Source organism: Nocardia sp. MDA0666 (assembly GCF_003023875.1).
Classification (GTDB): domain Bacteria; phylum Actinomycetota; class Actinomycetes; order Mycobacteriales; family Mycobacteriaceae; genus Nocardia; species Nocardia aobensis.
In genome coordinates, this window is record NZ_PYHT01000004.1 from 173015 (window position 1) to 229847 (window position 56833).

At 65.3% G+C, this 56833-nt stretch carries 58 protein-coding genes and 3 pseudogenes (2 of these 61 cut by a window edge); 37 read left to right on the forward strand and 24 right to left on the reverse strand.

Annotated elements, in window-relative coordinates; all coding sequences use genetic code 11:
- Positions 1-119, reverse strand: the 5' portion of a protein-coding gene (locus C8258_RS08925; protein WP_106954742.1) for a hypothetical protein. 118 nt of this gene lie to the left of the window's left edge; the window shows 119 of its 237 coding nt (coding positions 1-119); it begins with the start codon at positions 117-119; its stop codon lies off the left edge, out of view.
- Positions 120-259: 140 nt separating this feature from the next.
- On the opposite strand from C8258_RS08925, the gene C8258_RS08930 reads away from it, so the two are divergent.
- Entirely contained in the window at positions 260-514 is a 255-nt protein-coding gene (locus C8258_RS08930; RefSeq protein WP_158271233.1) for a helix-turn-helix domain-containing protein, read from the forward strand.
- A gap of 688 nt (positions 515-1202) precedes the next feature.
- Here C8258_RS08930 and C8258_RS08935 read toward each other — a convergent pair.
- Positions 1203-1476, reverse strand: a pseudogene (locus tag C8258_RS08935) (transposase); the annotation flags it as partial.
- A gap of 140 nt (positions 1477-1616) precedes the next feature.
- Positions 1617-1967 (reverse strand): hypothetical protein, encoded by a 351-nt coding sequence (locus C8258_RS08940; protein ID WP_106954744.1) that lies wholly within the window; start codon positions 1965-1967, stop codon positions 1617-1619.
- Positions 1968-2617: 650 nt separating this feature from the next.
- On the opposite strand from C8258_RS08940, the gene C8258_RS08945 reads away from it, so the two are divergent.
- Positions 2618-2833, forward strand: a complete 216-nt coding sequence (locus C8258_RS08945) for a hypothetical protein (protein ID WP_106954745.1) — start codon at positions 2618-2620, stop codon at positions 2831-2833.
- 85 nt (positions 2834-2918) lie between these two features.
- Here the strand turns inward: C8258_RS08945 and C8258_RS32540 are convergent, their stop codons facing one another.
- The 5 genes from C8258_RS32540 to C8258_RS08965 all read right to left on the reverse strand — a co-directional run bounded on the left by C8258_RS32540 (position 2919) and on the right by C8258_RS08965 (position 7173).
- On the reverse strand, positions 2919-3074 hold the full coding sequence (locus C8258_RS32540) for a hypothetical protein (protein WP_158271234.1): 156 nt from the start codon (positions 3072-3074) through the stop codon (positions 2919-2921).
- A gap of 270 nt (positions 3075-3344) precedes the next feature.
- A complete protein-coding gene (locus tag C8258_RS08950) occupies positions 3345-3764 on the reverse strand; it encodes a hypothetical protein (RefSeq protein WP_146161192.1) in 420 nt (139 codons plus the stop codon).
- Positions 3765-4195: 431 nt separating this feature from the next.
- Positions 4196-4972 carry an immunity 49 family protein gene (locus C8258_RS08955; RefSeq protein ID WP_106954747.1) on the reverse strand — a complete coding sequence of 259 codons (777 nt, stop codon included), beginning with the start codon at positions 4970-4972 and terminating at the stop codon, positions 4196-4198.
- A gap of 324 nt (positions 4973-5296) precedes the next feature.
- On the reverse strand, positions 5297-6520 hold the full coding sequence (locus tag C8258_RS08960) for a hypothetical protein (RefSeq protein ID WP_106954748.1): 1224 nt from the start codon (positions 6518-6520) through the stop codon (positions 5297-5299).
- Between the two features lie 248 nt (positions 6521-6768).
- Entirely contained in the window at positions 6769-7173 is a 405-nt protein-coding gene (locus C8258_RS08965) for a hypothetical protein (protein ID WP_146161193.1), read from the reverse strand.
- Between the two features lie 455 nt (positions 7174-7628).
- Between C8258_RS08965 and C8258_RS08970 the strand changes: the two genes are divergently transcribed.
- Together C8258_RS08970 and C8258_RS08975 are read left to right on the forward strand one after the other, a co-directional pair.
- Positions 7629-8843, forward strand: a complete 1215-nt coding sequence (locus C8258_RS08970; protein ID WP_146161194.1) for a hypothetical protein — start codon at positions 7629-7631, stop codon at positions 8841-8843.
- 236 nt (positions 8844-9079) lie between these two features.
- Positions 9080-9550: a hypothetical protein gene (locus C8258_RS08975; protein WP_106954751.1), complete on the forward strand. Its 471-nt coding sequence runs from the start codon at positions 9080-9082 to the stop codon at positions 9548-9550.
- Positions 9551-9694: 144 nt separating this feature from the next.
- Here C8258_RS08975 and C8258_RS08980 read toward each other — a convergent pair whose 3' ends face one another.
- Positions 9695-10309: a hypothetical protein gene (locus tag C8258_RS08980; protein WP_146161195.1), complete on the reverse strand. Its 615-nt coding sequence runs from the start codon at positions 10307-10309 to the stop codon at positions 9695-9697.
- A gap of 194 nt (positions 10310-10503) precedes the next feature.
- Positions 10504-10812 carry a hypothetical protein gene (locus C8258_RS08985; protein ID WP_146161196.1) on the reverse strand — a complete coding sequence of 103 codons (309 nt, stop codon included), beginning with the start codon at positions 10810-10812 and terminating at the stop codon, positions 10504-10506.
- Positions 10813-10962: 150 nt separating this feature from the next.
- Here C8258_RS08985 and C8258_RS32250 point away from each other — a divergent pair, with 150 nt between their 5' ends.
- The 4 genes from C8258_RS32250 to C8258_RS09000 all read left to right on the forward strand — a co-directional run bounded on the left by C8258_RS32250 (position 10963) and on the right by C8258_RS09000 (position 14504).
- A complete protein-coding gene (locus C8258_RS32250) occupies positions 10963-11253 on the forward strand; it encodes a hypothetical protein (protein ID WP_146161197.1) in 291 nt (96 codons plus the stop codon).
- Between the two features lie 29 nt (positions 11254-11282).
- Positions 11283-12788 (forward strand): gamma-glutamyltransferase, encoded by a 1506-nt coding sequence (locus C8258_RS08990; RefSeq protein WP_106954754.1) that lies wholly within the window; start codon positions 11283-11285, stop codon positions 12786-12788.
- A 362-nt stretch (positions 12789-13150) separates the two neighbouring features.
- A complete protein-coding gene (locus tag C8258_RS08995; RefSeq protein WP_106954755.1) occupies positions 13151-13714 on the forward strand; it encodes a hypothetical protein in 564 nt (187 codons plus the stop codon).
- 250 nt (positions 13715-13964) lie between these two features.
- Positions 13965-14504 carry a hypothetical protein gene (locus C8258_RS09000; protein ID WP_146161198.1) on the forward strand — a complete coding sequence of 180 codons (540 nt, stop codon included), beginning with the start codon at positions 13965-13967 and terminating at the stop codon, positions 14502-14504.
- Positions 14505-14725: 221 nt separating this feature from the next.
- Here C8258_RS09000 and C8258_RS09005 read toward each other — a convergent pair whose 3' ends face one another.
- Both C8258_RS09005 and C8258_RS33135 read right to left on the reverse strand, forming a co-directional pair.
- Positions 14726-15319: a hypothetical protein gene (locus tag C8258_RS09005; protein WP_106954899.1), complete on the reverse strand. Its 594-nt coding sequence runs from the start codon at positions 15317-15319 to the stop codon at positions 14726-14728.
- Positions 15320-15568: 249 nt separating this feature from the next.
- Positions 15569-15753: pseudogene (locus C8258_RS33135) on the reverse strand (transposase); the annotation flags it as partial.
- A 69-nt stretch (positions 15754-15822) separates the two neighbouring features.
- On the opposite strand from C8258_RS33135, the gene C8258_RS09015 reads away from it, so the two are divergent.
- Entirely contained in the window at positions 15823-16257 is a 435-nt protein-coding gene (locus C8258_RS09015; RefSeq protein ID WP_199195637.1) for a hypothetical protein, read from the forward strand.
- Positions 16258-16369: 112 nt separating this feature from the next.
- On the opposite strand, the gene C8258_RS09020 is transcribed toward C8258_RS09015, so the two are convergent.
- Positions 16370-16816: a hypothetical protein gene (locus tag C8258_RS09020; protein WP_146161199.1), complete on the reverse strand. Its 447-nt coding sequence runs from the start codon at positions 16814-16816 to the stop codon at positions 16370-16372.
- 380 nt (positions 16817-17196) lie between these two features.
- Between C8258_RS09020 and C8258_RS32835 the strand changes: the two genes are divergently transcribed.
- On the forward strand, positions 17197-17778 hold the full coding sequence (locus tag C8258_RS32835; RefSeq protein ID WP_199195638.1) for a transposase: 582 nt from the start codon (positions 17197-17199) through the stop codon (positions 17776-17778).
- A gap of 50 nt (positions 17779-17828) precedes the next feature.
- Positions 17829-18206: a transposase gene (locus C8258_RS32840; RefSeq protein ID WP_199195639.1), complete on the forward strand. Its 378-nt coding sequence runs from the start codon at positions 17829-17831 to the stop codon at positions 18204-18206.
- A 187-nt stretch (positions 18207-18393) separates the two neighbouring features.
- Here C8258_RS32840 and C8258_RS09030 read toward each other — a convergent pair whose 3' ends face one another.
- The 3 genes and pseudogenes from C8258_RS09030 to C8258_RS09040 form a co-directional block, all read right to left on the reverse strand.
- Complete coding sequence (locus tag C8258_RS09030) at positions 18394-18726, reverse strand: hypothetical protein (RefSeq protein WP_158271236.1); 333 nt, start codon at positions 18724-18726, stop codon at positions 18394-18396.
- A 31-nt stretch (positions 18727-18757) separates the two neighbouring features.
- Positions 18758-18946 (reverse strand): annotated as a pseudogene (locus C8258_RS09035) (leucine zipper domain-containing protein); the annotation flags it as partial.
- Positions 18947-19712: 766 nt separating this feature from the next.
- A complete protein-coding gene (locus C8258_RS09040; protein WP_233224959.1) occupies positions 19713-20837 on the reverse strand; it encodes a dihydrodipicolinate reductase in 1125 nt (374 codons plus the stop codon).
- Between the two features lie 489 nt (positions 20838-21326).
- Here C8258_RS09040 and C8258_RS32545 point away from each other — a divergent pair, with 489 nt between their 5' ends.
- On the forward strand, positions 21327-21491 hold the full coding sequence (locus C8258_RS32545) for a hypothetical protein (RefSeq protein ID WP_158271237.1): 165 nt from the start codon (positions 21327-21329) through the stop codon (positions 21489-21491).
- Between the two features lie 496 nt (positions 21492-21987).
- On the opposite strand, the gene C8258_RS09050 is transcribed toward C8258_RS32545, so the two are convergent.
- A complete protein-coding gene (locus tag C8258_RS09050; RefSeq protein WP_106954760.1) occupies positions 21988-22944 on the reverse strand; it encodes an alpha/beta hydrolase in 957 nt (318 codons plus the stop codon).
- A 123-nt stretch (positions 22945-23067) separates the two neighbouring features.
- Between C8258_RS09050 and C8258_RS09055 the strand changes: the two genes are divergently transcribed.
- From C8258_RS09055 to C8258_RS09085, 7 genes are all read left to right on the forward strand, one after another.
- The gene (locus C8258_RS09055; protein WP_146161200.1) at positions 23068-23703 is read left to right on the forward strand and encodes a hypothetical protein; all 636 of its coding nucleotides are present in this window, start codon (positions 23068-23070) and stop codon (positions 23701-23703) included.
- Positions 23693-25060, forward strand: coding sequence for a glutamine synthetase (locus C8258_RS09060; RefSeq protein WP_233224960.1), 1368 nt, complete (start codon positions 23693-23695; stop codon positions 25058-25060). The genes C8258_RS09055 and C8258_RS09060 overlap by 11 nt, the downstream gene beginning before the upstream one ends.
- Positions 25057-26541, forward strand: coding sequence for an aldehyde dehydrogenase family protein (locus C8258_RS09065; protein WP_233224961.1), 1485 nt, complete (start codon positions 25057-25059; stop codon positions 26539-26541). Before C8258_RS09060 ends, C8258_RS09065 begins: the two co-directional genes overlap by 4 nt.
- Positions 26542-26622: 81 nt before the next feature.
- Entirely contained in the window at positions 26623-27729 is a 1107-nt protein-coding gene (locus C8258_RS09070) for a Zn-dependent alcohol dehydrogenase (protein WP_106954762.1), read from the forward strand.
- Complete coding sequence (locus C8258_RS09075) at positions 27726-28481, forward strand: gamma-glutamyl-gamma-aminobutyrate hydrolase family protein (RefSeq protein ID WP_233224962.1); 756 nt, start codon at positions 27726-27728, stop codon at positions 28479-28481. Before C8258_RS09070 ends, C8258_RS09075 begins: the two co-directional genes overlap by 4 nt.
- Positions 28478-29926, forward strand: coding sequence for an NAD(P)/FAD-dependent oxidoreductase (locus C8258_RS09080; protein WP_106954763.1), 1449 nt, complete (start codon positions 28478-28480; stop codon positions 29924-29926). The genes C8258_RS09075 and C8258_RS09080 overlap by 4 nt, the downstream gene beginning before the upstream one ends.
- Positions 29919-31526: an AMP-binding protein gene (locus tag C8258_RS09085; RefSeq protein ID WP_106954764.1), complete on the forward strand. Its 1608-nt coding sequence runs from the start codon at positions 29919-29921 to the stop codon at positions 31524-31526. Before C8258_RS09080 ends, C8258_RS09085 begins: the two co-directional genes overlap by 8 nt.
- A 264-nt stretch (positions 31527-31790) precedes the next feature.
- Here C8258_RS09085 and C8258_RS09090 read toward each other — a convergent pair whose 3' ends face one another.
- Positions 31791-32366 (reverse strand): TetR/AcrR family transcriptional regulator, encoded by a 576-nt coding sequence (locus C8258_RS09090; protein ID WP_158271238.1) that lies wholly within the window; start codon positions 32364-32366, stop codon positions 31791-31793.
- Positions 32367-32481: 115 nt separating this feature from the next.
- Here C8258_RS09090 and C8258_RS09095 point away from each other — a divergent pair, with 115 nt between their 5' ends.
- The 6 genes from C8258_RS09095 to C8258_RS09120 all read left to right on the forward strand — a co-directional run bounded on the left by C8258_RS09095 (position 32482) and on the right by C8258_RS09120 (position 39819).
- A complete protein-coding gene (locus tag C8258_RS09095; RefSeq protein WP_369974731.1) occupies positions 32482-33477 on the forward strand; it encodes a phytanoyl-CoA dioxygenase family protein in 996 nt (331 codons plus the stop codon).
- Between the two features lie 92 nt (positions 33478-33569).
- A complete protein-coding gene (locus C8258_RS09100; protein ID WP_106954767.1) occupies positions 33570-34841 on the forward strand; it encodes an aspartate aminotransferase family protein in 1272 nt (423 codons plus the stop codon).
- A gap of 120 nt (positions 34842-34961) precedes the next feature.
- Positions 34962-35720, forward strand: coding sequence for a hypothetical protein (locus tag C8258_RS09105; protein ID WP_233224963.1), 759 nt, complete (start codon positions 34962-34964; stop codon positions 35718-35720).
- Between the two features lie 89 nt (positions 35721-35809).
- The gene (locus C8258_RS09110) at positions 35810-37114 is read left to right on the forward strand and encodes an MFS transporter (RefSeq protein WP_106954769.1); all 1305 of its coding nucleotides are present in this window, start codon (positions 35810-35812) and stop codon (positions 37112-37114) included.
- A gap of 48 nt (positions 37115-37162) precedes the next feature.
- Entirely contained in the window at positions 37163-37885 is a 723-nt protein-coding gene (locus C8258_RS09115) for a hypothetical protein (protein ID WP_106954770.1), read from the forward strand.
- Between the two features lie 107 nt (positions 37886-37992).
- A complete protein-coding gene (locus C8258_RS09120; protein WP_106954771.1) occupies positions 37993-39819 on the forward strand; it encodes an acyl-CoA dehydrogenase in 1827 nt (608 codons plus the stop codon).
- A 9-nt stretch (positions 39820-39828) separates the two neighbouring features.
- Here C8258_RS09120 and C8258_RS09125 read toward each other — a convergent pair whose 3' ends face one another.
- The gene (locus tag C8258_RS09125) at positions 39829-41064 is read right to left on the reverse strand and encodes a CdaR family transcriptional regulator (RefSeq protein WP_199195640.1); all 1236 of its coding nucleotides are present in this window, start codon (positions 41062-41064) and stop codon (positions 39829-39831) included.
- Between the two features lie 117 nt (positions 41065-41181).
- Here C8258_RS09125 and C8258_RS09130 point away from each other — a divergent pair, with 117 nt between their 5' ends.
- On the forward strand, positions 41182-42669 hold the full coding sequence (locus tag C8258_RS09130; RefSeq protein ID WP_106954906.1) for a long-chain fatty acid--CoA ligase: 1488 nt from the start codon (positions 41182-41184) through the stop codon (positions 42667-42669).
- An 84-nt stretch (positions 42670-42753) separates the two neighbouring features.
- Here the strand turns inward: C8258_RS09130 and C8258_RS09135 are convergent, their stop codons facing one another.
- The 3 genes from C8258_RS09135 to C8258_RS09145 all read right to left on the reverse strand — a co-directional run bounded on the left by C8258_RS09135 (position 42754) and on the right by C8258_RS09145 (position 44849).
- Complete coding sequence (locus tag C8258_RS09135; protein WP_106954907.1) at positions 42754-43116, reverse strand: nuclear transport factor 2 family protein; 363 nt, start codon at positions 43114-43116, stop codon at positions 42754-42756.
- Between the two features lie 94 nt (positions 43117-43210).
- A complete protein-coding gene (locus C8258_RS09140) occupies positions 43211-43477 on the reverse strand; it encodes a DUF4235 domain-containing protein (RefSeq protein ID WP_106954772.1) in 267 nt (88 codons plus the stop codon).
- Between the two features lie 244 nt (positions 43478-43721).
- Complete coding sequence (locus C8258_RS09145) at positions 43722-44849, reverse strand: NADH:flavin oxidoreductase (RefSeq protein WP_106954773.1); 1128 nt, start codon at positions 44847-44849, stop codon at positions 43722-43724.
- 112 nt (positions 44850-44961) lie between these two features.
- On the opposite strand from C8258_RS09145, the gene C8258_RS09150 reads away from it, so the two are divergent.
- Complete coding sequence (locus C8258_RS09150; protein WP_233224964.1) at positions 44962-45387, forward strand: MarR family winged helix-turn-helix transcriptional regulator; 426 nt, start codon at positions 44962-44964, stop codon at positions 45385-45387.
- 274 nt (positions 45388-45661) lie between these two features.
- Positions 45662-46144, forward strand: a complete 483-nt coding sequence (locus C8258_RS09155; protein WP_146161201.1) for a helix-turn-helix domain-containing protein — start codon at positions 45662-45664, stop codon at positions 46142-46144.
- Positions 46145-46201: 57 nt separating this feature from the next.
- Here the strand turns inward: C8258_RS09155 and C8258_RS09160 are convergent, their stop codons facing one another.
- Entirely contained in the window at positions 46202-46519 is a 318-nt protein-coding gene (locus tag C8258_RS09160; protein ID WP_106954775.1) for a hypothetical protein, read from the reverse strand.
- Positions 46520-46945: 426 nt separating this feature from the next.
- Between C8258_RS09160 and C8258_RS09165 the strand changes: the two genes are divergently transcribed.
- Genes C8258_RS09165 through C8258_RS09205 form a run of 9 tightly spaced genes read left to right on the forward strand, consistent with a single transcriptional unit; the run spans position 46946 to position 55734 of the window.
- Positions 46946-47197 (forward strand): acyl carrier protein, encoded by a 252-nt coding sequence (locus C8258_RS09165; protein WP_106954776.1) that lies wholly within the window; start codon positions 46946-46948, stop codon positions 47195-47197.
- A 38-nt stretch (positions 47198-47235) separates the two neighbouring features.
- Positions 47236-48450, forward strand: a complete 1215-nt coding sequence (locus C8258_RS09170) for a beta-ketoacyl synthase (RefSeq protein ID WP_106954777.1) — start codon at positions 47236-47238, stop codon at positions 48448-48450.
- 46 nt (positions 48451-48496) lie between these two features.
- Positions 48497-49585, forward strand: a complete 1089-nt coding sequence (locus C8258_RS09175) for a beta-ketoacyl synthase N-terminal-like domain-containing protein (RefSeq protein ID WP_106954778.1) — start codon at positions 48497-48499, stop codon at positions 49583-49585.
- A complete protein-coding gene (gene fabG, locus C8258_RS09180; RefSeq protein WP_106954779.1) occupies positions 49585-50364 on the forward strand; it encodes a 3-oxoacyl-[acyl-carrier-protein] reductase in 780 nt (259 codons plus the stop codon). Before C8258_RS09175 ends, fabG begins: the two co-directional genes overlap by 1 nt.
- Positions 50361-51086, forward strand: a complete 726-nt coding sequence (locus C8258_RS09185) for a 2-hydroxychromene-2-carboxylate isomerase (protein ID WP_106954780.1) — start codon at positions 50361-50363, stop codon at positions 51084-51086. The genes fabG and C8258_RS09185 overlap by 4 nt, the downstream gene beginning before the upstream one ends.
- Complete coding sequence (locus tag C8258_RS09190) at positions 51073-52743, forward strand: NAD(P)/FAD-dependent oxidoreductase (RefSeq protein ID WP_199195641.1); 1671 nt, start codon at positions 51073-51075, stop codon at positions 52741-52743. The genes C8258_RS09185 and C8258_RS09190 overlap by 14 nt, the downstream gene beginning before the upstream one ends.
- A gap of 38 nt (positions 52744-52781) precedes the next feature.
- A complete protein-coding gene (locus C8258_RS09195; protein ID WP_106954782.1) occupies positions 52782-53903 on the forward strand; it encodes a beta-ketoacyl synthase in 1122 nt (373 codons plus the stop codon).
- A complete protein-coding gene (locus C8258_RS09200) occupies positions 53900-54778 on the forward strand; it encodes a beta-ketoacyl synthase N-terminal-like domain-containing protein (protein ID WP_106954783.1) in 879 nt (292 codons plus the stop codon). Before C8258_RS09195 ends, C8258_RS09200 begins: the two co-directional genes overlap by 4 nt.
- Positions 54779-54780: 2 nt before the next feature.
- Positions 54781-55734 carry a thioesterase family protein gene (locus tag C8258_RS09205; RefSeq protein WP_199195642.1) on the forward strand — a complete coding sequence of 318 codons (954 nt, stop codon included), beginning with the start codon at positions 54781-54783 and terminating at the stop codon, positions 55732-55734.
- A 68-nt stretch (positions 55735-55802) separates the two neighbouring features.
- Here C8258_RS09205 and C8258_RS09210 read toward each other — a convergent pair whose 3' ends face one another.
- A protein-coding gene (locus C8258_RS09210) for an acyl-CoA dehydrogenase family protein (protein WP_106954785.1) crosses the window boundary here: on the reverse strand, positions 55803-56833 show its 3' portion. The gene runs 52 nt beyond the window's last position; 1031 of the gene's 1083 nt are visible here — the last part of the coding sequence; its start codon lies off the right edge, out of view; the stop codon is at positions 55803-55805.

The following is a 56833-nucleotide window of genomic DNA, read 5'->3' on the forward strand; positions in this document are numbered from 1 at the left end:
TGGTTCGCGATCGAGGCCTCCGCGAGGCCTGTTTGCGCAACCACCTGCCCTACGTCCATGGGTAGACAACCCAGCGCCCATGCGATCCTGTCGGCGATATGTCGATCCAGAAAGTCCATACGGAACACAATATGGTCCAAACGGACCGTCTACAAGTCCAAACGGACCTGTTACTCGACCGTTATTATCGATCAGGTTTGACCTGAGAAGACGCTGGGAGTGTTTGCAATAACTCCATTTGGACTTCATGATGGTCCATATGGAACTGCGGGACCTCCACGACGGCATCAACCGCGCAGTGGGTGAAGAGCTCCGCGCTGCCCGCGCCCGGCGCGACTACACGCGTACTCAACTCGCGGCGGCGTCAGGCGTCGCAGTCAGTACCATCCAGCGCTTCGAGAACGGGGAGCGCTCCCCCGACATGCATCAGCTGTTCGCGCTATGCAATGCGCTCGACATCTCGCCGCTCGAGGTCATGGACCGTGCCGTTCAGTTCGTCAAGCGAAGCCGGTAGCAGCTCCCCCAACCCCCAACCGACGACCTCCGAGGCCAGGAAAAGGTCGGCCACCGTCGCCTGGCCGCACATGATTCGTTGCACCAACTCGACACCCAAACGACCTGCCACCAGGGTCAGGCTTTCCGCATCGAAAACCTGAATAAACCACGCGACCAATGCTTCTGCGGACACGGCGCAAATACCCCTTCTTACCAGCCCGCGAACAGCGGACCACCAATTCGTCGACCCGACCGGGTCATGAAAACCGCCGACGAGTCGATGGTGGCAACATGGCACTACGCCGAGCCTGCTCGACCCCACGACAGCAACTACCCACCGCTCGGTCCCCGAATGCCGCGCGGTACACAAAGACCTAACGCATACATCCACCTGTCCGTGATGCCCTGGGGCACAACACCTTCGAGTAAAAGGTCAATGAGCGGAGTATACACATTCCGCCAGACGGACCCGGTTCATCTCTTACACAATGGGTCTGAGCGATCAAGCGCCTGTCAAGAGGCTGCACAGAACTATCGACAGGCAAGGCGTGGCTGCATTGACCTGCGGGAGTGGGACAATGGAATTGCTTGCCATTACCCGCGTTTCGCGTCAACGAGACACATCGGAAGTGACAGCAGACAGATTGACAATGACCATTCGTGCCAATTAGGACCCATCTCGCTAAAGCTGTTTCCGGCGGCTTCTTTCAGCAGATTCGGGCGTCGGGCCAGCGGTCGGCGAAGGTGATCGCGAACGCGTTGACCGCGGGCTTCCGCCGCATGGTCTCTCGTGTCCGACCGGCGCCGGTCGGGTCGAGGAACGAGTCACCAGATACAGGCATTTCAGGGCGGCTTCCTCGGTGGGGAAATGCCCGCATGCCTCGATCGCGCGCCGGTAGCCGCGTTCAAGGACTCGATCGCGTTCGTCCAGCAGACGACCCGCCGGATCGCGAGGTCGTAGTCGAGGAACGGGACGGGTTCATCCCACCCGTTGTTGAGCAGCCCGTCCGGCCCAGTCAGAGACAAGCCCTGCTCCTTGGTCATCCGCAGCAACTCCGCCGCTACCGGCTCCTCAGCCGACGCTTCGGCCTTCTTCTTCGCGACCGCCTCAAGTGTCGTCATCACGGCACCTTCCCGCCGATCATCCGATCAGCGAATAGAGCCGGAAACACCCTTGAATCCACAGTCCCGCCGTCACCGAACAGGTGCAGTCGCCGCTGGTGCGGAGGATGTGGGCTGCCGAGTTTGCGCAAGCAGCGCGCGCCGGTGACATCTGCGCGCGTAGCCTCCAGAACGGGTCGCGACCATCCTGCTGTCCCCGTGTGGCACAGCAGTTCTGGTGCCTGTTCGTCGCCGACCCATTGCCCGAGCACGACCACGTGCACAGTGCGGCCGGCTCTGACGACGGCGTGCACACCAGGATCGCCGAACACGGCACGTGTGGATGCCGCCAGTGAGGCGATATCGGTCATGCGCCAACGATAGAAGCAACCACCGACAGTTTTGGCGGTGTTTCCTACTATTTATTGCGTATCGATGGGCTGGAACGCCCCGTAACATCTTGGTTCCTTCCAGACCCGTGAGGTCTTTCGGCAGGCTGGCGGGGGCGCTGCCGAGTGATCGTTCAAATCAGTTCGGCCGTGGCGAGTTTCGACTGCTTCGGGACCTCGAGTCCTTCCGCAACTCGGGCGTCGTGGCTGAACCAATCGGCGTGCCGGCCATCGCTCGCTGGGTTACTTCTCGGATGCAAAGCTCTTACCGAAGACCTGCGGCGGTGGGCGGCAGACGCTGCAGCCTGGATCCCCGCACACCTCGTGGACCTCGGCCCTGATGCGAGACCGCGGGCGAGGCGGTAGCGCATCGGCCGGCAAGGCATCGACACGGTGTGTCGGCCCTGCCAGGCCGTCGCATTCGACTGGGACAGCATGTCGTTCGAGCCCTCCCGCACGAGCGGAAGCCCCGTTTATCGCGAACCTCGAGTTCCGACAAAGCCCGGTGCCGTGCGCGTGAGATGGAATCGCGAACAGCTCATCGGAGGCCAGCCCGTCGAGGCTAGTAAGCAGGGCGCTGCGCGTTTCCGCTAGGGAATCGAACACCGGAAAGCACATGCTGGAGGGCCAGATTGAGCAACTACTGTGGCGTGGACGGGGCCGAAGGACACCACAACATCGCCATCATCGACCCCAACGGCGCACCGGTCGCGAAGAATCGCATCGGTGACGACCCCACCGGTTTCGCGGAACTCACCCACCTGCTGGTCGAAGCCGGCGATACCGCCGAGGCCCCGATCCCGGTTGTGATCGAAACACCACGTGGGCTGGAGGTCTCTGCGCTGTGAGCCTCGAGCCGGACGGTTTACGCGATCAACCCGATGGCCGTGGCCCTATCGACACCTTGGCCACCGAGATCCTCGAGGGATTGCGTCACCGCAACTGCGCCAGCCCGAGCTGCTGGAGCAGGCGTTCGGCCGACAGGCTCTGGCACTGCTGGCCGCCCTGGATACCGCCTGCACCGGGTCTTCGCCGCTGCATCCCGCAGCGCTGCGACATCTGTTCAACAAGATGCTCGGCCAGTTGCATCACCGCCCACATCACCCGAAGGAGCAGCCGCTTGACTTTTTAGAGGGGTGCCAATCGCGGATGGTCCGCACCGCACCAGGTTCCGGCCGCTGGCATCCCACGCTGGTCGGAACAAATCCCCTGCCGCCGGACGTGGTGATCCGCCTCTGATATGCCGTCACATTCCGACTGCGCGTCGCTGTCATCGCCCGAAGCGGATGTCCCTGGGCTGGAGTCGTTCTCACCGCCAACTGGCCGCGCTGGCCCGTTGGGTCAGCCCGACATGCGGCATTATGTAGAGATATCCATTCTGCTGATAGTCACTTCCTCTCCTACCGGATCACCCTCATCATCGACCGGCGTGTAGTCGATGATGCACTCGAGATCTTTTCCGACGCAGACTCGAATCAGCGCCCTCAATTTCTCTATCGAATCCGACTCGACACCTTCGAGGGAACCCTCGAACAGATAGAACGGGTTAACTCCAGCCCGGACCGTCGCTTCATAGCAGAAGACATAAGTATCTTCGTCCTCGTAGGTTAATTCAAAACCGGACATTCGCTCCTTAACGCTTGTGTTATTAGTTCCTAGCCATTCTTCAAACGCGTCGCGGACAACTCGGTTGTCCGCGATCTTGATATCACCATTGAAGGAAATCATCTCGCTCCTCATCTCATCGGTAAGTTTGGCCGCTATCGAATGCTCCATCACGTAACTGAATCGAGATGGATTCCACATTCTGATGTGGGTAATTTGACGTACCTGATTTTCTTGCTTCCTTGAGTGGTTTCAATATGTCCAGCTTCGAGCTGATAGTACCGTTCGTTATAGCATTTCCAAATGTTTTTGCTTGAGCGGTGTAGGCGTCTTCATTGCTCATGATCTTCTTGCCCAGATCAACTAGTTGCTCATGCGATATTTTTCACCTGGCGTGTCGCCAATAGGTCTGGTAGCAATCCTTCCGTCATACCTCGCGATGAGAAACTTATCGAACTCGTCTCTGCCCGTAGCGAATTTCCCAGCACTGATGGTCAACTTTGCTGTCGCATCGTAGGTGAAATCGATGACAGGGCAAGATGGTCTGCCCATTCAGCAGCTCGTTCGGGAAATTCGAATTTCCGCAGTCTGAGCACGCTTCATTGTTAGATTGGAAATCCGTCGAGCCAGTTTCCATTCAAGACAAGCTCAGGAATATAGCTCGATTCGACATTTAGCGGAATATCCATGTCATATGCAATACAAGCCATCGCCAACGGGGCTAGAGCGATACTACCAGCAACATCCGTAAGACGATCGATATCTGATGTCCAATATATCTTGTGCAGTTCAACAGCATCTTTGAGCGCAGCGTTGAACTGTTCTTCTCCTTCGAACACAAGACAGTGGAAGACATGAATAGGCGGATACAGGACAGTATGAAGCAAGCCTTCAGAGGCAATCTTCACAACCTCGGCGTATGAAGCTTCGATCACCTCTTGAAGTTCGGCATACAGGCCGTCTTCCTGTAGCCAAAATATCTGCAGTACATCCATCCAAAGATACATAAATTCATCAGCCGGGCTGTTGGATCGAAGACTGTCGGATGAAATCTCACAGAGGTTCGTCATCCGAATTTGATCTCGGCATATGACGGCCAGATAGAAGGCTTTCAGCCAGCTATCCACAGTGGCGAATTCATGCGGCATAACTTTCGGTAGCAAACGAATCTTCTGCGCGATCCGAGCTTCTACCGACTCCTCGCCATCGCTTGAGATAGCGAATAAAGCGGAGCCTAGCTGCATTGCTGTGGCGAACGATTCACATGTTTCGAATTCTTGTGCATCCCGGTCGTTCCAGCAATGGTATTGCATTGACCGCACTGCGGTATCGAATGCCAATCCGACCGACTCAGGAATCTCTTCGAGCGAGTCGATAAGCATTTCCAAATCCGACTGGATTTTCTCGCCCGAAGTAGGTCATTGTGCGTCGGTTTTCCATGGCGGGTAACCAGTTCGGTCATAGGGTGCCACCAGGAGTTTCTATCGCAACCTCCAGACCGACCACTGTTCCGGCAGCTCTGAATGTTGCACCTATTTCAAGCCAGCCCATGGCGCAATACCCCGCAAATTCTCAACGACTTCACCGATAAACTCTTGCTGCCGCAGTATGTCAGCCACTTATCATCTCCTCATGCGTTCGGAATTCCATTCCGATTTTCGGTCCAGCAGCTTGCGGTCAGCACGCCCTCTATTCACGAATTTTCTTCAGGATTGGTATTTGGTACTGGAGACGCAGCAGTCGTCGCACCAGAAACCGTAGAGTGTGCCGTCAAACGCCAGGTTGCCGAAGGGCGTGAGGTTGCCCCCGATCGAGGCGAGGAAAGGCATGTAGTTGCCGCATTCGGGGCAGCGTGGATGCCGGTCGACAGTGATCCAGTTGGGGAGACCGCCGACTTGATGTTGATTGCTTTCGTCGGTCGACTCGTCGCTGATACCGGTCTGGTTGGGGTGGTGTTCCAAGACGAGTGAGCGTTCCCCGCCGGGCACCATGGCGGTGCTGTCAGTGGCGGGCGCGGACGGACCGTAATAGACGTGCGTACCTTCAGGTGTGATGCGCAGGGTTGTCGATTCCAATGAGTAACAGCCGCAGGTATACCAAAAGAAGGAGGGGTCGTTTTTCAATGCGAAAGGGAGTGAGTCTGCGGCGAGTTTGAGTACCTGCTCAGCCGGTGTCCCACATGCGAGACACACCGGTACCTCGCCGTGGAACAGGCCGCCGACGGTGTGCGGGCTTTGCTGTCGGTCGGCGATGAATCCCATGCAGGCGGGCCAGAATCCGGAAGGCTGACCGGTGTCCGGTAGTGTGCCGGCCAGTTGCATCAATAGGGTCCAGTCACTGGGTTCGTCGACGGTGTCGCGGGCGCTTCGCACGAGTTCGCGAGCGTGGTCCGTGCGGATCAACGCGAGAGCTTCCAACTTCGGGAGGGTATGGGTCTGTTCCCAGAGTTCGAGGAAGGCATCGGCCAATTCGTCCGGCCCGCCGGACAACAGGGCACGGACCATCAGTGGCTCGAGTCGATTCCCATAGGGGCGCAGGAGCTGTGGATGGAACAGCCCGATGCAGTAGACGACACTGCGAGCTGGTGATTCGCTGGGTTCGGAGGCCGTCAGATAGTCGGTGATGAAGGCGTCGAGGAGGTCATCCGGGAGCCAGGGAACGAGCCACGACGCGGCCCCCGTCAGGGCCTGCGAACGTCGCAGGCGCTCAGCGGCGCGGGTCTTCTCGGCCGTCATTCCGGGGATCAGGGCGAGGTACTGGGCCACATAGTCGGCTCCGGCCTCGTTCTCGGTTTCGGCGAGGTAGCGTGCCGCGACCTCCGCCCCGAGGTGCGGCCGTACATTCAGCAGGTCGAAGATACGTTGACGCTTGACACGGCCGGGTAGAGAATCCTCCTCGAGTACGGATTCAATGGCACTCATCTCACTCATTCCGGTTCCTCACCTGCTCTATTCCACGCATTGAAAAGCTTGGGTCTCGCCCCCGTAGAGATGGCGCAGCACGTGGCCACCCAGGTTCTTGTCTATCGGCTGCTGCTCATCGAGTGGAACGGGAGATCTGCTCACTGGGCTCAGCCTTCCTCATCACAATGCATGCACTCAATCTGGGTTCATGAGGTCAAAGCAATGCTCGCCGCCATCGGCCGAGGCGGGATCTGTATCGAACAGCCTCGGAAAGGTCAGACGTACAGCGCATCCGTCGCCGGTTCAGCGGCCCGAACCCGCTGGGCGAAGCCGTGATAGAAGAACGGGATGTTGTCCCCCGGATCGCCCTCGATCCGCCCGCGGACCCGGTCCCACGTGATCATGGCGATGCGGAAATCCGGCCCTTCAACGACCAGGATCGGCTGCTCGCGCTGGTCGAACCATTGGTATCGCCCGCCGTGGGCCCGCCGGCCGACCTCGAGGACGTAACACCCGACGCACTCGGCGAGGGTCTGCACCTCGGAGTCGGTCATATCCGCTGCATACGAAGGAATTTCGGCAAGCAGATCCTCCACGATCGCGAGGCTGGCTTCCGAGTAGTCGAGTACCTGCCCTTCACGAGCCTTACTCAGGGCCACCGCCCGCTCAGCAACGCTCACGATATCCGTGTTCACATCAACCATCCCACCCGACTCCGAACGCGCCCGACAGACAGCGCAACCGGCCAACGCTACTACCTTGCTGGTTCGCAGGTGGTCGGAGCGGGGCTCCACATCCGCGCACGATCGTCGGATGCACAGTCGACGAACCGAGATAGACCTGGTGCATGCCCTGCATTCGGCATGGGCGGACGTTCGAAAGAGCGTCGGCGTCAGGCGCAGACCACATCAGCCTCGTCGGCGCCATCTGAGGATGCGACAACACCGCCATCTACCGCTGGGAGACACAGGAAAGCTTGGTCGTATGGTGCTTCGTTGGCCATGACCCGATCATGAACGGCATCGGGTCAAGCAGGTTCATGACGCTCCGTGACCCAACCGATTAGCGCGCCCCGCGGCAGATTAGTGCGTTTTCAGGACGCTCGTGGTGAGATCGGGTCGCGAGAAAGGCAAGCATGTCAACTGATCCGTCGTCGTCGAATGTCTCTGTCAGGCAACAGGAGTTAGTGCACCAGATCGTCGAGAACGTCCGCAGCAAGATGGTCGTGAACACTCTTCCGCTGGAGTGGACTCTGATCGACCTGACTTGGACCTTGATAGGCGACGATGGCGACCTGGAGATCGGTGTCGAGACCGCCGATGGTCCGTTCCCCGGATGGCTGGATCAGCGGATCGGCTTCCCGCCCGAGCTGATACAGCTGCGCGATCTCACGCACGCCCACGAAGAAGGGACCTGGTTCACGCTGCACCTGACCATCCCTTCCGAAGGCGAGGTCACAACGCATTTCGGTTACGTTCGGCCACAGGAGGATTCGGATGTCGAACCCGCGGCGCTGTCGCGAAACCGGCAGCCAGAAATCAGCGAAGCCGATCACCGGAGTGCTGTTGCGAAATATCAACAGGAGCGCATCCAGAGGATCGCTGATGCGGTGGTCTACGTCCTCGACGCGAATCGCGAGCGTCTGGACTGGACGCAGATCGAGCTGACCTGGACCGTGCGGGATGGCCGGGCACTCGAGGTCGAGATCGGCATCACCACCACCGACGGTCCGTTTCTGAGCTGGCTGGACCTGCCGGTCGGTGTCCCGCACGCCCTTCGGGACCTCTGGCATGACGCATCGGTATCCGATCGCGGGGCTTGGTCCACTCTGCGCCTGGTCATCCAGGCCGGGGGCGAGGTCACCACGCACTTCGGGTACGAACCGGTGGATTCGAGCCGATATCTCTACACTGCCGCGGACCCGAAATCACACACGTACCCTCGCGAGACCCGTCCGAAGTGGATACAAGACCTGCTACCGGAAAACGCGGAACGCTATCGCCCCCTCGACTGGGGCCCGTTCGCTTCCGGGTGGAGTAGCGCGGCAGACGATTTCACTCCGGATGAACCCGGCATGCGGTACTTCAAGGTCACCAACCCGGGCGCTGCGGGTGACGAAGGGTATGAGATCTTCAGTGAGGTAGACGACGAAGGTTTCGAGTGTCGGAAGGTCCAGAAGTTCCGAGACGGCCGCACAGAATGTGTCGGTGGGTTCGTTCAGACCGATCGCACGTGGCTCGATGATGACCTCGTCGATCTCGCAACGCTGTCGGCGAATCCGAATGTCAGTGCAGCCGAGATCACTGCGTCGCAGTTCCAGACAGAGTGGCTCGCCGGCGGCGGCTGGTAATCAGGGACTCGGCTCATTCGTGAGACATTCGGCATGAGCGCGCACTCCCGGCGGACCGTACGGCCCTCTGCCGGTTGATCTTCCAGTACCACGCGCTGGCCAATTCGGTCAGCGCGGTATGCGGCATGACAGTCCGTTGGTGACACATGCAAGTTTTGTTCGGCGCTGTAGACTCCGACTGAACATCTCTGGGGGCTCCAGGCCGCCAGCACAACTCTGGTGGGGAAACTCCGATCATGACCGAACCGGCCTTTGAGCTCGAGGACGCTTCCGAAATTCTCGTTTCCATTGGCGGGCTTGTACTGCGGGATCCGGAGTACCTGGATACCCCCTGGAGTGCCTTCACCTTGGTGGTCAACCTCGACCGCTGCGAGAGAATGTACGGCTATGCCTACGCCGAGGACGGGAGCTGGGAAGGAGCAAGCCCCGGGGGCGTCGACGTCCTTGATCGAGCGATCCAGCTGCGCGCCGCGATGTCAGTGCCTGGCAAGCGCGACTGGAAGCTATGTCGGATACAGGTCACGCGGGGCGACCATCAGATCAGCGTCGACTTCGAATACAAGTCCGCGAAGCGTTGGCGAGTCACCCCTGCGAATGTCTACGAGATGGCCGAAAGCCTGCGCCCACACCGATTGACTGTTCCGGCTTCCCAAGTCTCACATCGTGCGAGCGCACGATGGTGGCAGCGTCGCAGAATGTCGCAGTGAACTCGGCTACTTGGACACTGGATGGCAGGGCCGGCCGACCTCGAACCTGCTCGGCCAGTTAACCTTCCGCCGCGCCGCGCTGGCCGATTCGGTCAGCGCTGTCCGCGGCAATGGAGGACGTTCGTCCGGCTCGCAGCAAGGGCATCAGATGAAGCCATTGTCTCGGAGGAAGCGGTACCAGCCGTCCTCGTCTTCCAACTCCTCGTCAGGGACGAACTCCCGGTACCGCGGTCCCGTCATACATTCGTCGAAGAAGGCCAACAGATCCGGTGCCACCACCCGTGACGTGTCTTGCTCCCCATATCGCCAAAAGTATTGGTCGGCGAACATCACTTCACCGGTGGTGAGGTTGATCACGAAGTTGTCGTCACCGATCAACCCGATACGCAGCCAGTGCTCGTCGGCGCGATGAACCTCTCCCCCCGCGTTCATGATCGCGCCCTTGTCGAACGAGCCGAACAGCTCGATATCGCCTGCCTGCGCTCGATTGGTGAGGCGATACAGTTCGATCATTTCGACGGGCAGGGCAAGGCCGTCCAACTCGAGCACCGCCGCCGCGGGAACAGTATCGGACGCGACTCGGGCCCGGGTCTGACGACGGTAGACATCGAGGTCGCGACTCGGATCGAGGTCGACCCCGGCCGGGAACGACGCCAGAAGGTCTCCATCCGGATCCTCGGCCAGTACCGCCCGAAGTCGGGCGACCTTTGCCGTCAACACCTCAGCCCGCGTACTCGTATCAAAATCCATGCGCCGCAACCTAACACCGGCCCCCGACTCACTCGCTGCGAAGCTGGACTCGAAGACCAACCTCTACAGACCGCTATAGAGCCTGCCACGCACGCTTATCGGTGCGTTCGGCCGTCTCGAACCGGCTCGGCCAGTTGACCTTCCACCGCACGGCGTTGGCCGGTTCAGTCAGCGCTGTCTGCGGCTAGAAGCGGAAAGTGAAGTTATCGTCCAACGTAATCCACGCTCAGCTCGCCACCCGCCTTGGGTGGAACGGCGAAGTCCAGGATCTCGGACCGCTTCGGCCTCAGTCCGCGATTGAAGGCTGCTCGGCCGAGATTAGCCCGCAACCAATCCTCTTGCCCTTCAACGGTCTCCAACTCAGCAGGGCATTCCTCGAGCTCAGTCCACGTCCAGTCCAGCGTCCCTTCGACAATGTCGAGTAGCCAGATGCCGTCCTGAGTTTCGAAGAAGACGTCCCCGAAGGTTGACGCGAAAATCGGTTCCTGCCTTTCAACCCGATCCACGCCCAAGACTCCAGCGTATGCCGGTACTGCTTGGACGTGAACCGCCGCAGTAGCTCCTCCGCACCGCGCACGGTACCCCAATCGCCCTACCCTGAGACGGCCTCCGGAGGCACTCAACGGCGAAGCGCGCTGTTGCGGGGTCGGGGCTCGATACCGGTGACGTGGTCGACCCGCATTCGAAGTCGATCGATCAAGATTGCCCGTGCCACAACCGATATCCAGCACACGCCGGGCTCCGCTGGCACGCACCTTGTCGGCTACCCAGCTGCCGTAGAAGTCGTTGTGACTCCACGGATGGCGGCTATTGAACCGGTCAATGCGCGAGAGCAAGGTCACGACACCACCGTAACGATCAACGACCTAACCCTGTTCTGCCGATGGCGGCGAATTCTGGCTGACACCTATGTCTTTCAACTCGCCTGCTCGTTCACCGATTCCGACGGCTGATGTCGTGATCGGTCCACGCCCGTGCCAGAGTGATCCGCGTGATCCCCGGACATGTGCCCGACGCGCCGCCTCCCAAGTACGACGACAGGTTCGATGTGCCAGTACTCGTCCGCAGCCATCCCGCCAACAAGCCCAGCCGGAAGCAGCAGCAGACAGCTAAATATCGTCCTTGGATCTGGTCGAAGAAGTTCCCGAACGACGGCTGGTACTCCACGACCACCACTTGGCGCGACATCATCAAAGCCGCGACAGAGGTCGGCCGGGATGTCACTCCGCACCTGGTGAATCAACCCCAGTACGCCCACAGGGAACTGGCTGCCCGAGTCGCCCCGCTGTACGCCTATCTCGGCGCGCTCGACTTCCGCCCACCGTATCCCGTGCCGGGTGTGAGCGGCCGACGCCTCACCCTGAACCCGGTGTATGCCTACGGCACAGAGCGGACCGCGAAGAACGCCGCCGCCTACCGGTTGGGCATGACAATGGCCGAGTGGGCCTGTCGGTCCCTGCTGGGCCTCGGCCAGACAGAGCATCTCGAACTCGGCGGCCCCGTCCCCGCCCTACACGAGAAATTCAAGAATGCGCACGCGAAGTTGCCGGACTTGTGGGGGCGGCACAACGCGGAAGCAACGTATTGGCTGATCGAGGCCAAAGGCGGCGACGTCGGCCTGCCCGCGCTCCGCAAGGGCTGGGCGCAACTACAGGCGGGAAGCAGTATTCTCGCAGCGTACCCACATCGCATTGTCCTGGTCGGAACCTCAGCGCGGCCGAAGGACGACCTGTTCCTCACCATCGACCACAACCTCTGTCAGGACCCGCGGCACCGGGTGTTCATCGGACCCGGCAGCGGTGACGACTTCCCGACCGGCCCGGAAAGCCCGGAGGACGACCTCGGCGACAGCGACGACGCGCTCCTCGCCGCAGCCCGCGCTCAGATGCTTACCTACTTCGCTCTGCGCTACGCACGACCATCGCAACTGCGCACGGCACTGGTGCCCGCCCAGCGCGGCTTCCGCCGCACCGGCCTGATCACGCCCCTGGAACGCACCGACACCGCAGCGATGCGAGCCGATGCCGGCGAGGCAGCGCTGAGCGCCGACCGGAGTGCCCGGCGCAACCGAATTCGCGACATCGGGCTCGACGACTTCCTCACCTGCCGGATCGCCGAAACCGGCATCCACCTGGGCATGTCACGGCAGCTGTTCGCAGCCTGCGCCACACTCCACGCTCGCACCGTCGAGTTGCGCGCACCCAGTCTGCTTGCTGAAGAGGCAGCCGAGCTCGTTGAAGACGAACGGGAAGAACGCGGCCTCGATGACCGACGGAACTTCTACACGCAACTGGAAGAGGCCCTTCCCCGGCTGCAGCGGCAGCTCCGCGAAGCTTACGAGACGGCAGCAGAAGACGAGTGGAGTGACCTGCTGGACTCAAATCAGAACCTCCAAACCGATGCGCAGAGCGACGAAATCCTCCTAGAGGCAATAACGCCGGGAACGTATCTGGCGGTCAGCCGCGACATGTTGCCGGCGCCTGCCTAGGCTGCACTGATCGATTCGTGCCACGGCAGCAGCCATGATCGGATCCGATACACGCACTCAGCCGGTGCCGTGCCGCGACGACTATGTCGACGCCCCCTCGCCACGGCGGCTGTCCACGGGATCGGGAACAGCGGACGTGACGGCGATGTCCGTCTCGGCGCCCGGCGTAGTCGCGGATCGCGGCCGGGCAGTTCCGGATCGGATAGCACGCTCATCGGCATTATGGTGCGTTCGGCCGGACTCGGATCGGCACGGCCAGTTGATCTTCAGCCGCCCCGCGCTGGCCGGCTCGGTCAGCGCGGTATGCCGCATAGAGTGAATCCGCAACGCTCCAAGCCGGACCGAGTGCCACAATCGGGCAGGTGGAAGAGATCGAAAGAATCGCCGAGTCGATCGCCGCCAGTCCTGGCCAGGTGGTCGCGGTGGAAGTCGGTGATCGCGAGCGGGTGGCGGACCTGGTTGCTCGTCTCCAACCGATCTACGACTACGGGTACGACGCCGATGACGGAGCCGACGTTCGGTTGGCGCTCGGGTCTGCCTGCTCGACGCTGGAGCGTGCGCTCGAGCACTTCGCCGCCGCACTGCAGCTTCCCTACGGTGCCGCGCGAACCCTGTGGGAGTTCTTCGAAGCAGTGAGCGAACGCCCTTCCGCGTACCGGAGCTGCCTTGTCGTCGCGGATGCGGCCGAACTGCTCGCCGACGAGGACGAGCTCATGTGGCGCGCACTGGCCGACGAACTGGTCGGTGGACCCCGCTGCATGGGAGGTGGTTGGGACACACTCGTTCTGGTCGATGACCATACTGCTTGGGCACGTTCACGATTCGGATCGGCAGCCGATGCAGAGCTGGCTGCGAAGGCCCGACTTTCCTCTGACGAGTACGCAGCGTTGCAGCGCGGACTGGAATCGCGATACCGAGCCGACTGAGTCGCCAGGAACAGGCCCACACCGACCTCCCATCCGGTAATCGGCAATAGCGGATGCTCTGCGCCGCAAGGGGTCCCGGCCACCGGCCGCTCCGCGCTGGCCGGTTCGGTCAGCGCGGGATGCGGCAGTAGCGGTCGTTCATGGGCAGCCCGAATCTCGTTGTCGGTGTTCGGATCTAACCTCAACTTCCAGCGAGACGAAGATCTCGGCCACGAAACCCAGGGATGTGATGACAGATCACCTGCATGAGATGAGCGTAAAGATCGAGTTGCTACGCCGACGGGGTGCCGTCGATGAGCTCGAGCGCCGATGGGAAGAGGACGACGATTTCTCCGGGAACTACAACGATTCACGCTTGTCGCTGCCTCTGGGCGTCGAACTAGCCGAACATCTGCCAGCAGGACTTCGCGCGCTCTACGCCCTCGCCGATCACCCGCAGTTCGGCGACCTGGAGTTCAACGCGCACCAATTTTTTGGGCCCCAACGGCTGATCGACTCGACAGGCGAAGTCATCGACGCCGGCCACACACTGACCATCGGTCAGGCGCAAGAACAATCGATCGTTCTCGACCTCGATACCGAAACTGTGTTCATCTTCGACTTTCTGTACTTCCGGCATGGTCTGGACAGCGGCTTCGTTCTCCGGTGCGACAGCGTCGCGGAGTTCATCAGCACTGTGGCACTGGGCCCTCGGTATTCGGATATCCACGGCCCTCACGAGACCTGGGGCGAGGCATGGTGGTTGGCCGACCCGGGGTACCTCTACCTTCAAGAACTCGCGTTTGCTTGAGATCGGTCCGATGTACCGCTCATCGGCATTATGGTGCGTTCGTCCAGCTTCGGATCGGAACGGCCCGTTGATCTTTCGATGGCTCGCGCTGGCCGGTTCGGTCAGCGCGGTATACGGCAGGAGAGGACGTTCTGGCGCTGCGTGGCAGAAGGGTCTCCGGTGGGCCGACTCTGACCGCTGTGTGCCGCTCGTGATGTTCGGGCAAGCGGTGAAACCCATTCTCAAGTACGGACATCGAGGCTTGACCGGCACCAGATCGTGAGGTCGCTACCGGTAGCGACCGCCAGGGTGAGCCCGGAGCTGGAGAATCCGGCGGCGCGGAAGGTGGAGTAGTTGGAATGGAAGATATGCCACCAGCCCTGGCCTGGTGGGCCCTTGTAGATGCCGCCGTCCGCTGAGAGCAAGACGCGGTCATTGGGCCAATCGGGAGAGACGACCTCCAAACACCAACCGTCGCGGGTGGTGTGGTGGAGGCCGCCGCCGAAGAGACCCGCGATGTGCACCGGGGTGCCCGCGATCGGTCCGAGCCCGGGGCAGGTCAGGTCCCGGGAGTAATCAGGCGTGCTGGTGTCGGCATCGGGATCGTGGTCTCGGACGATTTTCTCTCCGGTGACCGCATCGAAGAGTCCATGACCGTTGGAGGACACCACCATCACCAGGTCATGTCCGTTGTCGGGATGGATTGCGAAGCCGATGCCCAACAGCCCGCCGACCGGAATCCTACCGGCGGACACCGATTTCCAGGGCGCTGGGGCCGGCTCGACGGGCGCGGCCAGGAAGTGATCGCGCAGCCGTTGCTCATAGTCCGAGAGCAACACATCTCCTATCGGTGGTACCGGAAACCGGTCAAACACTCGACCGCAAGTCGTCGGCCGATGTGAGATCGACATCCCGTCGGAGTTCAAGTCTCGCTGAGCCCCACGATCGCTCGGTAATCGGCTACTTGAGACTGGTCTTCAGACGCTCGTTCATGACGTCAGAATTCTGCGATACTTAACAGGTCTCAGCCGCGTCGGCGCCCGGCCAACCAGCCGCAGCAGTGCGCGTTGCGCGGCCGCGAACCTCTCGGCGGGTGTGGCCCAGTCGAGCGCCCGCGGGGCCGATGGTTGAGTTTCTCGGCGATCTCGTCGAGGTCGTGGTGGGTAAACACAAATAGGTCAACATTCTTGTGCAGGTACTGACGCAAAAGACGGTTCGTGTTCTCGTTGGTGCCGCGCCGCCAAGGATGAGGAGGATCGCAAAAGTACACCGGCATCGCCAGCTCGCGCCATTTCCGGACGCGGTTGGCGTAGATCGGTTCCCGTTCTAGGTTCGGCTTATGGAAACCGTGGTCCAGTCTGCGCCATACGTGAGGGATTGCATCAAGTGCGGATCGCCCGCCGAGGTGACCGTCGTCGAAGTCCTGACGGGTAGCCGGCATCAGTGGGACCTGCACGGGGCATGCCGAAGCTGCGAAACCGATTGGTACGAGTGCGGTTTCGAACCGCCGCCGGCGAGTGTTCGGGCGGCGATCCTGGCAGTCAACGGTTCGAGCGTTCTCGAGCTCAGCGCCGGGACTGCGACGCCGGTATCGGTAATGCGTGTCCTTCGCCAGGCCCGGCCGCTGTCGCTGTCGCAAGCGCGGTCCATGGCCGACGAACTCCTGCGCGCTGGGCTTCGAGGGACTCTCGTGGAAATGGAACTCTTGGCGCGCCCCCTTCGTGCCTCCGGTGCCGTCGTCGCTATTCGGTCGAGCCACACCGACGTCCTTTGAACCTCCTTGTGCCGACGAGTTCGAACGCGGTGCGGCCGTCTCGGACAGCGCGGTATGCGGCAGGAAAGCGTGTTCGGCCCTGCTCGGTCGGACCTCACTACCGGACTGTTCACTACGCCCGATTCCAGGACCCGAGGGCAACCCCTGCTGTCACCTCGGCACTGCCGAGCATTCTGGCGACCTCCGGGGGCCTGGAGCGGCTGAAGTCGTCGTGCACCACGTCCATCGGTGACACGAGGTGATCATTGCCGTCGAGCCCCTTGACGACCAGGACATAGTTCAGCCCTCGATCGTCGGTTATCAAGTCCCAATCCGCTTGGTAGAGAACCAGAATCACCTGAGCGATGTAGGCAGCCAAGGCCGCGTGCAGCCAGAACCAACCATCTTCGTCCAAGGTGTCGTAGTCCTGCACAGCGACGAAGTGGTCGAGAATCGCCAGGAAAGATAGTGGATCTTGGTCCAGGTCAAGTTCTTCCGCTCCGAGCGCCCCTTGCAAGAAGTGGAGATCTTCTCGCCGACTACGCTCCCAAATCGCGATCTTCTCGGCTTTCTCCGACAACGAGCCCTCCAACCAAACTTCACAGACCGAGATGGCACATGCTACGAGTGCACTGAACTCGGCATTACCGCGCGTCAGGCCGGCTTCAGATCGATACCGCCCGTGGATCTTCCGCTGCGTCGCGCTGGCCGGTTCGGTCAGCGCTGTATGCGGCTTACTTAAGACTGGTGTCAGGGTTTGGTCCCGGCCAGGATCGAGCCCAGGTACCCGGTGGGAGGCTCCCTATGCGGCTGCCCGCCGATCGTTTGGTGTGGCTCACTCATGGCTTGCGGCCCACCGGGTTACCGTGCGGGCGTGGCTGGAAAGGGGTCTGCCCTGGCTCGAAGTAGCGGTGCCTTCCTGCACGGACACCTGTTCGTTCGGATCGAGGAAGGACGCTGGTGAGAGTCATCATCGGGATGGACCCACACAAACGCTCGGCCACCATCGAAATCATCGACAAGTCCGCCACCGTGCTGGCGACCGGCCGGTACGGCACTGATGCTGCCGGCTACAGCGAGATGGTCACCGCGGCACAACAATTCCCGGATCGTGTGTGGGCGGTCGAGGGCTGCAATGGTGTGGGCCGTCATGTGGCCCATCGGCTGATCAACGACGGCGAAACGGTGATCGACGTCCCGGCGAAGTTGTCGGCGCAGGTGCGGGTGTTCGCGACTGGCAACGGCCGCAAGACCGACCCGGTCGACGCCCATTCAGTCGCCCTCGCTGCGCTTCGGTCGCCGAATCTGCGGCGGGTGCAAGCGGATCCGGAACTGGTGGCATTGGGGGTGCTGGTCGACCGGCGAGATGAACTGGGCCGGGCCAGCACCGAGTTGCTGAACCGGATCCACCGGCTGCTCACGGAGTTGGTGCCAGGCGGCACCAAGAGGTTCCTGTCAGCCAAGCAGGCGCGTGTGCTGGCCGAGGCCATCACTCCGGTCGATCCCGCGGCTCGGGCCCGCCCGCGCTGGTGCTGGAATTGATCGACGATCTCGAGGTTGTCGATCGGAGAACCAAAGCTGCGGATAAAGAGTTGAAGCAGTTGGTCCTGGACCGTGGGTCTACGTTGATGGACTTGCCCGGCATCGGCCCGTCCGGCGCCGCCCGGCTGCTGGCTGATACCGAAGACATCCACCGGTTCGCCTCACGGGACCGGTTCGCGTCCTGGAACGGCACCGCCCCGCTGGATGCCTCATCCGGACAGCAGCAGCGGCACCGGCTTTCCCGGGCCGGGAACCGGAAGATCAACCGCGTCCTGCACATCATGGCGATCGTCCAGCTGCGTCACCAGACCGCCGGCCGCGTCTACTACGACGGCAAACGCGCCGCCGGGAAGACCTCGATGGAATCGATGCGGGCGCTCAAACGCCGATTGTCGAACGTGGCCTACAACCGGATGCTCGCTGACTAGCGGCGGCGAGACGCGGCAGGCCCGGGAGGGCATTCGGGAACGACAACTGACTCCAGCGTGACCGGCACGACCCCGCACACCGATCCTTCGGACAAGCCACAACCCGGACCTACCGACAACCAGCCTAACGCTGAACTCCCAACCGCCTCTTGACATAAAGGGGAGCCATGTCAGTGCATTCCACACTTCAGACGGATGAGGTGTCCGACTCGTAGGAGAAGCGCCCCACCATGTTCCACCTCCCGTCCGAGTTCTTGACGAATCGATAATTCGCCCCGCACAGGCCGGACTCGAAGCGTTCGTGCAAGTCGACCAGATCGCAGATTGCCTGAACGAGATCGTCGTCGGGGATGTTCGCTGACTGAAGCTCAGAGACGAGGGAGTACTGGATCATTCTGTCTCGCACAGTGATCGACAGTTCCGCGTGGGTCTCGCTCCAGTAGAGATGGCGCAGCACGTGGCCACCCAGGTGCTTGTCTATCGGCTGCTGCTCATCGAGTGGAACGGGAGATCTGCTCACTAGGCTCAGCCTTCCTCATCACAATGCATGCAACACCAGCTAACCCGAACCGGCGAAATCTGTTGAAACACTTGCTCTCACACTGCCCTGTCCGGCCCATCTCGGCGGCAACGTGCGCGATCGGCCGCACCTGGCAGCGTTGCACGAGCCGGTAGCAGCCTAGGCCGAATCGCACCCAAATCGCCGAAGATCTGCTGCTGTCCGAACCCGTTAGCAGCATCGATAGATGCGCTCAATCACGCGACCGATCCAGCCGTAGCGCAGCGGGGCGACGAAATCCCCCCTCGCGCACCATTTCCGGTCAACGGTGACACATCCGGGTGGGTGGGTGTTCAAGTGCACTTGAACACGGAGGATGAGCATGGCTTTTCCCTATGACCTGCACCCGTTTTCCGGCATACGTGCCAGAAGTGACATGCGCGACCGGCGGCCTCGGCTACCCGAGGACGGCGCGCGCCGTTTTACCGGTGATCCCGCTCCAAGGCCCACTGCGATCACGATCGGCGAACAAGTCCTCATATCGCGCCGCGAGTCGGCCCACAGACTGTGCCGTCTCGATCAGCGCGGACGCGATCCGCAAAGCCGCAGCGGACCTGAACCGAGCGTCCGTGCAGCAACCGGCTCGGACCGCGGGCTACGACCTCCCCATCGAATCGTCGAGGTCGACGCCTGCTGGAGCTACTGGCTCGACGACACCGGCCAGAAACCCCGACTGAGAATCAGCCCCGAAGCGCCCGCTTCACTCAGGTAGTAGCCGCCAGTTCGTAGAAGACGTAGAAAGTGTTGTCGGCATACAGAACGTCGCATCGGTGACACCCAGATCGACTGACACACACCCGGAAAACTGACGGCGGACAGCGAGTTTGGGATCACTCGGCAGTGGTGAACATGATCGACAGGCCGATACCGGGAACGCGAAACCACCCGAGCCGCCGGTGCCGTTGCGCCGGAGGCCGGGTGGTGGTCGACCCGATGGCCGCAGTGACCTACGAGGTCACGGGGATCGAGGTCACGGGGATCGAGGTCGCGCGGGCACCCTTGCTGGCGAGGGCGGACACCGGGAGATCGAGGATGGTGCGGAAGCCGGGTTCGGCCGCGGCGACCGCGGACACCGCGTTGCAGGCCATGGCCACTGTCGACAGGAAACTCTCGTAGCCGCCCGGTGCGCTCACCTCGATCGTCTGCTCGCGGCCGACGATGGTGAGGGAGTCACCGCGGGCCACAGGGTCGTCGGTTTCGAAAATGCCGAAGTGCGTGGCGAATTCGATGACCGGCTCGCCGGCCCGGATTCCCCGCGCCCGATGGACGACGCCGGCGACCGTGCCGGCCGGGACGGCGACGTGCTCGCCCGCCCTGTCGTCGCCGGCGACGAGGTGACGCTCCACGGGGTCGACCTCGATGCTGTCGAGGGTCCACTCGAGGCCACGTGCCAGCGCGGCGATGCTCTGGTCGAATCCGACATGCCCCATCACCCGGCCCGACCGCTGCCGCGCGTCGAACTCGTCCGGGGTGAGCCCGAGGCCGAACTTCTGCAGAATGGCGCCGTAGCGACTCATATCCGCTGTGCGCCGCACCGCCACGCGCCGGACCTCGGTGGTCAGCCCGCTGAGCACCAGCGGCAGCGTGTCCATGAGCATGCCCGGGTTGCAGCCGGTGCCCAGTACGGAGACGCCGTGTTCCCGCGCGACCCGGTCGAGCCGAGCCACGATCTCGGGGTGGCTCAGGCTCGGCTCGCGAAGCTCCTCGCAGATCGACACCACGTTCATCCCCCGCTCGAGGAGCGCCGTGATCGTGGGCTCGATTCCCTCCAGCCACGACGACGTGGCGACGACGGCCACGTCGGCGCGCGGCAGCTCCTCGGCCGACGAGACGACCGGCACCGCGGGTGCGTGCGCGACCAGCGACGCCAGATCGGCCCCCAGCGCCGGCCGGATGTCCAGCGCACCCACCAGCGCGCAATCCGCACGAGGGAGGAGGGACTCGACGATGGCGAGACCGGTGGCGCCGAGACCTACGACCGCCACCTCGAGCTTCGGTGGCACGTCCCGCGTCGCTCCCCGAGGCGCGGCAGCGTAGCCGGACGCCGGGTCGAGGGTGTTCGGAGTGCGCATCGCACCGCCTTTCCGGTAGGGGCTGGTTCGAAGGGCACGACCGGCGGACCGCTGCTCGAGCGCATCGGCGCTCGCCTCGATCTCGGCGTCGGCGGGGTTCTGCCCTGACCTTCTGCGATCAGAAGACTTGTTCAGATGACTTTATCACTTGATCAACCCTTGAAACATCTCCTTCCGCGATAGAACTCCCGACGGCCCGGAGTGTTGACCTGCCGCATCGCCTTGGATACGCTCTGGATCAAATGACTTAGACGTATGAATTGTCGCCACTCGTAGGCGAGACCGGCGATCCGTTCACCGATCGACCGACACGGGACTACTCAGTCCCTGCGCGCCGACCATCGTCGCTCGGCGGAATGAACCGAGCGGTGTGGTGACCGACCAAGGGCGTCATCCGCGACAGAACGATGGGCAAGGGAAGCTTCGATGCACTTCGCAGATCCGCAGCCACCGGTCAGGGATGTGCAGCTTCGGATTTGGCTGGGCGGCATGGCTTTCGACTTCCGCACCACCCGTACGGCGGCCCTCACGTTCTTCACCGAATGGGGACGTCGGCGCCGGGAGGCGATCGAGCTGGTCACCGAAACACCTTCCGATACGAGCCTTCTGCCGCGTCTTCCGTGCGAGCGGTTGTTCCACGATCCTGCGAGTTGAGCTTTCGCCCGAGTTCGCGCGATGTGCGCGAGAACTCGGGCGGTCATCGAGAACACGAACAACGAGGGATATCGATATGGAAGACCGCAGCCGGGCGGCCGGTGCAGCATCCACACTGCCGAGGCTCGTCGTACAGCAACAAACGCGGGAAGTGCTCGATCACTTCGGCTCCTGCCCCGAATGTGGTTATGCCGCAAACGCATTCATGAATGTCACCTACTATGCGGACGGCACGGCAACCGTAACCACACGCGGGACATGCGGGCTTCCCTGTGGTTGGTCCGGCCCCACCGAGGTCACCAAGATGACCGGACCTTCCTCGTCACGAGTCGATTTCGCCTGAGCGACGTCTCGACCTCCGTGGCCTGCGGCTACGCAGCCAGAAGCCGCGAGACGAGCGCCCGATCTCGAACGGCGGGATGATGCCGGCCGGGATCGGCGCGCCCGCCCCTGCGCGCAGGAGCCGGTCTCGCCCGCTCGCCGCGGGCGATGCGGCTCAGTGGGCGAAGTGGGTCCGGAGATGGTGCGCCGCGTCGGCGACAGCGCGCCTGGCCTTGTCGATAACAGCCACCTCGGTGAAGAAGCCGTGCGGGACACCGTCGTACCGGCGGATTTCCACCGCGGCGCCGGCACGCGCCGCCGTTGCGGCGAAATGCTCGTAGTCCGACCTCAGTACGTCCACCTCGGCCGCCACCAGCAACGTCGGCGGCAGCGCGTGGAGGGTATCGGACAGGATGGGCACAGCGCGCGGATCCGCTTCGCTGTCCGCGGCGTAGTTCGACCAGAACCACAGCGCGTCGGTCTTGCAGAGGACCGGCGCGTGCTCGAAGGCGTCCCAGGACGGGCCCGCGTGAGCATTCGACGTCGCGGGATAGGCCAGGACGAGCGCCCTCGGCATGGCGCGGCGCGCTTCGGCCAACGAGGTGCAGACCGACAGTGCGAGATTTCCACCGGCGCTGTCACCGGCCAGCGCGATCCGGGACGGGTCGACGCCGAGCGACTCCGCCTCGTGCTCGACCCACTCGTAGGTTCGCAGGCAATCGTCCGCGGCCGCGGGAAAGACGTGTTCGGGGGCCCGCCGGTACTCGACGGAGATGACGACGCACTCCGCCTCGGCGCACAGCGACCTACAGACGTCATCGACGCCGTTCAATGTCCCGACGACGAACCCGCCGCCGTGGATGTAGATCACCGCCGGCAGTCCGACCGCGGACGAAGGGCGGTAACAACGCACTCGGAGTGGATCACCAGGACCCTCGACGGCCCGCTCCTCGACGCTGTGCACCGGACGTATCGGCTGTCGAGCACCGTCGGCCGTATCGAAGATCGACCGCACGCCTTCCACCCCGTACCGGGCGTACGGAGGCGGCGGCGCCTGACTGAGCAGCGCTTGCGCGAACGCGCGCGCGTCCTCGTCGAGCAGGTCGAGCATGGCGGTTTCGGACAGGCCCATCCGAGCCTCCCTTCCAGGTCACCTATCACCTCGCGCAGGAACGAAGCGGGTCTCGGGTATTGACAGAGCACCCGATTAGATCACATGATTAAGTCACATGACCACAGCTGCAGAGAGGCAGACATGTCCGAATCAACGAGTCACGCGGTGACAGGCAATGTGGCGGTGATAGACCGCCCCACCCCGATGGTTCTGTCGGTGGCGCGTCGTCTTCGCGACGCGTTCGCCCGGGGTGCGACATTCACCGCGACCGACGACGTGAGGACGGTCCGCCTGTCTTCGACCACCGACGCCCAGAAGGCCTTCGTCACCTTCACCGGCTCGGAGATCACCGTCGCCGCCGACAGCGGCGCGGAGCCGGTCCTCGCCTGGGATGTGCGATGGCCCGATCCGGCGCCGGCCGAGGTCGACGGCGAAGCGCTGGGTGGCTTCGCGAAAGAGGTCCAGGTGTTGCTGTCCGGACCCGATGTCGACTGGCGTTCGGCGGCGGAGACGTTCTGGGAGCGCGTGAGCGCGGGCCGGGGCATGCCGCCCGGCCTCAACCTCTACTGCTTCGATGCGAACGAATTCGCGTCCTTCGGCGACGCCGCGACCGGCTATACGTTCGTCGGTTCGTCGGCCGCCCTGTCACGCATGTTCGGCGGCCGTTCGCTGGTCGTAGAAGAACTCGAGGGCGGTGAACTCGCGCTGCAGGGTTCTATGTCCGATCTCTCGGCGCTGATCGGTGCCAACCTGAAGGTGGTGTGCGGTGAGCTCTGACCGTTTCGAAGAATTGACCTCGGTGACGCGCGTGCGCGTCGAGGCGACCAACCAGGACGGCGTCCTGATCGGCAAGACGCTCTCGCCGGCGAAGTACCGCTCGTGCCGGGAGAAGGGCATCGCGCTGCCCGACTTGGCCCTGGGTCTGGACCTGAACAACAATTCCGCGCTCGGGTTCGGCTTCCCGGAGTGGCGGCGCAACGGCACGATGACCGACATCGAGCTCCGGCCCGACGAGAGCACGCTGGTCGAATGGAAGCCGGGCCTGGCATCGGTGATCGGCGACCTCTGGACCCTGCAGGGTGAGCCCATCGGTGCAGACCCCCGCCAGGCGCTCAAGCGCATCACGGCCGCGTACGCGGAGCGCGGTCTGAGCATCCTGGCCTCCGTCGAGATCGAAGCGACCGTCTTCCAGGAGTCCATCGATCAGGCGCGCGCCCAGCAGTACCAGAACCTCACACCGCTCGGCGGCAACGCCGGAGCCGCGCTCGTGCACGCGAAGTCTCCTGATTACGTGGAGTACGTGGAGGCCGTCGTCGCCCGGTTCGACGAGATCGGAATTCCCTGGGAGGCATATTCCGACGAGGCCGCCAGCGGTCAGATCGAATTCAACATCGCCCCCGCCGATCCGGTGACCGCCGCGGACCGGTGGGCGCGCGCCCGCCAGATCATGCGCGAGGTCGCCTACTCCCTCGGCCGGTCGATCACCTTCATGTCGAAGTGGTCCGCGGCGTACGGCCAAGGCGCCCACCTCAACGTCTCGGTCAGCGACGAGAACGGCAACATCTTCTTCGACGCGAACAAGCCCGGCGAGCCCAGCGAGCGCATGCTGCACTTCCTCGGTGGCGTGATGGCGACGCTCGAGGCGTCGACGAGCTTCGCCCTGCCGACCATCACCTCCTACCGGCGGCTGATGGAGCTCGAAGGGCCGCCGACCACCCAGACGTGGGGCGTCGCGAACAAGTCGTGTGCCGTTCGCGCGGTGCCGGCCGACAACTCCGCGACACGTCTCGAGTACCGCCTGCCGTCCGCCGACTCCAACATGTACTGCACGCTGGCCGCGTTCCTGGCCGGCGGCTTGCTGGGACTCGACGAGAAGTCGACGCCGCCCGCGCCGTTCGAGCAGATGGCCTGGGCGCTGGTGCCCGGCAGCGTGCCCGCGGTCCCGAAGAACCTCTACGACGCGGTCGCCGCGCTGGATGCCGACGATCAGCTGCGCCGGTACCTCGGTGACGAATTCGTCGACTACTGGGTCGGTCATCGCCGCTGGGAATGGCTGTCGTTCCACACCGAGGCCGAGCGTGACGACGCCCAGCTGTCGGTCTGGGAGTTCCTGCGTTACTTCGAACTCGCATGACCGGCGACGAACACCTGCGTGCCCTGGCCGCCGCCGTCCCCACCTCCTTCGGGATGTGGGAGGGCGGGGCGTGGGCCGATGCGGCCGACTCCGAGACGCTCCCGCTGCGCGATCCGTGGACGGGCGAACAGTTCACCACCGTGCCGTCGGCCGCCTCCGCCGATGTGGATCGCATCGTCAAGAACGCCCGTGCCGCGTTCGACAGCGGTGTGTGGTCGCGGATGGCGCCGACGGCACGGGGTCGCATCCTGATCGCCTGGGCCGACCTGATCGAACGTGATGCCGATCGACTCGCCGTGCTGATCTCCCGGGAGATGGGAAAGCCGGTCCACCAGGCCCGCGACTTCGAGGTCGTCTCCGCCGTGCGGAACCTCCGCTGGTACGGCGAGCTGGCGGACAAGCTGATGGACGACTCGCCGCGTGGCCTCCAGGACGCCGTGGCGTTGGTGACGCGCGAGCCGATGGGTGTCGTGGCAGCCATCACGCCGTGGAACTTCCCGATCAGCCTCGCCATGCTCAAGCTGGCGCCGGCGCTGACTGCCGGAAACAGCGTCGTCCTCAAGCCGGCATTGCAGACCTCGGCCTCGTCACTGCGGCTGGCCGAGTTGAGCAGTCTCGCCGGGCTTCCCGACGGGGTGCTTCAGGTCGTCACCGGACGCGGCGCGACCGTCGGCACGGCACTGAGCCGGCACCACTCCGTGGCGTGTGTGACGTTCACCGGCTCGACCGAGGTCGGCCTGCGGCTCCTCGGCGACTCCGCGGTATCCAACGGTAAGCCGGTATCCCTCGAGCTGGGCGGAAAGTCGCCGAACATCATCTTCGCCGACGCACCCGATCTCGAGCAGGCCGTTCGCACCGCGACATGGGCGTTCACCTTCAACACCGGGCAGATGTGCACCGCCGGGTCGCGGCTGTTCGTGGAGCAGTCGGTGTACGACGAGGTGGTCGCGGGCGTGTGTGATCAGGTCTCGACGCTCACGATCGGCGATCCGCTCGACCCGGGTACGGCGCTCGGCCCACTGAGCAGCCGCAACCAATGCGACACCGTCCTCGAATTCGTCAAATCCGGTGTGCGCGAAGGGGCCACGCTGTTGACGGGCAGTGAGCAAGCCCTCGACGAGGAGCGCTCTCTGGTCTCGCCGACAGTGTTCGTCGACACCGACTCGTCGATGCAGATCACCCGCGCGGAGATCTTCGGGCCGGTCGTGTGCATCCAGCCCTTCCGGGACGAGGACGAAGCGCTCCGGCTCGCCAACGACACCGATTTCGGGCTGGGCGCGTCGGTGTGGACGCGCGACGTCTCGCGAATCCACCGGATGGCCCGCGGACTCGACGCCGGGAACGTCTGGGTGAACTCGTACGAAGAAGGCGTGCCGTCGACTCCGTTCGCGGGCCGGAAGTTGTCCGGCAACGGTGCCGACAAGGGCACCTACGGGCTGGAGAAGTACACCCAGCTGAAGACGACCTGGATCGCCCTGTAGGGCGCTCCCCGTCGGCCGTCGGCGGTGCGGGCCGAAGCCACGAGCCTCGGCCCGCGCCCGCGGCCAGATCCGAGAGACCTGATGCCAACGAATATCACTGCCGCAGTGCTCAACACGGCGCCGGGCACGCTGGAACTGGAAACGCTCATGCTGGACGACCCCGGCCCGGACGAGGTGCTCATTGACGTGCACTACGCGGGACTGTGCCGTTCGGACCTGCACGAGATCGAAGGCGTCTGGCCGGCCACCTGCCCGACCCTGCTCGGGCACGAGGCGTCCGGAGTGGTTCGGCGCGTGGGTGATCGGGTCAGCACCCTGCGCCCCGGCGACCATGTCGTGACGTGCCTGAGTATCTACTGCGGAGAATGCAGGTTCTGCCTGTCCGGCCGGATGACCCTGTGCCCCCGCCGCGGCTCGCTGGGAAGCCGGTCGCGGCCGGTTCTGGTCAACGCCCACGGCCGGTCGGTCCACCCGACCGCCCGGCTCGGCGCGTTCGCGGAAGCCATGGTGGTGCACGAACATTCGGCCGTGCGAATCCCCGACACCATGCCCCTCGCCGCCGCCTCCGTGCTCGGCTGCGCGGTGGTGACCGGGTTGAGTTCGGTGTTCCGCAGCGCCCGGGTGGAGCCCGGGTCGACGGTCGCGGTCCTCGGCTGCGGAGGAGTGGGGATCGCGGCGATCCAAGGCGCTCGTCTCGCCGGTGCTCGCGAGATCATCGCCGTCGACGCCGTCGAGGCGCGGTTGACCGATGCCGTGAAGTTCGGCGCGACCGCGACCGTGCAGGCGGGGCAGGTCGACACGGTGGCGGCGGTGCGTGAACTGACCGACGGCGGTGTCGACTACTCGTTCGAGGCGGTCGGTTTCGCCGCCACGGTGGAGCAGGCCTTCGCCATGGTGGGGCCGGGCGGCACCGCCACCGTCGTCGGCCTGGTGCCCGACAACCAGCCCGTCTCGATTCGCGCCTCGGAGCTGTTCATGCTCGAGAAGCGGCTCCAGGGAGCGTTGATGGGCTCCAACCAATTCCCGGCCGACATTCCCGGCTACGTCCGGTATTACGAGCAGGGCCGGCTGAACCTCGACGACATGATCTCGGCGGTCGTGAGCCTGGAGCAGATCAACGAGGGATTCGAACTCATGAAGAACGCCGGGGGCACCCGGGTGGTCGTACGCATCGGAGACAACTCGTGAAACCCCTCATCGCCATCACCGGCCGGCGGATCTCCGCCACCACACTCGTGGGCGTCGACGGCCGTTGGGCAGCATGCCGGGCCGATATGTTCTGGGCCGAGTTCGGCATGAAGATCGCCGAGGCCGGTGGCATTCCCGTCCTCCTCCCCTACGAGTCCGCGGGCCCCGATGTCATGTCGCGTGTCGACGCACTGGTGCTGACCGGTGGCCAGGACGTCGACCCCGAACTCTGGGGAGGACCGCCGCCCACGCCCAACTCGACCGGCGGAGAAGTGCTGACGATCGACCGGCGCCGCGACGACTACGAGATCGCCCTGGTGCGTCACGCCATCGCACGAGGGAAACCGGTACTGGGGATTTGTCGTGGCCACCAGGTCCTCAACGTCGCCCTCGGCGGCACGCTGATTCCGGATCTGCCCGACCAGGGGATCGAGCACTATTCCCTCGCCGCCGTCCCCGACCGGCGCCCCGACCGCGAACACCCGGTCGACTTCGACGCGGGAACCCTCGCCGCGAAGCTCTACGGACCGCGCAGCGCGGTCAACTCATGGCATCACCAAGCGGTCGATCGCCCCGGCGAGGGCCTGGTGGTCTCCGGGCGGGCCCCCGACGGCGTGGTCGAGGCCATCGAGCTGCCCGGCCGGCCGGTCCTCGGCCTGCAGTGGCATCCCGAAGCCATCGTCGAACTCGACCCCTGCTTCCCCTGGCTTGTCGAGCAGGCATTGCCTCAACGTTTAGGAGATGGAAAGTGAACGGCCCGGCTGAGATCGACGTCGTCATCGTCGGCGCTGGTATTTCCGGAATCGCCGCCGCTGCCGAACTGCAGCGGAAATGTCCCGGCAAAAGTTTCGCGGTACTGGAGATGCGCGAATCCCTGGGTGGCACCTGGGATCTGTTCACCTACCCGGGGATCCGCTCCGACAGCGACATGTTCACGTTGGGCTACGGCTTCAAGCCCTGGACCGAACGGGAGGCGATCGCTTCCGGCGGGGCGATCAAGAACTACCTGCAGGAGACCGCCGATCAGTTCGGCATCACCGAGAAGATCCGGTTCGGAACGCGTCTGGTCTCCGCGTCGTGGAGCAGCGCGGACGACACCTGGACCCTCGGGTTGCGCGACGCGGACGGCGACACACAGCTGCGCTGCCGGTTCCTCCACCTCGCCACCGGCTACTACAGCTACCGCGGCGGGTTCAATCCCGAACTCCCCGGCGAGGATTCGTTCGAAGGCCGGGTGGTCCACCCCCAGGAGTGGCCGGAGGATCTCGACTACCGGGACCGCAAGGTCGCGGTGATCGGGTCGGGGGCCACCGCCATCACGCTCGTTCCCAGCCTCGCGGGCGAGACCGCGAAGGTGACCATGGTCCAGCGGTCGCCCACGTACGTGGCCATCGCACCGGCCGTCGATCCCGAAGCCGAGCGGTTGCGGGAGGAGATGGGTCCCGAGGAGGCGTTCAGCCGGATCCGCCTGCGTAATCTGCACGCCCAGCAGGAGATCTACCAATACGCGCGGCAGCACCCGCAGGAATTCAAGAAGGCGATATTCGACGCCATCGACGATGTCGTCGGCGTGGAGGTTCGCAAAGCCCATTTCACTCCCACGTACGAGCCATGGGATCAGCGCGTGTGCCTGGTGCCCGGCGCCGATCTGTTCCAGGCGATCCGCAACGGATCCGCGGACGTCGTGACCGGCCACATCGACCGGCTCACCCCGACCGGCGTGGCGATGCGGGACGGGACGCATGTCGACGCCGACATCATCGTGAAGGCGACGGGTCTGAACCTCGTCATGGGCGGGGAGGCGATATTCGACGTCGACGGTGAGATCGTCGATTTCGGGCGCTGCTGGACCTACAAGGGCCTGGCGTTGTCCGGAGTGCCGAACCTGACCTACGCCTTCGGGTTCGTGAATTCGTCGTGGACGCTCCGTATCGAAGCGGTCGACGACTTCTTGTGTCGCGTTCTCGCGCATATGGACGAAGTCGGCGCACGCCGAGTCACGCCGACGCTCGCACCCAGCGACGACGCGATGCCGCGACTCCCCTATACCGCGGGTGTGACCTCCGGATATATGCAGCGAGCTGCCCCGCGCATGCCGGCCCAAGGCGACCACGAGCCCTGGCTCAATCCGCAGAACTATGCCGAGACCATGCGACTGCTGGAATCGGTCGACGACGACGTCCTCCGTTATGCCTGAGGCGAATACGACAGCGGCGACGCACGCCTGGGCGGCGCTGACGCCCACGGCGTTCCTCGACCGCGCGGCGGCCGCGCACGGATCCCGCATCGCGGTCGTCGACGGCGACCTGCGCTGGACCTACACCGAATTCCGGGATCGGTGCCGGCGGCTGGCGGGCGGGCTACGAGAGATCGCCGCGGGGCGGCCGGTGGCGGTGCTGGCGCCCAACACCCACGAACTTCTGGAGGCCCACTACGGCGTGCCCTGGGCGGGAGTTCCCCTGGTAGCACTCAACACTCGACTCGGCATCCGGGAATTGACCTACATCCTGGAGCATTCGGGTAGCGGTGTGATCGTGTGCGATGCCGGGTACGCGAACCTGGTCCGCGAGGTCTGCGCGGGCCTGGAGAAGCCCCCGGTGGTCATCGGCTCGGGAGGTGCCGACTCCGACTACGAGAATCTGATCGCGAACGCCACGCCCTTCCAGGAACAGACCACCGACGAAAGTTCGCTGCTGGCAATCAATTACACCTCCGGTACCACCGGAGCACCGAAGGGGGTCATGTACCACCATCGCGGTGCGTACCTGCAGTCACTGGCCATGGCGAGTCACTTCGCGCTCGGCCCGCACTCCGTCCACCTGTGGACGTTGCCGATGTTCCATTGCAACGGCTGGTGTTTCACCTGGGCCGTCACGGCGGCCGGCGGTACGCATGTCTGCCTGCCCAAGGTCGAGCCCGCCGAAATGTGGCGACTGATCCGGCAGGAGGGCGTCACCGGCCTGAACGGCGCTCCGGCCGTGCTCGACATGATCGCGCACTCCGACGATGCCTCGCGGCTGTCGCGCGCGGTGTCGGTGGGCACCGGAGGTGCGCCGCCCGCACCGGCCGTGCTGCGCCGGATGACGCGCCTCGGATTCGACGTCACGCACCTCTACGGGCTGACCGAGAGTTTCGGCCCCGCGCTCATCTGTGAGCCGGTGCCGGAGTGGGAGGGTCTCGACGACGAGGCCGTGATCCGGCTGAAGGCGCGACAAGGGGTCGGCAATATCGTCTCCCTGCCGCCTCGGGTGGTCGACGATGCCGGCCGCGACGTACCCGCCGATGGCAACACCGTCGGTGAGATCGCGCTGCGCGGCAACAACGTCATGCTCGGTTACCTCGACGACGAGGCCGCCACCCGGGAGGCGATTCCGGACGGCTGGTTCCGAACCGGCGATCTCGCGGTGCGCCATCCCGACGGGTATGTCGAACTTCGCGATCGGAGCAAGGACATCATCATCAGCGGGGGCGAGAACATCGCCAGTGTGGAGGTCGAGCACGTGCTGGCGGAGCACCCCGCGGTGCTCGAGGCGGCAGTCGTCGGGACCGCGGATCCCCGCTGGGGAGAGATCCCTGTCGCGTTCGTGCACCTCGCCCCCGGATCCGGTGCCACGGCCGAGGAACTCGTGGAGCACGTCAAACGGACCCTGGCGCGCTACAAGGCTCCCCGCAAGGTTGTCTTCGGTCCGCTTCCCAAGACGTCGACGGGCAAGACTCAGAAGTACCTGCTGAGAGCACGAGCGGCCGAGGAGCATTTCCCGGCGACGGAGGGTACGGGCGGCAACCGCGAGATCTGAACCCGTTCGGCCGGAACGTATTCAGCCACCGACTACGAAGCCCACCGCTGTCGAAACCAGGCCCCGGAGCTCGCACCCACGAGCGCCGGGGCTGGAAGGCGTTGTCACCCAGCCGATTCGACAACCTCACCCCGACCACACGTCCTACCGAGGGCCCTCGGGGTTGCCGAGCCACATGGATCTACTCGACGACGGCAATGACCAGCCGACCGGATCCGAGCGTGTTCACACCGCCGAACGCGGCGCGATCCATCCGGCGCGACCCTACCCCCGAATCCCGCTGCACATCGCCGGGATTCCCGCGCAGATCACATCCGCGTAGGCATCGGCGCGCGCCCGATCCCGATCCGAGGCCCACTGCAACACAAGCCCGTCGGTGGCACCGATCAGCACCGCGGCGAGATTCGCGATGGCCTCCGCGCGCGCGGACGGCCCGGCCGCGCGCTGCAGCACGTCGGTGACCGCCCGCAGGAAGACGTCGTAGGACTCCTTCGCGAGCGCCGGGCGGTGACGGGTCATCCACATGTACAGGTCGACTTCCGCCAGCGCGTAGTCCGGATGGTCCATCAGCCAGCGCACCGAACGCCGGATGACTTCTTGCGCGGTCACTTCGAGCTCGGCCGGCTCGATGGCGGTGGACTGCTTGGTGATTTCGGCGGCGAGGTGCTCGAAGACGGCGAGGAAGAGGCCGTCCTTGTCCCGGAAGCAGTAGTGCAGTGAGGCGAGGGGAGCGTCGGCCGCTTCGGCGATCCGACGTGTCGTCGCGCTCGCGACCCCGCGGTCGGCGATGACTCGGACCGCCGCATCGATGAACTGGATCGAACGATCCTCTGTCGACACGTGGGGCAACTGGTTCACCTCATTCGTTCGTCGGCGCACGTAGGCAGCCTGATTAATTGATTAAGTCAAGCGTACAGATCGCAGCGTCGGACGAGCACGCCCGACCCTCGCGCAAGTGACGGCAAACACCCTTTCTCCCCAATTATTCCGCTCGCCTCTTGACACCGGGTGTGGCGCGCCCCACAATCAGATCATTCGATCAGATCAAATGACTAAAGCGTTTGATCGAACGTGGAAATGGAGAGTTATGACTACCGAAGCCAAGGCCGCTCTACGATCCGTCGCGGCGACGACCCCTCTCGCCGAGATCCTCGACATCGTCGCCACGGACGGCGGCGTGATCATCGAGAACTTCCTGTCGGCGGACCAGATCGCCCGGTTCAACGCCGAGGTCGAGCAGCCCATGGCAGCGCTGGCTCCCGGCTCGACCCATGAGAACGAGATCGTCGCGGAGTTCCATGGGGCCAACACCAAGCGACTGACGAATCTGGTGACGCACAGCAAGACCTTCCGCGAGGAGATCCTCGAGCAGGACCTGATCCACGAACTCTGCGACGCGCTGTTCCTCGAAGAGTCCGGTACCTACTGGCTGACCACCGCGCAGCTCATCGAGATCGGCCCCGGAAACCGCGCGCAGTTCCTGCACCGGGACCTGGAGAACTGGTACCCGTTCATCGGCATGGGCCCGCAGGGTCCCGAGGTGTGCGTGAACTTCATGATCGCGTTCACGGACTTCACCGAGGAGAACGGCGCCACGCGGGTCATCCCGGGCAGCCACCTCTGGGACGACTTCCAAAACCGCGGAACTCCCGAAGACACCATTCCCGCGACCATGAAGGCCGGAGACGTCTTCTTCTACAGCGGGAAGACCGTGCATGGCGGCGGCGCGAACCTGACGACCGACCAGTTCCGCCGTGGTCTGGCCTTCGCCCTCAACCCGGGTTTCCTGACCGGCGAGGAAGCGTACCCGTTCCTCGTCGACCGGGACATCGCGAAGCAACTCTCGCCGCGCGTCCAGCGATTGCTCGGCTTCCGTTCCCAGTACCCCACGGGCTCGCCCGGCCTCTGGCAGGTGGACTACAGCGAGCTCGGGGACTACCTGAAGCTCTGAGGTGCCGGTCGGCACATCTCTCGCCTCGCGACCCGCCGGAGAGGCGACGAGCCCTCTCCGGCGGGCCAGCCCGCAGCCCTCCAAGGAAAAGTATGGGAATCGACTCCTCCAGAACCGCATTCGAGCGGACCCGTCGCAGCGTCGGCGGCGGCGTCAGCTCGGGCCTTCGTGCCGCGATGCGACCGGTTCCGCTCTTCGTCGAGCGTGGCCACGGAGCGCACCTCTGGGACCTCGACGGGGACCGCTACCTCGACTACGTGATGGCCTGGGGGCCGTTGGTCCATGGACACAGCCACCCGCACGTCGTCGACTCGGTGGCACGAGTCGCGGCATCGATGCAGGTGGTCGGAATGGGCCATCGTCTCGAGTACGAAGCCGCCGAGGCGGTACTCGAATCGGTGCCCGGCGCCCAGCGTCTCGTGTGGACGAACACCGGAACCGAGGCCGTGCAGGTCGCGCTGAGGTTCGCACGAGCAGCGACCGGCCGGCACCGCATCGTCAAGTTCGCGAAGGCCTACCACGGCTGGCATGACAGCGTGTACGCGAGCATGGGCGCGAACGACACGGGTGAGTCCCCCGTTCCCGCCGCCCGCGGGCAGAGCCCCAATGCGCATGCCGACCTGATCATCAGCCGGTTCAACGACACAGCCGCGATCGCGGAGCTGCTGGCTCACGCCGAAGAGCGCCGAATCGCCGCCGTGCTCGTCGACCCGATCATGAGCAACGCCGGCGTGCTCGCACCGGCACCCGGCTTCCTCGAAACACTACGCAGCCTGTGCGACCGGCACGGCGTCGTGTTGATCTTCGACGAGGTGATCACCGGGTTCCGGATTGCTCGCGGCGGCGCGGCCGAGAGATTCGGTGTCCGCCCGGATCTTTCGGTGTTCGGCAAGGCGATCGCCGGTGGGTTCACGCAGAGCGCGGTCGTAGGACGCGCGGACATCATCGATCTGGTGGAGCACGGCCTCAACCATGCCGGAACATTCAACGGCAATCCGGTGGCGCTGGCAGCGGTGAAGGCCGCGATGGAGTTGTCCGCTACGCCAGGCGTATTCGACAAACTGGAAGATCTGGGAGACGCCTTCGAGCAGGCGATCACCGACGTGCTGGTCTCGACCGGCGCGCCCGGCAGTCTCCGGCGCGTCGGGTCGCTCGCGCAGTTCGTGCCGCGCGATCAGGCGACGAGTCTGCACGGCACGGACGGACTGTGGGCCGAGATCGCGGCCGGGATGCTCGAATCGGGTGTCGTGTTCATGCCGTCCGGAAAGATCTTCCTCAGCACCGCGCACTCGCTCGCCGACATCCAGGAAACGGCCGCGCGCCTCGAGCGGGTCCTGCAGCAGGTCAGCGCCCGTTCCGCATAGCGAACAGCAACGATCCGATCCCCCAGCCGCGACGCGGACGGGTCTATCGACCGGACGGGTGGTCGCTGTGCCGCCCGTCCACCACGCCCCGTCACCCGTTCCGCATCACGACTCTGCTCGATGCGGTTGGGCGAGTGCGGCGTACCTACACCGAATTCTGTTGAATCGAAGGAATTCTCGATGAATACGCTCGCAATGGCGTTGCTTCTGGCCGCCGATTTGTGGATGTCAGCAGCCGGCCTCTACTACGGGGTGCAAATCATTCGCCGCTACCGCAACTATCTGCTCGGTCTCGAGTGGCTGGTGATCGGGGTATCGGGGGCGAACGTTCTGTTCCTGGCCGCCACCGGGGTCGATCATTCGAGCGTGAGCTACCACCTGATGGTGTTCTTCGACGCGTTCTCGCGTTCGTTCGGCATGACGCTGGTGTTCGTGCTCGGCATGATGGCGGTGACCCGTGGGTACCGCGCCTCGCCTCTGGTCGAGGCCGCCGCATTCGGGGCGGCGACCGTGGTCGGGCTGTGGCGAACGATCGACGTGCGGCCCGTCAGCCCGCCATGGTCGCTGTTCTACCTCGCGCTGAATCTCGCTGTGGCGGTGTTCATGGTGACGGTCGCCGGTCGACTCTGGCGAATCGGTGAACGACGTTGCGCGGCAAGCGTTTTCATCGCAACGATACTCGGGGCGATCGTCGCGTCGACCTATGACTTCGTCCATATTCCGGGCGACGACGCCGACCACACATTGTTCTACATTCCGGCATGCGCGATCTGGGCGCTCATGGTCACGACCTACTACTACGGCTACCGGGCACTCGATGATCACAATCGGCGCAATCCCCGCAAGGCCGCGGTCACTGTTTCCGCATCGCCGGAATAACGCACGCCGATATCCATCCACGGCTGCGTGAGCATGCATCACCGCGCAACGACGCGCACATTCTCGATTCGCAAAGTTCGGAAAACACTATGACAGCTCAAGATTCGCCCACCCCAGCGACGGATACAGAAACCGGTTCCGCCGTCTCCAGCGACGCCTCGCCCGCGGCCATCACTCTCAATCATGCCGGAAACGCATTCATCTGGACGTATGTCCTGGCGATCTTCGGTGTATGGACGGCCGTTCTGACCCCGACCATGATCACTTTAGCACTCCGGGTCGCGCAGGCCGTTCCGGCCCATGCCTCCGTGGCCTATTCGGCGATCGCGGCCACGGGCGCTCTGATCTCGCTGCCCGCGGGCCCGTTCTTCGGGCGCCTGGCCGATATCACCATGTCGCGCTTCGGCCGACGACGGCCATGGCTGGTGGTCGCGGCCACCACCATCATGGCGGGCAACGCCATCGTCGCGGTTTCCGGCTCCATCGCCGGACTTATCGTCGGGTGGATCATCGTCTCGGTCTCCGGCACCATCGGATTGACGGTGTTGTGGTCCATGCTCGCGGATTCCATTCCGCCGGAGCGTGCGGGTTTCGTCGCCGGTCTCGCCGGTGCGGCGCAGGGCGTGGGGCTCATCGCAGGGACCTTCATCGTCCGCATCACCCCGGGAATGACCGCACGCCTTCTCATTCCGGCAGCTCTCGGCGCCGGTCTCGTCCTGATATTCGTCGCCGTTCTCCGGGAAACCGACTTCGCGGGACATGTCCGGCCGGTCTTCAACGTCCGTGACTTCGCCCGGACTTTGTATTTCGATCCGAGAAAGGCACCCGATTTCGCCTGGTGCCTGGCCTCCATCTTCGGTATCACGGTCGGCGCAGCCGTCGTAGCGACCTTCCTGGTCTACTTCCTGCAGAACGCGTTGAAGCTCGACGACGCCGCCCTGGTTCCCACCGTCTTCGAGGCGACGCTGATCATCAACGGTACGGCGTCGATCATCAGTCCCCTGGGCGGCCGCCTCGCCGACCGGATCGGCAGGCGCAAACCCTTGTTCGCCGCCGCGGGCGTCCTCGTCGCCGTCGGATGCACCGTGATGGATGTCGTCGGCACCGTCCCCGAATTCCTCACCGGCTGTGTGTTCTTCGGCATCGGATACGGCCTGTTGCTCGGGCAGATGCTGGCCTTGGCGGCGTCGACGATGACCTCGTGGGAAAACGCGGCCCGCGACCTCGGCCTGGTCGTGCTGACCCAGTCGGCGGCGTTGATGGTCGCACCGCTCGTGGCCCCGGCACTCCTGGCCATCGACGGCCCGAACAACTACCGCCTGCTGTACGCGTTCGGCGCGGCCGCCGCGCTGCTGGCGGTGCCGGCGCTACTCGGCATCCGGCGACGGTGCTGACCCGACTGATCCTCGAAAGAATGATCCGCACAACAGAAATCGGATGACATGAAGATCACCAACCTGGTCGCGACCACCTGCCTCACCGCGCTCACCGTCAGCCTGACCACCGCTGTCGCCTGCGCCGACCCCGCACCTGCGAACCCGGCCACTCCCCCCAATTCGAGTATCCGCACGACCGTCCTTCCGGGTATCCACTACACCTCGAGCATCGTCGACGGATCGGTGCGGATCAGCACCGACAGCGGCTCACTCACGGTGCGCGGCAACCAGTTCCAGGTCCTCGACGGACAGGGGAACCTCGCCGCCGGGTTCCCGCTCACCTACCGCAAGGACGACAAGGACTGGCCCATCGCGGCACGGATCGACGGCAACACCGCGACCCTGTCACCCAGTACCGACCCCGCGTCGGCCCGGCCCGCCACCCCGGTGGAGCTTCCGCGTCCGGTCGCGTCCGAAGCACAGTTCCAGAACGCGATGGCCACGGCCGCAACCGAATTCGGTTTGGCGATCAGCGTCGGCACCTTGATCGGCACCCTCATCGGCCTCCCGCTGGGCTGTATCGCGGGCGCGCTGACCGTGGGAACCATCACCTTCCCGGTCTTCTTCGCCGGTGCGCTCGGCGGATGCCTGGCCGGCGCCGCGGTCGGTGTCGCCCTGGGGTCCGCCGCCGGAATCATCCTGGTCGGCGTGCCCGTCGGCATCGCCGCCCTGATCGACTTCACCAACCAGGTCACCGCCCCCGACCCGGCGACCACACCCGCCCCATAGAAACAGCAACAGACACAAACCGATTGCCGTTGCGGCCGCGCTCGCAGCGGCAATCGGAATCATTCCTGCCCGCCCCGGCGGCGGGCCGATCGAGAGGCAACGGTCCGGTGGGCCACTACAAGAGCAACGTTCGTGATCTGGAGTTCAACCTGTTCGAGGTGTACGGCCTGGAGACCGTCCTCGATTCGGGGGCGTTCGCCGAACTGGACGGCGAGACCGCACGCACGATGCTGGCCGAGGCCGCCCGCCTGGCCGAAGGACCGGTGGCCGAGTCGTATGCCGAAACCGACCGCCACCCACCGGTTTTCGACAGCGACTCGCACTCGGTACGGATCCCGGAGCCGTTCAAGCGGTCCGTTCGCGCATGGCAGGACGCGCAGTGGTGGCGGGTAGCCAAGAGCGAGGCGATCGGCGGCGTGCCCGCGCCGTCGATGCTCGGCTGGGCGATCAACGAACTGGTCCTCGGCGCCCAGCCCGCGGCCTACATGTACCTGAGCGGCCCGATGATGGCGGACGTCCTCGCCGGCATCGGCACCGAACAGCAGCGGCGATGGGCCGCTCGAGCGGTCGAGCGCGAGTGGGGCGCGACGATGGTGCTGACCGAACCGGACGCCGGCTCCGACGTCGGAGCCGGCCGCACCACAGCGACCGAACAGCACGACGGTTCCTGGCACCTCGAGGGCGTCAAGCGCTTCATCACCTCCGCCGACTCCGACGACCTGTTCGACAACATCATGCATCTGGTGCTGGCTCGCCCCGCCGGGGCCGGGCCCGGCACCAAGGGACTGAGCCTGTTCATCGTCCCCAAATTCCACTTCGACCACGACACCTGCGAGCCGGGCGAACGCAACGGTGTCTTCGTCACCAACGTCGAGCACAAAATGGGCCTCAAGGCCTCGGCGACGTGCGAGCTGACCTTCGGCGGACACGGCATCCCGGCCGTCGGCTACCTGGTGGGCGGGGTCCACAACGGAATCGCCCAAATGTTCAAGGTCATCGAAGAGGCCCGGATGATGGTCGGCACCAAGGCCATCGCGACACTGTCCACCGGATATCTCAACGCGCTCGACTACGCGAAAACCCGCGTGCAGGGCAGCGATCCGGCTCGGGCCGCCGACAAGGCGGCACCGAAGGTGACCATCATCCATCACCCGGATGTGCGCCGGTCGCTGATGATGCAGAAGGCCTACGCCGAGGGATTGCGATCGATCTACCTCTACACCGCCGGCCACCAGGATCCTGTGGTCGCCCGCCACATTTCCGGTGCCGACGACGATCTCGCCGCACGGGTCAACGACCTGCTGCTGCCCATCGTCAAAGGTGTCGGCTCCGAACGCGCCTACCAGTACCTCACCGAATCCCTGCAAACCTTCGGCGGTTCCGGGTACCTCCAGGATTATCCCATCGAGCAGTACATCCGTGATGCCAAGATCGACTCCGTCTACGAAGGCACCACGGCTATCCAAGCTCAGGACTTCTTCTTCCGGAAAATCGCCCGCGACAACGGTATCGCGCTCGCGCACGTGCTCGGGCAGGTTCGCGCCACCGCCGAGTCCGACGCCGACCGCGGCCGGTTGAAGAACGAGAAGGTTCTGCTCTCGCACGCCCTCGAGGACGTCCAGGAGATCATCGGCAGGCTCACCACCCATCTGCTGGAAGCTGCCGAAGAGCCTCGCCAGGTGTACAAGATCGGCCTGAACGCCGTCCGGTTGCTCCTCGCCGTCGGCGATCTACTGGTGGCCTGGCGCCTCATCGTCGCCGCCGAAACAGCGCTCACCGCAATCGAAGCCGGGCAGAACACCGCGTTCTACGCCGGCAAGGTCGCAGTGGCCTCGTTCTTCGCCAACTCCGTGCTCCCCCACATCACCGCCGAACTCGCCGTGGTCTCCGGGACGGACACGACCGTGATGGAGCTCGAGGAGGCCGGCTTCTGACCGGCGGGCTCACCGGTCGTTCGCGTCCTCGAAGGGGCCGGGAGTCAGGCGAGCGCCCAGTTCGGGGAAGGTGCGTATCGCTTGCAACGCGGCCGCCAGCTCGGCGACGGTCGCCGGGTCGTCGAGGTCGCCGTCCAGACGCTCCTCGAGCCGGCGCATCCGATAACGGACGGTGTTCTCGTGGCAGTACAGCACACGCCCGGCCTCGGCAGCGGAGGAGCGAGCGTTCAGCCACGCCTCCGCCGTCGTGATCAACGTACTGCGATCGTCGTCGGCCAGCGTGAGCACGCGACCCAGCACCCGCCTGACGAAACGGCGAGTCGTATCGAGGTTGCCCATCACGAGCTCGGCCATGGGGGTGTCAGGTAGCTGCCGTACGCCGGTGGCGTCGGATTCGAACGTTTCCACTGCGATTTTCGCGAATCGCAGCGCGCGCGGTGTCCGGTCGAGCCGGCTGTACGGCGGACTCATCCCGACCCGCGCGGACGCGAATTTGGCGATCAGCGAACGTACTTCGTCGGTGCGGCGCCGGCCGTAGGACAGGATGACGATCTCGTGTTCCGGCCCGGTCCGCCACGCGGAGGCCACATCGAGTGCACGCAGCCGCTCCTCGAGGCCGGGCAGCGCGGGCCGGCCGAGCTCGGGAGTCTCGGCGACGACGACGAGAAATGAGCCGTCATACGGCATGTCGAGCAACTTGGCGATTTCCCAGGCGGTGTGGTTCTCGTCGGAAGGACCGTTCAGCAGGGCCGCCACCAGCGCCGAACGCCGCCGATCCGCGAGAATCATGGCCTCGCCGACCGCGGCGCGATAGGACTCGGTGAGCGCGGTCGAATAGTCGTCGGCCATGGCCCAGATGTCGGTGGCGACGGTGAGCAGGGCATCGAGCGAACACTGCCCCGAGGCACGCGCGGAATCGAGCAGTCGCTGCCAGAGAAAGGCGGATCCGAGCCGGAAAGCACGCAATACCTCGGGCAGCGGCGCCCCTTGTCCGGCGCGCTCACGGCCGGTCGAACGCGGTGCCAGAAGTTCCAGTCTCCGGCCGTGCGCCAGCCGATGCAGCATGTACTCGAGGTTCGATCGGACCGACCGGCGCAGTTCCGCGCGCGGCACCACGCCCGGCTCCCGGTAGATCTCGATCTCATCGACGATGCGGCCGACCAGGTCGTCGGTCAGCTCGTCGAGCCGCCCGGTCAGGCCGTTCGCTATCGGCACGATCAAGGAATCGGGAACGCTGCGGGGCACGATGCGAGGCTACGGCCATGCGGGATCGGCGAGAATATCGCCGGGCACAGAATTCCCGCTCGTCCACTGTCGCCCGCCATATGGGCCCCGCGCGGTCGGGTGCCGACGATTGTGGATGTGACCAACCTCGCCATCAACCTCAAGGACGCCGCCGGTCAGTTTCCGGACCGTGCCGCGATCCGCCTCGACGATCAGGTCCTGACCTACGCCGCGTTCGATGATCTGAGCGCCCGCGTGGCCGGGCGGCTGCGCGACCTGGGCGCACAGCCCGGTGACCGAATCGCGATGATGCTGCCCAACGTCACCGCGTTCCCGATCATCTACTACGGCATCCTGCGGGCCGGCCTGATCGCGGTGCCGATGAATCCCCTCCTGAAGGAACGCGAAGTCCGGCATCACCTCGCCGACTCGGGCGCTCGGATCCTCTTCGCGTGGCATACCGCCGTCCCGGAAGCCACCGCCGGAGCGGGCCAGACGGAGGTGCGCGTTCTCACCGTCACCGACGACGCGGCGACCGAGTTCGCGTCCTGGCCGGACTCGCCGGAAGTGACGGTCCGCGACGACGAGGACACCGCGGTACTGCTCTACACTTCCGGCACGACCGGGACCCCCAAGGGCGCGCAACTGACCCACGCCAACCTACGGGCCAATGCCGCCGTCGCCGCCCGCACATTGCTCACCGCCACCCCGGACGACGTGATCATGGGCTGCCTGCCTCTGTTCCACGCATTCGGGCAGACGTGCTGCCTCAACGTCGCCGTGCTCAGCGGAGCCGCCATCACATTGGCCCCGCGCTTCGACCCGGAGCTGGTGCTGAAGCTGATCGAACGCGACGGCGTCACGATCTTCGAAGGCGTGCCGACGATGTACGTGGCCATGCTCGGCGCGGGCCCCGGCATCGCCGACACCGGCACGTTGCGGCTGTGCCTGTCCGGCGGCGCGGCGCTCCCGGTCGAAATCCTCCGGGGATTCGAGGAGCGATTCCGCATTCCCGTTCTCGAAGGGTACGGACTGTCGGAGACCTCGCCGGTCGCCTCGTTCAACCGCGTCGGCGCCGCGCGGCCCGGGTCGATCGGCACCCCGATCGAGGGCGTGCGGATGCGGGTCGTCGATGCCGACGGCTACGATGTCGCGCCCGGTGACGCCGGCGAGATCGCCATCCGCGGCCACAATGTCATGAGCGGCTACTGGGATCGCCCCACGGCGACCGCCGAGGCGATCAGGGACGGCTGGTTCCACACCGGCGATATGGCGAAACAGGACGAAGACGGTTACTTCTACATCCTCGACCGCAAGAAGGACCTGATCATCCGTGGCGGTTTCAACGTGTACCCGCGCGAGATCGAGGAGGTCCTCTACGAACACCCGGCCGTCCTCGAAGCCGCGGTGCTGGGCGTGCCCCACTCGACCCACGGCGAGGAAGTAGCCGCCGTGGTCGCGCTCGCACCGGGTGCCGAAGCGACCGCCGACGACTTGCGCGACTACGTCAAGGCCCGCGTGGCGGCCTACAAGTATCCACGCCGGGTGTGGCTGGTCGACGCCCTGCCCAAGGGACCGACAGGCAAGATCCTCAAACGCGAAATCGTTGTCCCGCAAGGATTGTGACGACAGAACTCGAAATCGCCCAGATGTTCAGGGTCATCGACGAAGCCCGGATGACGGTCGGCACCAAGGCCATCGCGACGCGAACTACTCGACCGCAGAGGCGTGAGCGGCAATGACCCGCCAACCACGCGAGTCGTCGTGCGCCCAGGTGCGGGTATAGCGCATCCTGGCCGCGAATGGTGACCCGTGCACGCTTCCCTCGACGAGGCCGAGGAACCATGTGACCCCGGTTGTCCCTTCCACCAGCACAGTCAGCTGTTCTTCCTCGAGCTTGCCGACAATCTGAGCCTTGGTGCGGTGCAGCTCGAGATCGTCGGTCTTGGTGTACGTATCGGCGCCGAGCGTGAAGATCAACCGATCATCGAGTAATTCGTCCAGCGCCTGGATATCCCCAGCCAGCTGCGCGGCCTGAAGTCGCCGTTCGGCATCCCGCAAGTCCTTCTCCATGGCCCTCATCCTGCCAGCTGGGACGAGGCCACCACTCCCGCTACGAATCCGGCGGCCGGTGAGCTGAGCGAGAACGCGTGAGGTCCGGGACTCGTCAGCCGGGCCATTCACCGGTCAGGCGACGGGTCGCGGTCGCGCCGGCGCGGTCGACGGCGGCTTTGACGCCGGCGAAGATCGCGCCCTGAACAACGGCGGCGATCAACACCTCGCGCCAGGTCCGGTCCTCGTCGGTGGCGTCGGGTGCGTTCTCGTCGTGACCGAGCATTTTCCATGTCTGCTTGAACACCAGTCCGGCGAGGAGGCCGCTGATGGCTCCCAGGACGAGACCGACTGGCTTGTAAGCAATCTTGACCGCTGTCATCGGCTCACCTGTTCCCCCGGTTACGGACGAGCATCACGGCACCGGTCGGCGGGTAGGAACTGGTGTTGTGCCGTTGTGCACTCGACACGACGATCACCTCCGTCTTCTCGTTCGTGCCCGGGCAAACCACGCGGCGCTGCTCCGGTCTTCTGTGCGATGCGTACCCCGGATCAGTCGGCTCACACCGACGCGGCGTGGCCCGGCGGTGGGGCCGATGCCGGTCAGTGGCCCTCCAGGTCCGCTGCTAGCTCAGCGTTTTCAGCGCCGCGGCATCGTAGGCCTTCAGCTCGTCGATCCGGCCGCTCAAGACCTTGGCCGCCCATTCCGGGTCCTGCAGGAGGGCGCGGCCGACGGCGACCAGGTCGAACTCGTCGCGCTCGAAGCGGTCGAGGAGGTTGTCGAGGCTGCCGAGTTCGGCGCCTCTGCCCGTGAAGGCGTGGAGGAAGTCGCCGTCGAGGCCGACCGAGCCGACGGTGATGGTGGGCTTGCCGGTGAGCTTCTTGGTCCAACCGGCGAGGTTCAGGTCCGAGCCGTCGAACTCCGGAAGCCAGTAGCGGCGGGTGGAGGCATGGAAGGCGTCGACACCGGCAGCGGCGAGCGGCGCCAGAATGGCATCGAGCTCCTGCGGGGTCTCGGCGAGCCGCGCGCTGTAGGCCTCCTGCTTCCACTGCGAGAAGCGGAAGATCACCGGAAAACCTGGCGATACGGCCGCGCGGACCGCGGCCACGATCTCGGCCGCGAACCTGGTGCGCGCCACCGGATCTCCACCGTAGGCGTCGGTACGGCGGTTCGTGTGCGCCCACAGGAACTGATCGACGAGGTAGCCGTGGGCGCCGTGCAGCTCGACGCCGTCGAAACCGATCCGCTCGGCGTCCGCGGCGGCCTCGGCGAACGCGGCGATGACGTCGTCCAGATCGCGCTGCGTCATCGCTTCACCGGTCGGCTCGGTGCCGTCGACGCGGATACCGGAGGGGCCCATGGCCGGGGCCTCGGGGTAGGGCTGTTCGCCGCGATTGCGGACCATGCCGATATGCCACAGCTGCGGCACGATCGTGCCGCCGGCGGCGTGTACGTCCGCGGCGACCTTCGCCCAGCCCGCCAACTGCTCCGCACCGTGGAATCGCGGAACCCGATCACTCTGACCGGCCGACTCGTGACCGACGTAGGTCCCCTCGGTGACGATGAGACCGACACCGGCGGCGGCCCGGCGCGCATAGTAGGACCGCACATCGTCACCCGGAACGCCGCCCGGGGAGAACATGCGCGTCATCGGCGCCATCACGATGCGGTTGGGGACGGTCAGGCCGTTCAGCGAAACGGGCCGAGAGAGGATTTCCGCTGCGCGGGAGGTGTCGGACACGGTGACGGTCACTGGGTACTCCTCGTAGAAACTTGACAACTTTGATGGTTGATAACCTCAAGCATTGCCCACGGTAGGGGTGAATAGTTGAGATGGTCAAGTTTCAGGACGTAGGATGAATTGCATGGCCGAGGTTCCGCACATCGACACCGCCCAGCTCATGGAGCTGCTCTCGGTGTCGCTGGGCGTCTACTACAGCGAATTCACGGTCGCGGCGGCGAGCGAGAACCTCACGGCAAGTCAGGGCAAGACATTGACGGTGCTGCGCCGGGGCCCCGCCGCGATGCGCACCCTGGCCGAGACCCTGGCGTGTGACGCGTCCAACGTCACCGGGATCATCGACCGGCTGGAGAAGCGGGGCCTCGTGCGCCGGGAGGCCAGCGCAACCGACCGCCGCGTCACCAATCTGGTCATCACCCCCGAGGGCGAGCGTGCCGTCGACGCGATCCGCGCGAAAATGCATCAGACGCGAGAAGGCCTGAGCAGACTCGGCGACGAGGACCGCGACCGTCTGTCCACGCTCCTGGAACGGGTCTTCGTCCAACCCTGACACAGACCGGCCGTGATCTGTCGTCGTTGCCGCCGGTAGCGATGAGGTGTCGCCAGAATGCGCCGTGAACTTGCCAGAAATCGGATGTGTTGGCGGCTAACGTTTTTCGTGCGCCCAGGGCGGTCGTGGCGGGTGAACGCGGATCTGCACGTAGGAGGGGAGATCCGCGCTCAGGCCGGGACCCACCGTGCCCGCCTTGTAGTTTGAAGTCGTTCTGTGGCTGGGCGCGAAAGGGAATTTCTGTTGGATTCGGAGTATCGGACGGCGTCCCTTGGTGCGATCGCTGGTGCGGCAGGTCGGTGAGCTGCACGCCGGCCACGGCGACTGGACCGCAGTGGATTTCGCCGTCGCGTATTCCAGCGCCCTCGTGTTGCTCGACGGAGCGCTCAACCACGACCGCACCCGCGTCGCAGCGGGCGGCAGATACGCGAATCTGGCCGCCCGCGCCCGCGAGGTCATGGAAATCCACGCCGGTGACAGCAGATTGACACCGGACGCTGTCGCCGGTCTGTGCGGTTGCTCGCGACGAACGCTGCACAGCGCGCTCACCGAGGCGACGGGCCTGGCCCCGGCGGCACTGCTGCGCACGATTCGCCTCGACCGTGCGCGCCGGCGCTTGTCGTCACCCCTGCCGGTGGACATGGACACGGTCGCCCACCAGGCCGGGTTCACCACGACACGCCGCTTCCGCGAAGCCTTTCAGCGCCGGTACGGCCGGAGTCCGGAGCAGATGCGCGCCGAACTGTACGGACCGTAGCGGATCCCGCTGGTGAGCCGGCTGCCGGCGAACGAAAACATCAGGCGCACTTGGCGTTTACGCCTGGATGACCTCGACGCGCACCAGCGCGTTCGGCGAGTCACAACTGGCCCACGACTGGTTCTGACCGTACTGCACCGGGCCGTACTTCCAGTAGGTGAACGGAACGGGCCACGCGACACAGGTGAGCTTCACCTGCTGCCAGGTAGGCAGCTCGCAATTGGACATCCCACCGGTGTTGAAGATGTTGTAGACGTGGCAATTCGCCTGCCACACCGGTACATCGGCATTGGCCACACCACCACCGACAAGCGCGGCGGCAGCGGTCGCCCCGGTAATGACCGCACTGGCTGCGAGTCGCTTCGCGAAAATCATGTCGAAACCTCCTGAGCAGTTGTGCCTGAAAGATCGCTGAAGATTCGCGGACGTTACGCCCGTCGGTGCGCGACTGATGAACACGGCAGCGGGAATTGCCCTCAGCCGACCAGTACCCGCTGCCGTAGGTGCTCTCGGCGCGGTCGCCAGGAGTTGGCCCGCAGCGGGTTCCACCACACGCGGATCTCGACGATCCCGCCGGATCGAGGGCAGTGCCACCGGCCGATACCCCGCGTGCCGCGGGTCGAATCGCGAAGTGAGTACGGCGCATCGGAAAGCGGAGAGGGCGGCGAACGTATTGCACGCAAGGGCATCGGCGCGGTGGCAGTTAAATGCCAGGCCGGCTGCGGCGGGGAGATTCGACGCTAGGTTGAAATCGACCCGATCACCTCTCTTCGATCGGAGCGTTCGGAAAGGAATCCATCCATGCCTGTGCTCGCCCCTGCGGAAAAAGATCACATCAAGGAAACTGTGTGCACGATCCTCGAACTGGAACCCGAGGAGGTTTCCGACAGCAGTCTGTTCAAAGACGATCACGGCGCCGACTCGCTGCTGGCGATCGAAATTCTCGCCCAGCTCGAACGGACATTCAAAATTACGATCGATCAGTCCGAGCTGGAGCGACTGGTCAATCTGGAGGGCGTCTATTCGGTTGTCGCCGAGGCCAAGGCGGCCTGAAGACCGGGACGAGTGGCGATGACGAAACCGGAAACCTCATGACGCGCAGGGTTGTCGTTACCGGTCTCGGCGCGATAACAAGCGTGGGTATCGGAGCTGCCCAATTCCTCGACGCATTGCGCTGCGGGCGGCAGGGAGCGGCGCCGATCACGGCATTCGACACCGACGGGTACCCGAAGAAAATGGGCTGCGAGGTCGCGGATTTCGCGCCCGAACACTGGCTGGGCACCCGCGCCGAAGAATTCGGCCGGGCGACACAATTCGCTGTCGTCGCGGCTCGGATGGCACTCGCCGATGCCGGCCTGCACGGTGACCGGCTGCGCAATCGCCGGGGATTGGTGGCGGTGGGTACGACCGACGGGGAGTCGCGAGATCTCGACCGGATGATGTGGTCCTGGATCGACGAAGGGCCGGACTCGATGGCGCCCGGGCTCGCCCGCCGCATCCCCGTCAGCCGCTTGTCGACCAGCATCGCACGCGAGCTGACCTTGACCGATGTGGAGGCGGTGACCATCCCGACAGCCTGCGCTGCCGGCAATTACGCCATCGGATACGGCGCGGATGCCGTCCGTGGCGGCGATGTCGAATTCGCTCTGGTCGGTGGCGCGGACGCGGTGTGCCGCAAGACCTTCTCCGGCTTCTACCGAGTCGGTACGGTCGCCGCCGAGCGTTGCCGCCCTTTCGACGCCGACCGGGACGGGATTCTCACCGGTGAGGGCGGCGGCATCCTCGTACTCGAATCCCTGGATTCGGCGGTCGCGCGCGGGGCGCGCATTTACGCGGAAATTCTCGGCTACGGCATCAATTGCGATGGCAAGCATCCTGTCGCGCCGGACCTGGACAGTTTCGGACGTTGCATGCGGTTGGCGCACGAAGACGCCGGAATCTCGCCCGAGGATGTCGATTTCATATCCGCGCACGGGACCGGAACCCGCGCGAACGATGTCACCGAAGCGGGCGCGATCCGGCACGTGTTCGGAGACCGGCCGCCGCCGACGACGTCGATCAAATCGATGATCGGCCACACGATGGGAGCGGCCAGCGCGTTGGCGGCCATCGCATGCTCGTTGGCAATCACCGAAAAATTCATACCGCCGACCGTCAATCATCGACACACGGATCCGGAGTGCGCATTGGATGTCGTGCCCAATCGCGCGCGCCCCGCGGACCTCCGGGTCGTACAGAACAATGGTCTCGCATTCGGGGGAAACAACGCCGTGCTGATTCTGGGACGCCATGAGGAACGGTTATGACGACCGCATCGTGTCGCGTTATCCGACACAGGGAGCGAGACCCACGATGAAATTGGTATTCACCGGTTGCTCGGTTCTGTCCCCGTACGGAACGAGTACCGCCGAATTCGGGAACGGAATTCGATCCGGTATTTCGGCGTTGCGTCCGGTCGGCACCGGATCCGGCGAGCTCCCGATCCGGCAGGCCGGGCTGGTCGCCGACTTCGATGTTCGAAAAACCCTCGGCGCCAAAGGCACCCGGTCGATGGACCGCGTCACCGGGCTCGCCGTCGAGGGCGTGCGGCAGATACTCGATCGGCTGCCGGGGTCCGCCTGCGGCGCGGATACCGCGGTAGTTCTCGGCACCACGACCGGCAGCGTGCGCAGCATGATGGAGTTCGTGGGCGACTCCTATCTCCAGGACAAGCCCTATCAGGTCGATCCCGCCCGGTTCCCCAATGCGGTGATGAACCGCGCCGCGGGGCAGTGCGCGATCTGGCACGGTGTGCGCGGACCCAACGCCACCATCGCCGGTGGGCGCGCGGCCGGGGCGGCGGTATTGCAGTACGCCGAACGGCTGTTCGACCGAGACCGGGCCCGGACGGTGCTGTGCGGGATGGTCGAGGAGTTCTCTCCGCACCGCACCTGGGTGGAGTACCTGGCCGCGGGGCGGGTGGACCGCCCGATCGGTGAGGGCTGCGCGGTCTTCGTACTGGAACCCGCCCATTCGGCCGCCGCCGCAGGTCGCGGTGTGCTGGCCGAACTCGTCGGGTTGGAACACGGTGTATGGGGGCGTGCCGCACCCGTACGCGACGTGTTGTCGCGACTGCTGCGTTCGGCGTTGGCCTGCGCCGGTATCAGCGGCGAGGAGGTCGCCCTGATCGCGGTGGCCGGATCTCCCGGCACCGACCCGTGGGAGGGCTTCTCCGCCGGGGAATACGCCGCCGCACGGGATGTCCTCCCGCACACGACGATTCGTTCGATCGCGGATCTCGTCGGCGATTGCGGTGCGGCTACCGGCGGGCTGCAACTGGCGGCCCTGCTGGGCGCGGACTACCCGCCCGGCAAACCGTACGCCTTCTTCACATCGGTCGATCTGGACGGCGCCGTCGGCTGTGTGCTGATCCGCCGCGACGAACCAGGAGGGGAATTCTGATGACCAGTGATCCGGACCGTGATCGTCCGGCCGACGATGCGCCGGCCCGGCCCGTGGCATTGGTGACCGGCGGTTCGCGCGGTATCGGCCGCGCGGTGGTTACCCGCCTGGCAGCGGATGGATACGACGTGGCGTTCTGCTATCGGAGCCGATCCGAGGCGGCACAGAGCTGCGCCGACGCCTCCCGTGCGGCCGGCGCCCGGATAACGGCCACACCGCTCGACGTATCCGATTCCGACGCCGTCCGGGATTGGGTGGAGAGCACCGAACGGCAACTCGGCCCGATCTCCGCGGTGGTCACCTCGGCGGGCATCGTCCGCGACAGCCCGCTCATCCGAATGTCGGAAAGCGATTGGCACACCGTGATGAACGTCAACCTCTCCGGCGCCTTCGCGGTCTGCCGGGCTGCCGCCTTCCCGATGCTGAAGCGGCGTTCGGGCAGCATCGTCACCATTTCGTCGATATCCGGAATCCACGGCAACGTCGGACAGGCCAATTATTCCGCGGCCAAGGCGGGTGTCATCGGCATGACCAAGGCGTTGGCCAAGGAGGTGGCGCGTTTCGGCGTGCGGGCCAACGTCGTGGCGCCCGGATTCATCGACACCGACATGACCGCCTCGCTCGACGGCGAGGTGCGCGAGTCGGCGGTGCGGCGAATTCCGCTCGGGCGCTGGGGAACTGCCGAGGAGGTGGCGGAGATGGTGAGTTTCCTGGTATCGCCGCGATCGGCGTACGTCACCGCCGGCGTCTTCCGGGTCGACGGGGGGATGTCCTTGTGAGGGCGGAGCCGAAGTTCTACTTCTCGCTGCGCAGCCCGTATTCGTGGCTGGCGCTGGAAGATCTGACGGCGCACCACGGCGAACTCGCGCGATCGCTGACGTGGCTGCCGTTCTGGGATCCGGAGGCCACCATGCTGGCCGAGTTGGAGGATGCCGGTGGCGGCTTCTGCTACGCGTCGATGTCGCGGGAGAAGCATCTCTACATCCTGCAGGACGTCCGGCGCGCGGCGGCCGCTCGCGGTCTGCCGATGACCTGGCCGGTCGATCGTGCACCTCGGTGGGAGGTGCCGCATCTGGCGTGTCTGGCCGCCGACCGAGAGGGGCGTATGCCCGATCTCGCGGTAGCACTGACGCGGGCCCGCTGGCACCACGGCCGCAACATCTGCGATCCCGGCACGGTCGCCGCGGTCGCCAGTGAACTGGGGCTCGACGGAGCGCGAATGGCCGCGGCGGTGTCGGTGCCCGAGGTGCGTGCCGCCGCGGTGCGCACACTGCTGGCCGCCTATCACGACGGAGTTTTCGGCGTGCCGTTGTTCGTCCGCGGGCCGGCCAAATACTGGGGAGTGGAACGGCTCGATGCCTTCGCCTCCGCGCTGGGCATCGCCCCTGCAGCGCCCACCGATGTCGCCCCACCGGCCACCGACTCCACCGAACCGCCCACCGACTTCACCGCGCGGCTTCCCCTCGGCAGCGATATGGGTCATGCCGGTGGCTGCGGCTGAGCCGGCGCGCTGGGACGCGGTCGTCGTCGGCGCGGGGATCGGCGGGCTGGTCTGCGCCGGCTACCTGACTGCCTGCGGCTACCGGGTTCTGGTGGCGGAGCAACACGACGTCGCCGGCGGCAACGCACACGCCTTCCGGCGCCGCCGCGCCTACGAATTCGATGTCGGCGTGCACTATCTCGGCGACTGCGGGCCGGACGGGATCCTCCCCGCGATCCTGCGCGGACTCGGTGTACGGGATCGAGTCGATCTGCGGCCCATGAACTTTCGAGGTTTCGATCGGCTCGTTCTGCCCAATCGGACCATCGACGTCCCGGTCGGATGGGAGCCCTACACCGCCGCGCTGTGCGCGGCCGTGCCCGGCGAGAGTGCGGGGATCACGGCGTGCACGCAGGTACTCGCCTCGGTCGCGGCGATCTCACGCGCCGCCCTCGTCGACCCGAATCGCGCGGTGCAACTGGCCAGGCGGTACCCGGACGGACCGAGGTGGGGGCGTCGCTCGCTGACGCGACTGTTCGACGAATGTCGGCTGTCCCCTGTGGTGCGTACGGTGCTCTCGGCGCAGGCGGGCAATTACGGCGCGGGTCCGGCGCAGGTCACGGTGGCCACGCATGCCACCGTGCAGGACCATTACCTGCGCGGCGCCTATTACGTCGACGGCGGCGGACAGACCCTGGTCGCGGCGTTGGTGGAGGCGATCGAGGCATACGGCGGGCGCGTGTCGACGCGAAAAGCAGTGCGCACCATCCACACCGACGGCGGCGTGGTCTCGGGCGTGAGTTTCGCGGACGGCGACCGGGCCGATTCGGACCTGGTGATCTCCAACGCCGACTTCCGCCGGACGGTTCTCGAATTATGCAGCGATACCGCAGCTTTCGGCGTTCACGAACTGCAACGCACCGCGTCGGCGCGTATGCGTCATGCGTGGTCGGTCCTCTATCTGGGGCTCGCCACCGAGCCGCCGGGACTCGACGGCGCAAATCTGTGGTATTTCGATCACGAGGACATAGAGCATGCCTATCGCCGGTTCGAGACGGGTTCGGGCGGGCCGCCGTTCGCCTTCGTCTCCTGCGCCTCGGCCCGCCCCGCCCAGCGGCCGTGGGCCTGTCCGCCCGGGCATGCCGGCGTGCAGGTCATGGTGCCGTGCGCCGAACCGATGATGCGGTGGGGCAACGACATTCGCTACCGGCGGGATCCGCAGTACCGATTGTGGAAGCGGCATTTGACCGCCGAATTGCTGACCGCGGCCGAACGCGCGCTGGGGCCGATCATCGATGATGCGGTGCACGTGGAGGTGGCCACGCCACTCACGCACCGGCGCTATCTCCGCTCGACCGGAGGAACGCCCTACGGCGTGGCCGATTGGGGCGGGATCGCCCGTCGCCCGGAGACCGAGACGGGCGTGAACGGACTTCACGTCGTCGGCCAGAGCACCCGCTACGGCAGCGGTGTCGCAGGTGCGGCGATCAGTGGAATCCGATGCGCGGGCCGGATCGTGGGCAGCGATCTGCTGGGTGAGGTGTATCGCGGCGCCGTGCCCGCGGATCGGACGCGGCTGCCGCCGCGATCCGTCGACGCGGACCCGCTGGCGGTGTCGCGGGGCAAGTCGCGCCGCGATGCGCCGGGCCTGCCCAAGCTGCCCCTGACCCGATCATGACCATCCGGGAATGGTCTCCGAATGCCTTGTGAGAGTTGATGAACGCACGAATCGACACCAGTTGGCCGATCACCGGAACCGGAGCCGTCGCCGCGATCGGCGACACCGTGCCGGAGCTTTTCGCGGCACTGTGCGCCGGCCGTACCGGCGTGGCCGAAATCCGGCGCTTCCCCACCCGCGACTATCGCACCCACCACGGCTATCCGCGGCACGAGCGTGGATCCGACACCGCGGCGTATGCCACCCGGTTACTGATCAGGGCGGTCGCCGAGGCGATGACGCAGTCCGGGCTCGACGACCTGACCGATATCCCGGTGATCGTGGGCACCGGCCTGCGTGAACTCCGTTCGGTGGAGTTGGCGTGGCAGGCGGGACCGGACAGCGGAGTACCTCGTCTGGACTTCGGGCCCGCGTTGCGAGAACGGTTCGGCTGCACCGAAGTTCACACCCTGTCGAACGCCTGTGCGGCATCGCTGCACGCGCTGGGGCTGGCCGAGGATCTGCTGGCCGCCGATCGCGCCGATGCCGTTGTCGTCGCGGGAACCGACACGATCGCGGTGAGCATGTTCGCGGCGCTCGATCTCGTCCAACCGGCGATGACGACGTTGCGGCCGTTCGACGCGCGCCACAAAGGAGTGCTCATGGGGGACGGGGCGGCCGCTGCCGTGCTCCAGCGCGGTGGAACGGCCCGTGCGGTCCTGCGGGGTGTCGGCATCAGCTGCGACGCGGGCCATGTCACCGCTCCCGACCCGGTCGGGATCGTCGCGGCGATGCACGACGCTCACCGCCGCGCGGGGGTCCGCCCGGCCGATGTGGACCTCGTCCTGGCGCACGGCACCGGGACGGCCCTCAACGACGCGGCTGAGGCCACCGCACTGACCACGATCTTCGGCACCGAACAGCCGATCGTCACGGCGGTCAAGGCGATGACCGGGCACACCTCGGGCAGCTCGGGCCTTGTGAGTCTGGTCGCGGCGATCGAGTCGTTGCGCACCGGAGCGGTGCCGGCCATCCCGGATCTGGCGGTACCGATCGACGAGGCCCGGTCCCTCCGGCTCGCCGCCTCACCGATCGACGCCGCCGAACTCCGGGTGGCGCAGGTGAATTCGTTCGGCTTCGGCGGCGTCAACGCCGTCGCGATCGTGGAGCGGGTGGCATGACGGAAACGGTCGCGGGCAGTCCGGTGATCGTCGGCACCGCTGTGGTCGCGCCGGGAATGCCCGCACACGACCCGGTGGAGATACTCGGCCGGCGCGGTTTGCGCTACAAGGACGAGGCCACGCGGCTCGGTATGGCGGCCACGCAGTCGGCGTTTCGGGACGCCGGTATCGCTGATTGCTCGGGCGCGGTCACCGCGGTGATCGTCAGTTCGAACTTCGGCAATCTCGACACCGTCTGCCGCATCGTCGGCGATCACATCGGCCCGGGTGAACGCAGCCCGATGGATCTACCGAACGCGTCGAGCAACGTCGTCGCCTCCTCGATCGCCATTCGCTTCGGCCTCTTCGGCCCCAACCTCATGCTGTGCAGCGGTGCGAATTCCGGACTCGACGCGGTGGACTGGGCCACGGTGCTGCTCGGTTCCGATCGCGCGGCCCGCGTGGTGGTCGTCGGCGTCGAGGTAAGCAATGCGGTCGTGCGGCGATTCGCGCCGGCTCGCGCCGCGTCCGGCCTGTTTCACGGCGCGGCCTGCCTCGTCATCGAACGTGCCGATCCGGCGATCCGCCCGCCGCGTGCGGTCGTCGGCGCCTGCGCGCGCGGCCGGGCGGGCATCGAATCGCTCGTCGCGACGGCCGTAAATCGTTGGTACACACCAGATTTCGGCGCGGCCGGCGAGCTGGCGCGGGTCGTGAACACCCCCGAGACCGTCGACCTGGCGGCGCGTTTCGGCGCCGCCTCGGGCGCTCTGGGAGTGCTGCAAGCCGCCTACGCCGCGAACCGACCGGGCCGCTCACTGCTGACCACCGGCGGCGGCGACACCGAGCCGGCCGCCTGCCTGATCACCTCGAAAATCGCTACTACCGCAGGAGAATGACGATGACCACATCGGTGACGCCGATTTCGGCACCGACTACCCGGGTCGAGCTGCGTCCACGATACGAGGGCGCGAATATCGGCCCGTGGATCGGCTTCAAACATGTGAACTATCTGATCGAAGAGGCACTCATCGATCATTTCCGGAGCATCGGTCACGATGTGCGCGCGTTGTATACCGACTGCGGACTGTGCTGGGAGATAGTCGATATCGACACACGCATCATTCACGTGTTCAACCTCGACGAGGCGGTGCGGTTGATCGTGCGACCGCGCCCGGCGCACACGGAGGGGGAGCTCGCCTACGAGGTCGCCGTCGTCGGCGACCGTGACGGAGCGGAGATCAAGGTGGCCCGCTCCCGGGTATCCGTTGCGTTGCGCCGTGATTCGCGCTGGTCCACGCCGTACGCGGCGGCCGCGCCGGAACTGGCGAGTGCGATTGTTCCCCAGATCCGGCGCGCGGCACCGGACACGGGCTTCGGCGCTCCGCCGGGGGTGGACCGGCCTACGGATGCGACGCGACTGCTCGAGGGGCGCGACGGGTTCGCGTGGACTTTCCGAATCCCGTACTTCTACTGCCATTTCACCGAACGCCTGCAGATGTCCGGATATCTGCGGGTCATGGAGGACGCCGTCGACCGGTTCCTGGCCGACCGCGGAGTGTCGATCCGCATGCTCCTCGACGATCGGCAGCTGATCCCCGTGGTGCCGCGGTCGCGAATCACCATGCTCGCGGAGGCCTATATGGAAGAGGACCTGCAGGTCGTCCTGGTGGTCGAGGACGTGTTCAAGAACCTGACCTTCACGTTGGGGATGGAATGCTTCGTGCAGCGTGGGGCGGACCTGGTCCCCGTCGCCTCCGGTGCGATTACGCACGGATATGCGCGACTCGAAGATCGTGCACGTTGGGGACTCAGCGACCTCGACGATCGGCTGTGCCGGGCGCTCGGACGATAGCCCTCGGTCGTCGCGCCGAATGATCGGCGGCGCGGGTGCTTCCATCCCGTGCCGCCGATCCGGAACTTCTACAGCCGGGCAGTCGACGACAACGCGTCGGCCAGAAGCAGCAATTGCTCCGTGGCCGCGCCGAACAGGAATTCACTGCGCTTCGCGGCGAGGAAATACCGGTGCACGTCGTAGTCCAGGAAGATGCCGATACTCGCGTGCACGTGCACCATGGTGTGCGCCACCCGGTGGCCGGCCTCTGCTGCCCAGAACTTCGCGGTGGCGATCTCGGCATCGGCCGGGAGTCCCTCGGTCTCCCGCCAGACCGCCTGCCACAGTGTCAGTCGCACGGCTTCGACATCGATGTACGCATCCGCCAGGCGTTGCCGGACGGCCTGGAAGGAGCCGATCGGCTTGCCGAATTGCTCTCGGGTCACAGCGTATTCACCGGTCAGCTCCACGGCTCGCGCCAGCACGCCCAGTTGCAGCGCGCAGGTGGCGATGGTCGCGCGGCGACGTGCCCAGTCGGAGGCACCGTCTCCCGGCGCCCCGAGCACGGCGCCGGCATCGACGTCGACGCCGTCCATTTCGATCAGGGCCGCGTCGGTGCCGTCGACGACGTGCTGGCCGGTGATGCGCATACCGGCCGTGTCGCGGCCGATCACGAGGAGCAGCGGCCCTCGATCGGTGTCGGCTTCGATCAGGAAGGCGTCGGCGAAGGCGCCCGAGGGAACGGTGGTGTGGACGCCGGTGATCTGCCAGCCGGTGGCTGTGGGCTCGGCCCGGAATCGGTTGTCCTCGTCGGCGAGTGCGATCGCCAGCGTCGCGGTTCCGGCGGCGACCGGTGCGACCCAGCGGTGCTGCTGTCGCTCGTCGCCGAAGGTCGCGATCGCGGAGGCGGCGACGGCGACACTGGTGAGATACGGGATCGGGACCACGGCCCGGCCGATTTCGGTGAGTACGGCACACTGTTCGCTCAGGCCGAAACCGCCGCCGATCGGGGCCGGCAGCGCGGCCTCGAGTATTCCCGCGTCGGCGGCCGCCGTCCACAGCGCCCGGTCCAAGCCGGTGCCGTCCGGGGTGTTCTTCGCCGCCCACTCGGTGAACAGGG

Bases quoted from the DNA above. Each gene is read 5' to 3' on its own strand.
- C8258_RS08975 (WP_106954751.1), top strand. From the start codon at position 9,080: ATGACCGAACCGGCCTTTGAGCTCGAGGACGCTTCCGAAATTCTCGTT.
- C8258_RS32540 (WP_158271234.1), bottom strand. From the start codon at position 3,074: ATGCAACTGGCCGAGCATCTTGTTGAACAGATGTCGCAGCGCTGCGGG.
- C8258_RS08970 (WP_146161194.1), top strand. From the start codon at position 7,629: ATGTCAACTGATCCGTCGTCGTCGAATGTCTCTGTCAGGCAACAGGAG.
- C8258_RS09150 (WP_233224964.1), top strand. From the start codon at position 44,962: ATGGCCGAGGTTCCGCACATCGACACCGCCCAGCTCATGGAGCTGCTC.
- C8258_RS09140 (WP_106954772.1), bottom strand. From the start codon at position 43,477: ATGACAGCGGTCAAGATTGCTTACAAGCCAGTCGGTCTCGTCCTGGGA.
- C8258_RS09050 (WP_106954760.1), bottom strand. From the start codon at position 22,944: ATGGGCCTGTCCGAAACCGCCATGCTCGACCTGCTCGACGAGGACGCG.
- C8258_RS09110 (WP_106954769.1), top strand. From the start codon at position 35,810: ATGACAGCTCAAGATTCGCCCACCCCAGCGACGGATACAGAAACCGGT.
- C8258_RS09205 (WP_199195642.1), top strand. From the start codon at position 54,781: ATGACCACATCGGTGACGCCGATTTCGGCACCGACTACCCGGGTCGAG.
- C8258_RS09065 (WP_233224961.1), top strand. From the start codon at position 25,057: ATGACCGGCGACGAACACCTGCGTGCCCTGGCCGCCGCCGTCCCCACC.
- C8258_RS32545 (WP_158271237.1), top strand. From the start codon at position 21,327: ATGGCTTTCGACTTCCGCACCACCCGTACGGCGGCCCTCACGTTCTTC.
- fabG (WP_106954779.1), top strand. From the start codon at position 49,585: ATGACCAGTGATCCGGACCGTGATCGTCCGGCCGACGATGCGCCGGCC.
- C8258_RS09160 (WP_106954775.1), bottom strand. From the start codon at position 46,519: ATGATTTTCGCGAAGCGACTCGCAGCCAGTGCGGTCATTACCGGGGCG.
- C8258_RS09040 (WP_233224959.1), bottom strand. From the start codon at position 20,837: ATGCGCACTCCGAACACCCTCGACCCGGCGTCCGGCTACGCTGCCGCG.
- C8258_RS09100 (WP_106954767.1), top strand. From the start codon at position 33,570: ATGGGAATCGACTCCTCCAGAACCGCATTCGAGCGGACCCGTCGCAGC.
- C8258_RS09195 (WP_106954782.1), top strand. From the start codon at position 52,782: ATGAACGCACGAATCGACACCAGTTGGCCGATCACCGGAACCGGAGCC.
- C8258_RS08960 (WP_106954748.1), bottom strand. From the start codon at position 6,520: ATGAGTGAGATGAGTGCCATTGAATCCGTACTCGAGGAGGATTCTCTA.
- C8258_RS09170 (WP_106954777.1), top strand. From the start codon at position 47,236: ATGACGCGCAGGGTTGTCGTTACCGGTCTCGGCGCGATAACAAGCGTG.
- C8258_RS09115 (WP_106954770.1), top strand. From the start codon at position 37,163: ATGAAGATCACCAACCTGGTCGCGACCACCTGCCTCACCGCGCTCACC.
- C8258_RS09070 (WP_106954762.1), top strand. From the start codon at position 26,623: ATGCCAACGAATATCACTGCCGCAGTGCTCAACACGGCGCCGGGCACG.
- C8258_RS09175 (WP_106954778.1), top strand. From the start codon at position 48,497: ATGAAATTGGTATTCACCGGTTGCTCGGTTCTGTCCCCGTACGGAACG.
- C8258_RS08930 (WP_158271233.1), top strand. From the start codon at position 260: ATGGAACTGCGGGACCTCCACGACGGCATCAACCGCGCAGTGGGTGAA.
- C8258_RS09105 (WP_233224963.1), top strand. From the start codon at position 34,962: ATGCGGTTGGGCGAGTGCGGCGTACCTACACCGAATTCTGTTGAATCG.
- C8258_RS08955 (WP_106954747.1), bottom strand. From the start codon at position 4,972: ATGCTTATCGACTCGCTCGAAGAGATTCCTGAGTCGGTCGGATTGGCA.
- C8258_RS08940 (WP_106954744.1), bottom strand. From the start codon at position 1,967: ATGACCGATATCGCCTCACTGGCGGCATCCACACGTGCCGTGTTCGGC.
- C8258_RS09055 (WP_146161200.1), top strand. From the start codon at position 23,068: ATGTCCGAATCAACGAGTCACGCGGTGACAGGCAATGTGGCGGTGATA.
- C8258_RS09085 (WP_106954764.1), top strand. From the start codon at position 29,919: ATGCCTGAGGCGAATACGACAGCGGCGACGCACGCCTGGGCGGCGCTG.
- C8258_RS09135 (WP_106954907.1), bottom strand. From the start codon at position 43,116: ATGGAGAAGGACTTGCGGGATGCCGAACGGCGACTTCAGGCCGCGCAG.
- C8258_RS09165 (WP_106954776.1), top strand. From the start codon at position 46,946: ATGCCTGTGCTCGCCCCTGCGGAAAAAGATCACATCAAGGAAACTGTG.
- C8258_RS09015 (WP_199195637.1), top strand. From the start codon at position 15,823: ATGGAAACCGTGGTCCAGTCTGCGCCATACGTGAGGGATTGCATCAAG.
- C8258_RS09000 (WP_146161198.1), top strand. From the start codon at position 13,965: ATGAGCGTAAAGATCGAGTTGCTACGCCGACGGGGTGCCGTCGATGAG.
- C8258_RS09200 (WP_106954783.1), top strand. From the start codon at position 53,900: ATGACGGAAACGGTCGCGGGCAGTCCGGTGATCGTCGGCACCGCTGTG.